The organism is Ligaoa zhengdingensis, assembly GCF_014384885.1.
Classification (GTDB): domain Bacteria; phylum Bacillota; class Clostridia; order Oscillospirales; family Ruminococcaceae; genus Ligaoa; species Ligaoa zhengdingensis.
In genome coordinates, this window is sequence record NZ_JACRST010000003.1 from 57672 (window position 1) to 113768 (window position 56097).

A 56097-nucleotide genomic window follows, 5' to 3' on the forward strand; every position below is an offset into this window, starting at 1 on the left:
TCGGTTCCTTGCCAAGATAAAAGATCAGCGTGAGTGCAACCGAGATGCCGATTAAAACCAGGAATGAATTGTTTAAAATCTTTTTGGCGTCCTCCAGGTTGCCTTCGCCCATCTTAATCGAGGCGCGGGGTGCACCGCCCATGCCGACCAATGAGGCAAACGCGGAGATAATCATGATGAGCGGAAAGGCGACCCCAAGCGCTGCGAGAGCCAGGGAGCCGTTTTCCGGCATCCGCCCTATGTACATGCGATCTACAATATTATAGAGGGCGTTGATCAGCTGCGCAGTGATCGCTGGAACCGCCAGCCGGAACAACAGCCGTCCGACCGGTTCTACCCCCAGTTTGTTTTGGCTTTCTTCCATAGTAAAATCCCCTTTTTCGGCTTGCCCGCTGCACCTTATCCAGCGCCAATCAAGCGATCTTTAGAACTTTACTATACTACCACATTGGACTGACAAATGCAACGGAGTCCCTTCGGGAAACGAAAAAGGAGGAGCATCGCTCCCCCTTTAGTTCCGATTTATAGATGCCATTGTGTGATGTTTCCGTAAAGATTTTGTTCCCCTTGAAATGTATTCTCCTTGAGGCTGGAGTGCCCCATCGTCTGTCTGTCGTCGAATACAGGGGTGGGCTGTACCTCGGGCTCATAGGCCACCAGCACCACACTTTTTCCGGTGTCGCGCTTGATTTGGCGTTGTAACCGGTCCAATTCTCCCACTACGCGGGGCGGCAGGTCGGCGATACGGAGATCGTTATCCATTGCAATCACCTCATAGATAGCCTATCTCGGTTTCGCACGTTTATGTGTCGATACTGCCGGTGTTTTTTTCCTGATGCGCGGACAAAACAGCCGCACCGCCCCGGAGGAGACGCGGCCTGTGGGTTTACTGATAAAGTACGCGAACAAGGTCGGGCAGATCAGTGTGCCCGTCGGAGGTGCTCAGGCGGATTTGATCCCCTTTTTCAATACCGAGGGAGAGAATGGGCAGCAGGTGGGTTCCCCGGCAGCTTTTGTGGCTGGAGAGCTTTTCGATAAAAACCTCTCCGCCAGATTCTTGAATGGCATAGTGCAGATCGCGGGCACGACTGTTGTAAATGTCGCAGGGAGCTTCCAAAACAATCGATTTTTGTTTCATATACATATCCTCCCTAGCGTCCCCCTGTGGGGCGGCAATTATGCCGGTGCGCGGGAGAAAACGGGGTGTTCAATCCTCCGCAGTGATAACGGAAACCGGGCAGCTATCCTGAGCGGTGACGACTCCCTCTTCGGCCTCCTCAGGGACAGGGTTTTGGTGCACGTCAGCGAGCCCATCGTCGGCCATGTGAAACACCTCGGGGCAGATTTCGACACACATTCCGCAGGCGATGCAGCCGTCGCGGTTAATTTTAGCAGTCATGACAACAACTCCTTTCCCACAAAGTATTGCCGGGGAAAAGGGCGGCCATTCCAAAAAATTTTAAAAAATGAACCAAAATCAAGGCAGGACAATTTGGTCGAGAATTCCAGTGAGCTTTGCGAGCGCCACGCCATAGTTGGTCATGGGAACTCCTTGCGCCTGCGCCTGCCGGATGCGCGATAGGACGTAACGGCGGTTGAACATGCAGCCGCCGCAGTGGATCACCAGGTCATAGGGGGTGAGGTCAACCGGGAAATCGACGCCAGCGCAGATGTCCACCCGCAGGGATTCGCCGAAGCGCTTGCGCAGCGCACGGGGGATCTTCACCCGGCCGATATCCTCTTGGAGAGGCGCGTGGGTGCAGGCTTCGGCGATCAACACGCGCGACTGCGCGGTGAGCTGGTCGATTGCGGCGGCGCCCTCCACGTAGGCGCGGATATCCCCTTTGTAGGCGGCGAACAATACCGAAAAGGAAGTGAGCGGCGTTTCGTCGGGTTTGACGCGATGAACCATCTCGAAGCATTGGGAATCGGTGATGATGAGAGCGGGAGGCGCTTTCAACGCACGCAGGGCAGGTTCCAACCGGTCTGCGGTCACGCTGACGACGGTACAGCGGCGGTCGAGCAGGTCGCGGATGGTCTGCACCTGCGGCAGGATCAGCCTGCCCTTGGGCGCCTGGATATCCTGCGGCATGACGAGCAGAACGATGTCTCCCTCGCGCACCAGACTCTGGGTGATGCTGGCTGCCTCGAAGCCCTCGGGCACGGCTCGGGCGATCGCTTCGCGCAGCGCGGGGATGCCCTCGCGCGTCTTGGCGCTCACAACGATGGGGGAGAGGGAGAACTCCTTCTGCACGGCCTCGCACAGTGCGATGACGTTTGGGATGCGATCCGCCTGGCTGATCACCCCGACAACCGGGACGTTTTGTTCCCGCAACTCCCGCAGCCACCCGGCCTCCTGAGAAAAATCTCCGTCCGGAGAAAACACCATCAGGGCGAGATCGGCCTTGCGCAGCGTCTCCTGGGTGCGCTGCACGCGCAGCGCGCCCAATTCTCCCTCGTCGTCGAATCCGGCGGTATCGATGAACATCACCGGCCCGATGGGATGCAGCTCCATCGCCTTGTAGACAGGGTCGGTGGTGGTGCCGGCGTAATCTGAGACCAGGGCGGTCTCCTGGCCGGTGAGGGCGTTGATCAGCGATGATTTGCCGCTGTTGCGCCGCCCATAGATGCCGATGTGCAGGCGGTTGGCGCTGGGGGTATTGGTGAGGCTCATCGAAACAGCTCCTTTTTTGGAATAACAGGGATATCGCAAAAATGGGGAATGTTTTTAGCAAACATTGCAGAAAGAGAAAGCGCCCAACCCCAAATTTCCGGCGGGCGCTGCCCGCTAGAAGCGAAAATCGCGCATCCCTTCCTCCATCTCGTGGATGTGACGGCGGGCGATCTCTTTGACCTTGGGGTTGGTGATCCGCTCCAGCTCGCGGTCGATCACGGCCAGCCCCTTGCGGCGGGTGTCCTCGCTGGCGTAGTCCTCGAGGTATTCCTTGAGGGTCATCAGCGCGTTGGGGTGGCAGCAGTTGACGATCTGTCCGCTCTTGCACAGGCTCATGAAGCGGTCGCCGGTGCGCCCTTCGCGGTAGCAGGCGGTGCAGAAGCTGGGGATGTAGCCGAGGGTCAACAGCCAGTTCACCACGTCGTCGAGGGTGCGGGTGTCGCTCACCTCGAACTGCGCGGAGTTTTCCTCCTCCGGCTCCGGTTCTACATAACCGCCCACGCTGGTGCGGCTGCCGCCGCTGATCTGTGACACGCCCAGGTGCAGCACCTTTTCACGGGTCTGCTGGGTTTCGCGGGTGGAAATGATGATGCCGGTGTAGGGCACTGCGATGCGCAGCACGGCGACGATCTTGGCGAAGATTTCATCCGAGATGCCGTTGTCAAACTCGTCGGGGTCGATGTCGTCGGCCGGGCGCACGCGGGGCACGCTGATGGTGTGGGGGCCTACGCCGTGAACCGCCTCCAGGTGTTCGGCGTGCATCAACAGGCCGACAAAGTCGTATTTATAGAGGTTCAGGCCGAACAGCACGCCGCAGCCCACATCGTCGATGCCGCCCTCCATCGCGCGGTCCATCGCCTCGGTGTGGTAGGCGTAGTTGTGCTTGGGCCCGGTGGGGTGCAGATATTCATAGGTGGGTTTGTGGTAGGTCTCCTGGAACAGGATGTAAGTACCGATGCCCGCCTCCTTGAGCTTGCGGTAGTTTTCCACCGTGGTGGCCGCGATATTGACGTTTACGCGGCGGATCGCGCCGTTTTTATGTTTGATCCCGTAGATGGTCTTGATGCTTTCCAGCACATATTCGATGGGGCAGCGCACCGGGTCCTCGCCGGTTTCCAGCGCCAGGCGCTTGTGACCCATGTCCTGTAGGGCAATGACCTCCTTGACGATCTCCTCCTGAGAGAGCTGCTTGCGGGCGATATGCTTGTTTTGCCCGTGATAAGGGCAATAACGGCATCCGTTGACGCAGTAGTTGGAGAGGTAGAGGGGGGCAAACATCACGATGCGGTTGCCGTAAAACTTCTGTTTGATCTCCTCCGCCAGGTGGTACATCCGTTCCACCAGGTCGGGTTCGTCGCACTCCAGCAGCACCGCCGCCTCGCGGTGAGAAAGGCCCTTGCAGTCCGCCGCGCGGTTCAGCAGCGTTTCCACCAATGCGCGGTCGTTTTTGTGCGCCTGCGCATAGGCGAGAGTATCCTGAATTTCTTCGTCGCTGATAAATTCGGTCGCCACCATCGATTTCTTGTCGTACAATTGAATCCATCCCTTTCTAAAATAGGCGTTTCGTCAAACCGGAATGCGCCCTAATTTTCTGATCTGCCGCTCCAGCTCCCGGCGCTGGGCCGCGATATCGGTCCGGTCGAGATGAGCGGGATAAATTTCATAATACTGTTTATACGGGTCTGGGGTCACCTTGCGCATCACCACATTGGCCCCGCAGGAAAAGACGTCGTTTTTTTCCGCGCCGTCGATCACCCCGAGCGAGGTGGTCGCGGGCAGGTTGGCCTTGGGCAACAAGATCCTGGCGAGCGCCACCGCCCGCTTGGTGAGCTCGGTGCTGCCCTGCGCGCAGCCGCGCAAAGGGGTGTCCGGGTGGGGGATGAACGGGCCGATCCCCACCATGTCGCATCCCAGCTCACGCAGCAACAGCAGATCCTGTGCGACGGTGTCGAGCGTCTGCCCGGGCAGACCGATCATAAAACCGCTGCCGGTTTCGTATCCCAGCCGTTTGATGCTGCGCAGACAGGCCACCCGATGCGCGAGGGTGCCGCAGGGGTGCAGCCGGTCGTAGAGCGCCGGGTCGGCCGTCTCGTGCTTGAGCAGATAGCGGTCCGCGCCGCACGCGCGCAGGTGGGCAAGCGCCGCGTCGTCGAGCTCGCCGCAGCTCACCGTCACCGCCATACCGGTGGTTTTGATCTCGCGGATCAGCTCGCCGAGCAGCTCAGGTGTGAAATAGGCGTCCTCGCCAGACTGCATAACGAGCGTCTGGTAGCCCGCTTGTGCAGCCTCGCGCGCGGTGTGGAGGATTTCCTCCGGGCGCATCCGGTAACGGTGGGCGCTGCGGTTGTCGCAGTTGAGCCCGCAGTAGCGGCAGCGACGCTTGCAGTAATTGGAAAATTCCAGAATGGCCCGAATCTGCACCTCATCTCCGACCGTCTCACGGCGGATGCGGTCAGCCTCAGCGTAGATGGGACCGAAATCGGGCAGAGCGAGGAGCCCAGCAAGCTCCTTGGCGGAATCAATTTTAACTGCCATGCGATCCCCCCGCCTTGGAATACATCGTCTTGGCCGCCACGCCGGGGAGCATCCCCAGCTTGCCGGACAGCGAACTGATCACGTCTGCCGGTGCGTCCACAATGATACTGATGATACTGATGCCGCGCTCCCGGTAGGGGACGCCCATGCGCCCCACGATATAATTGCTGAATTCATGCAGGAGGGCGTTGAGCCGCTCGGTGGAGGAGGGCTCCTCCACAATGATGCCGATCAAAGCGATTCTCGTCACCAAAATCGACCTTCCTTTCCGCAGTTCTAAACAAAAAAACGCCTCCGGGCAGGCATAGCTGCACAGAGGCGCTTGAAACAAACACCATAGCTGCCCCTTGCGCTAAAAACGCAACGGGAACACCTGATCTGCCGCCGCCTTTCCGCTTGGGACGAACCCTTGCCGGTCAGAACCGCTGAATTGTAAAATAATCCCTCACACTTGGACAAATCCTCGCGTTTGGAACTGAACCGACCGGACGACCGATCGGTATTTTCCTTATTATATCACGGCCTTTTCCGATGTGCAACCAAAAGTCGGAAAAAGCGGCGCGGATTTTCCGTTTTTTGTCGGGCGATCTTTGATTGACAAAATCATATGAAGATAGTAGATTGGAATGGCCCTGGGATGGAGACAGCCCAGATGGCCGAATTTTTATAGATTACTCCGCAATTTATAAAAATTTGCTTGACAAAAGAATAGATACAGAGTACTATTGTATCAAATTAATAATACAATAGTACAGGAGGCGAAGCGATGAATTGGGATTTGAAATCCGATCGCCCTATCTATGCACAGTTGATCGAGCAAATGGAGCTTCGCATCGTGGCAGGAATCTACCAGGCTGGGGAGCGCCTTCCGGCGGTGCGCGACATGGCGGCGCAGGCCGAGGTGAACCCGAACACCATGCAGAAAGCGCTGGCGGAGCTCGAGAGGCGGGGGCTGGTGTACACCCAGCGCACCAGCGGCAGATTTATTACGGAGGACAGAGAGATGATTCGGAAACTGCGGGATTTATTGGCTAAGACACAGGTGGAGGAGTTTCTGGAAAAGATGCGCAGCCTGGGTTTTAGCGGGCAGGAGATCCGGCAGATGATGGAACAAGTATTGGAGGGAACAGAGAAATGACGCCAATTTTGGAGTGCAGAGCGCTGGCCAAGGTTTACAGCGGCAGACGGGCCCTGGCCGGCATCAACCTCACCGTCAATCGCGGCCGGATTGTGGGGCTGCTCGGGCCGAACGGCAGCGGAAAAACCACGATGATCAAGCTGGCGAGCGGGCTGCTCACGCCCACCTCAGGTGAAATCCTGATCGACGGCAAGCGGCCCGGCGTGCAGACCAAGCGGCAGGTCAGCTATCTCCCCGAGCGCACCTATCTGGAAAATTGGATGACCGTGGATGAAATGCTGCATTTTTTCAGCGATTTTTATGACAACTTTAACCTGCCAAAGGCGGCGGAAATGCTCCAGAGGCTGGGGATTCAGCCAGGGGACCGGCTCAAGACGATGTCCAAGGGCACCAAGGAGAAGGTGCAGCTGATCCTGGTGATGAGCCGCGAGGCCGACCTGTACCTGCTGGACGAGCCGATTGGTGGCGTGGATCCCGCCGCGCGCGACTACATCCTGCACACGATTATCAGTAACTACAATGAAAATGCGACGGTGCTCATCTCGACCCACCTGATTTCGGATGTCGAGCCCGTGTTGGACGACGTTATTTTCATCAATCAGGGGTACATTGCGCTGACCGAGTCGGTGGATGACATCCGCGAACAACAGGGTAAGTCGGTGGATGCGCTGTTCAGGGAGGTATTTCGATGCTAGGAAAATTGATGAAATACGAATTTAAGGCGACTTCCCGCATTTTCCTGCCATTTTTCGGTGCCCTGCTGGTGATGTCGGGGATCACCCGGCTGTTCTGGAGCCTGTTCCAGACCGAGGAGTTGGATGAAATGATCACCCAACTGGTGATGATACCGAAAATATTGTCCGTCACCCTGTATATCATGGTGATTGTTGCGATCTTTGTCGTCACCTACATCGTCATGATCCAGCGGTTTTATAAAAATCTGCTGGGCGACCAGGGCTACCTGATGTTCACCCTGCCGGTGGAGCCCTGGATGAATATTGTGAATAAGCTGCTGGTGTCGCTGATCTGGATTCTGGCGAGCATGGTCGTGATGATGCTTTCCGGCCTGATTTTGGCGGTCGGCACCGAGCTTTGGAACGAGATGGTTGCGGAGTTCCCGCGAATTTTCCGCGAGATTGTAGATTTGTTCGAGCGGGAATTCCACATGAGCATCGTCTGGCTGGTGGTGGAATGGGTCGCCGCTGTGATCATCGGTATTATTCACGGCATCCTGCAAATCTATGCCGCAATCGCGATCGGCCATCTGTGCGGCCGCTACAAAATTCTCGCGTCAGTCGGCGCCTACCTTGGAATTTCCATCGTGGTACAGACGATCGGCGGAATCTTTTCCGTAGTTGTGATGATCCCGTTCATCAATGCTGCGAACAGTCCGCAGATGCTTTCGAGCTACTGGAACCTGAGTATGCTCTCAGGCATCGCCATTTCGCTGCTCACCGCAGCGGGCTGTTATATTGCAACCCACATCATCCTCACGCGCAAACTAAATTTAGAGTAAATCGGCATCCGCCGGTTCTCAATAAAAAAACAATAACCCTAAACGTCAAAATGCCTCTCACAGAACAAGAAACCGAAGCAACCATTCGGGTTTCCATCTGCCGGGAGGCATTCTGGCGTTTTTATTTTGTTACACCGCCGTTCGCTTAGGTCAGTGGCAGATTCAAAAGCGCAGCCGATTGCCGGCGCAGCCGTTCCACCATGTCCGGGCCGCTCCGACTGTCCACCAGGATAGCCACATAGCGCTCCTTGTGTTTGGAGGCGTTTGGGAACAACGATCCGTCTGGGACAGAGCGGTAGCGGAGCCCCTGCTGCGCGCAATACTCGCTGAGCAGCATCGGAAAGGCCTGACGCATCAGCACGCCGCCGCTGTTGATACGGCTGATAAACTGCCGGGGGTCCTCCACTGCATCCGGGAGCTGCAAGATCAAGCGGTGGCAGGCGTTTGGGGTTTCGTTGAAACCGGGGATCGGCTTGTAGCCAAGCGGCTGAAGGGCGCGCAAAATCACTTGAGCGCGTCCCATCCGTTTGGAATATCGGTCCTCATAGCTGTCCAGCAGCGTGAGGATCAGGAGCGCCTGAAGCTCAGAAATGGTACAATTCAGCCCGAACTGTTGGAAGAATGGAGTTTGGCTGGAACCATGCCGGATGAAATTAGCAGCAGCGACGGAAAGCTCAGCGTCGTTCGTGAGCAGCGCACCGCCTCCACCGGCGTTGATGATGCCGCCTTTACCGAAGGAGAGAACCACAGCGTCGGCACAAGAGGCCAGGTCGTGGTGAGATTTGACATAAGGCAGGTAGGCCTGGCGCGCATCGATGACGACGCGCAAGCCGCTGTGTTCTGCGCGCAGCGCGCGGAAAGCAGCCGGATCGCCGGGAAAGCCGAACCGCTGCATCATCAGGATGGCGCGTGTGCGCGGGGTGATCCATGGCGCGACAGCCTCCGCGCTGAGCACCAGGTCATCCCCCACATCACAAAATACAGGGGTAGCTCCGGCGGCTACGATCGCGTTGACCATGGCCGGATAGCCGTTGACCGGGCAGATCACCTCATCCTGCGGTTCTGTGATGTGCAGGACGCGGAGTGCAGCCAACAGCGCGGCGGTGCCAGAAGCAACTGGAAGGGCATGGGCTGTGTGGTACTGCTCCTGTAAAGTCCAGCTCAGTTGACAGATGGACATCGTTCGCGGCGTATCTTCCTCGCAGGCGCGGAAAATATCGGCGATTTCTTGCTTGACTTGGGGCGATAAGAGGTCATGAGGTTCCATTGGCATCGAAAGCATCTCCTCAGTGGTGGGATGAAATAGAGTTATGTCGATGAATGATTCTACGATGTCAAAATATGTCGGAAGTAAAATTTCAAAAAACGGCCCAGAGCCAATCTGTTTAGCCGGGCCGTTTTGAGCACAATGTGAGCTGTCCTTAAAATTCCTCCGTCAGTTCAAGCGCGCGGTCGGTGTTCAACCCCTTGCAGACCTCAACAAACTGTTCCAGAGTCAGGTTGTTGATCTGTTTGCCGGAGCGCACGCGCAGGGAAACGGTATTGTTCTTCATTTCTTCCTCGCCCACGATCAGGATATAGGGCAGAAATTCGTGCCGGAAATCCTTGATTTTGGTGCCCATCGGGATGTCGTCCAGCCGAATTTCGGTACGGATGCCATTGGCGCGCAGGGTATCCCGAATCTTCAGGGCATAATCGTTGTGGTTTTCGCGGATCGGTACGATGCCGACCTGCACGGGGGACAGCCAGAAGGGGAATACGCCCGAGAAATGCTCTGTGATTACGCCGATGAAGCGCTCGATAGAGCCGAATACCACGCGGTGGATCATCACCGGGCGGTGCTTTTTGCCATCCGGACCCACGTATTCGAGCTCGAAGCGCTCCGGAAGCTGTAAGTCGAGCTGGATGGTGCCGCACTGCCAGGTGCGGCCGAGGCAATCCGCAAGGTGGAAGTCCAGCTTGGGGCCGTAGAACGCGCCGTCGCCTTCGTTGACCTCATAGCTCTTGCCCATCTCGGTCACAGCATCTCTCAGCGTGTTGGTTGCGAACTCCCAATCCTTCTCGTCGCCCATGTGATCCTCGGGCATGGTGGAAAGTTCGATCTGATAGGAGAGGCCGAACGTAGAATAGACCTCGTCGAACAGGCGCACGACGTTTTTGATCTCGTCCTTCATCTGATCCCACGTCATAAAGATATGCGCATCATCCTGCGTGAAGCAGCGCACACGGAACAGGCCGTGCAGCGCGCCGGAGAGCTCGTGGCGATGCACGAGGCCGAGCTCGCCCACGCGCAGCGGCAGGTCGCGGTAGGAATGCATTTCCGTCTGATACACCAGGATGCCGCCCGGGCAGTTCATGGGCTTGATGGCAAAGTCGGTATCGTCGATGACGGTGGTGTACATATTATTTTTGTAGTGGCCCCAGTGGCCGGAACGCTCCCACAGGCTGCGGTTGAGCATCATGGGCGTGGAGATTTCCACATAGTCATAACGCGTATGAATCTCGCGCCAATAGTCGATGAGCGTGTTTTTTAGAACCATGCCTTTGGGGAGGAAGAAGGGAAAACCGGGTCCTTCCTCCATCAATGTGAACAGGTTGAGCTGGGGACCCAGCTTGCGGTGGTCGCGTTTTTTCGCCTCCTCCAGCATGGCGATATGCGCCTTCAGCTCGGCGTTGGTGGGGAAGGCATATACATAGATGCGCTGCAGCATGGGGCGGGAGGAATCCCCCTTCCAATAGGCGCCGGTGATCGAATGAATCTTGAAAGCCCAGGAGAGCAGCTCTTGAGCGTTGTTGATGTGAGGGCCTGCACAGAGGTCTTTAAAGTCCGAACCGGTCTCGTAGATCGAGATTACCGCGTCGTCGGGCAGCTCGGAGATCAGTTCCATCTTATAAGGCTGATCCGCAAACTGCTCCATCGCTTCCTCGCGGCTCACCTCGTGGCGCACAAAGGGCTCCTTGCGGCGCAGAACCTCCTTCATTTTCGCCTCAATCGGGGCGTAGTCCTCTGCGGTGAGGTTGGCCGGAAGCTCAAAGTCGTAGTAAAGGCCGTCGTCGATCGCCGGGCCGATGGCCAGCTTTGCGGTGGGATACAGCTCCATCACCGCCTTGGCCAGGATATGGGACATGGAATGCCGCCCCATTTGCAAAGCGTTGTGATCCATGGGATGTCCTCCTCTTCACGGTAGCTGCCGGAGTTGACTCAAAAAGGAAAACTGCCTGTCCCTTTTCAGTAGGGAACCTCCGCATTGCGAAAGACACCCTGCCGGGATTGACAGCCTAAAAGCCTTTTCAGAATGGCAACCAACCAGATAAATTGATATGGAAATATTATATCACCACAATTCAGGCACCGCAACACCCTATTTGAGAAATCCGCCGCCTCTTGCCAATTACAGCGGATTATGCGAGAATAGAACCCAAGCAAAGGGGGGAGTGAAGATGCGATGGAGAGCATTTGCGGCGCTTTGGCTCGCGGGGGTGCTGCTGTCCGGATGCGCCCTGCCGCCAAAGGAGCGAACCGGCCGGTCGGAAGCGGTCTATCAGATGGAACAGGAGTTGCCCCGAGAACAGCCGCACCCCGCTCCACCGGAGCCGGAGGGGGAACCGGACGAACCGTCCATGCCCCCGCCGACGGAAGAGGACTGGAACGAGCGGCTTTTGCAGGGGATTCTCGATCATGAGGCGTCCATCCCGCTGCCGCCGGTCGATCTGTCTGATCTCGACCTGGCACTGCAAAGGCTGCTCGACGTGCATCCCGAGATTTTCTGGGTATCCAACGGTACGGTGACCACCCGGAAACGCGCCGGTGTTTTGGTGGAGCAGACCTTCACGCCGGAGTACACCTACAGCAGGGAGGAGCGCGACAACTTGCAGGCGCTCATCGACCGATCGGCGGCTGCGTGTCTGGCGGGCGTCCCGTCGGATGCAAGCGACTATGAAAAGGTAAAGCATGTCTACGAGTACATCGTCACCAACACCGAATATCGCCTGGATGCGCGTGACGGCCAGACGATTTGCAGCGTTCTGGCATATGGGGAATCGGTCTGTAACGGATACGCTAAGGCGACCCAGTATTTGCTCGGCCTGCTGGACGTACCCTGTGAACTGGTCAGCGGCGTGGTAAAGGGGGGAGAGCCGCACGCCTGGAATCTGGTGTGGATCGATGGGGAGAGCTACTATGTCGATACCACTTGGGGGGACCCCGTGCCGGAACCAGGCCAGGAGCGCAGGCTGGAAATCTCTTACGATTACCTGGGACTTACCACCGAGGATCTTTTTCTCACCCACCAGCCGGATGATGGGGCGGCGCTGCCACTCTGTACGGCCACACGATGGAACTATTATGTCGCCGAGGGGCGGATGTTGGACGGCTATGACGATGAGCGCCTGGCTGTGCTCGCCCAGATAGACCTAGATGCCGGGGCGCAGGCGACCTCGGTGAGGTTTGCAGATCAGGAGAGCTTTGAGGACGCGCTTTGGATGCTGTTTGAACAACAGGAGATATTCACGATCCTGGATGAGGTTTTCGGCGAAGCGCAGGAGGCGTGTACAGTGACCTACACCCGAAATGAGGAGCTTCACACGTTGACAATCTACTGGGAAGATTGAAAGTAGTTGAAACAACTGCACATTTTTGAGTATTCATCATATAACAGAATAGACAAAAATAATAGGATATACACCGGGTTCTTTTGAGTTGACCCGGGCCCTTTTTGTTGACAAAAGGGGGATTGCGGCATTACAATATTGTTAGACAGAGCTAACAGAAATCTGGGAACAAGAGAGGGATTGGACGATGAGCAAAAAGCAACACAGCCTGCGCGATCTGCACCCCGGGCAGAGCGGCAGGATCATTGCCATCGAGGGGACGGGCGCACTCAAGCGCCGGCTGATCGATATGGGCCTGACGCCCGGTTGCGATGTATTTGTGCGCAAGGTGGCGCCGCTCGGCGATCCCATCGAGATCAACATCCGCGGGTATGAGCTGTCCCTGCGCAAGGACGACGCGGAAAAAATTCTGCTGGAAAACTGAACGCTACCGGGGCGCGGCAAGACATAAAACGCCGCGGCTAGGAATAAACTGAAGCGGAACGACTTCAAAAGAAAAAGAGGACGAGTTTGAGGATATGAGCTATACGATCGCATTGGCGGGTAATCCCAACTGTGGTAAGACCACGCTGTTTAACGAGCTCACCGGGTCTAACCAGTATGTCGGAAACTGGGCGGGCGTCACCGTGGAGAAAAAAGAGGGCAGGGCGGTTCACAACGGCGTGGAGCTGGCAGTGATGGACCTGCCGGGAATCTATTCTCTTTCCCCCTATACGATGGAGGAGGTCTGCGCGCGGGATTATATCATGAACGACGATCCGGATGTCATCATCGATATCATCGACGGCACCAACATCGAGCGCAACCTCTATCTCACCATTCAATTGATGGAACTGGGGCGGCCGATGGTGATTGCTGTCAATATGATGGATGATGTCGAACAAAAGGGGGAGCATATCGACTGCAAGCAGCTCGGCGAGCTGATGGGCGTCCCTGTGATCCCGATTGTCGCTCGCAAGGGCGAGGGCATGAAAGAACTGATGGACGAGGCGGTACGCATTGCGGCAGGCGGCGAGGTGCAGCATCACCGAATCAAATACGACTATCAAACCCAGAACGCGCTCAACGACATCCTGCTGATTCTTTCGGAAAACGAGGACACCTCCGACCACCACATCCAGTTCTACGCGAGCAAGCTGTTGGAGGCGGACGCTTCAATCGCCGATATGCTTAAGCTGACCAGCGACCAACGCCGCCGTATCGAGGATGTGATCGTGCGGTATGAGGCGACCTCGCGTTACGGCGACCGCGACACCATGCTGGCGGATGCACGCTACCGCTACATCACCGAACTGGTGGGCAAGACGGTGGTGAAAAACACCACCCCCGGCTTTATGACCCAGTCGGACAAGATAGACCGCATCGTCACCAACCGGGTGCTCGCGCTGCCCATCTTTTTGTTGGTGATGTTCCTGATGTTCTCAGTGGTGTTCGGCCCGGTGGGGGAGGGGCTCAAAGCCGCCGTGGAGTGGCTGATTAACGGCCAGATCGCGCCTGCGGTACGGCACCTATTGGTTGCGGCGGACGCGCCGTTCTGGACCCAGAGCCTCATTGTGGACGCGGTGATCGGCGGGGTCGGCGGTATCCTCACCTTTTTGCCGCAGATCATGCTGCTGTTCCTGTTCCTATCTATCCTGGAGGACAGCGGTTACATGGCGCGTGCGGCGTTCATTATGGATCGCCTGCTGCGCAAGCTGGGGCTCACCGGTAAGAGCTTCATCCCCATGCTGATGGGGTTCGGCTGCACCACCCCGGCGGTGATGGCGGCCCGCACGATGGAGAACGACAAGGACCGCAAGCTCACCATCATGCTCACGCCGTTCATGTCCTGCGGCGCACGCCTGCCGATCTATGCGCTGTTTGCGGGCATTTTCTTTGAGGAGCACCAGGGCCTGGTGGTCTTCTCCATGTACGTGCTGGGCATTGTGGTTGCGATCATTGTGGGGCTGATCCTCAAGCACACCCTTTTCCGCGGCGAGGCGGCGCCATTTGTGATGGAGCTGCCCACCTACCGTCTGCCCACCCTGAAAAGTACGATGCTGCATATGTGGGACAAGTGCAAGGGCTTTCTCATCAAAGCGGGTACCATCATCTTCTCGATGAGCATTTTGGTCTGGATCCTGCAAAACTTCAGCTTCTCGCTTCAGATGGTGGACGACAGTTCGGCCAGCATGTTTGGTCAGATCGGCGCTTTTATCGCCCCAATTTTTGTCCCGCTGGGCTTCGGCACCTGGCAGGCGTCGGTGTCGCTGCTTTCGGGCGTTGTAGCGAAAGAAGCGGTGGTCACCACCATGAGTGTGCTGTACGGGGCGGGCGGCGCCGCACTGCAAACCGCGCTCGCGGGTGCATTTACCCCGCTGTCGGCCTATTCGTTTATGGTGTTCAGTCTGCTGTATATGCCCTGTATCTCGGCGTTTGTCTCGATCCGCCGGGAGATGAATTCGCTCAAGTGGGCGCTCGCCACCGCAGCGATGGAGACGGGCGTCGCCTATGTTGTGGCGCTTTTGGTGTATCAGATCGGGAGCCTGTTTGTCTAAAATGTCCGGCATTATGCTATGGAGGACGATAAAAATGGGAAAATATATTGTGATCGGATTTTGTATCCTGTTGATTGCGCTGGCTCTGGTTCTGTTGGTGCACACCCTACGCAACATGGCTAAAGGGCGCTGCTGTGAGGGCTGCAAAGGTTGCTCGCAGCGGCAGAATTGTAGTTCAGCGAATGGCAGTGAAAGACACGATAATACAAAATAAAAACCGGGATAGATCGGATCGCCCTCCGCGAGCTTTCGCGGGGGGATTTTTGTTTGTACCACTGTTGCAATGCGCGCATGAGGCCTCTGGAACGCGTAAGGGTTGTGCGGGAAGGGGAGTTGTTCAATCTTGTGATCTCAGCGGCAATAATATTTTTTAATGGTTTATCAGATAATTTCACAATAATAAAATATTTTTCTTAAAGGATGGTATTAAAAGGCACGCAACTTTTGAAAAAGTAAATTGTTAAAAATAGATGCGATCCGTAATGCGGATTGTATCTACCTGTTCATCAGGAGAACTGCGGGCATCTTGTGTCGGCAATGATACTGTTTTTTATAGTAACCGCTAAATTTGTGGGATATCCGCAAAATTTACTTGCAATATAAAAAGAAAGTTTTATAATGGAGGTATCGATGATAAATAATTATTTATCAAGATGCCCCAATCAGCGGCCTTTATTTTTCGGTTTGCAGTATGTTGCCTCCTCCATTGTGAGGATGGACGACGTCCGCTGAGCGGCTGAGCCGGCGGAAGGCGGGAGGAAATTATGAATCAATATGTCAGCGCGTATCTCCCTTTGGTCGACTTTTTGGCCGATTGCCTGGGGGAGAACACCGAGGTCGTCCTACATGACCTGACCGACTGCCGCCAGCCGGTGGTGGCGATTCGCAACGGGCATATCAGCGGCCGAAGCGTCGGTTCGCCTATCACCGATCTGTCCTTGCGGGTTCTCAAGGCTGCATCGTTTGAACAGGTACCTTACCAGGTCAATTACCAGGGCGCGGCCCAAAACGGGCACCTGCTTAAATCTTCCGCCTACTTTATCAAGGACGACAGCGGCCGTTTTGTAGGGATGCTGTGTATCAATACCGATTATCACGATCTGGTCGCCTCGCGCGACCTGCTCAACCGGGTTATCGCTATGTGCAAGGTCCCCAGCGAGGGCGCAGCGGTGTCGGAGACGCCCAATCGGAATGTCCAGGAGCTGGTGATAAACCATATCCGGCGCGCCTGCCCGGAGATCGATTTGATAGCGGAGACTATGCAGCAAAAGGAGAAGATGGAGCTGGTCGAGCAGCTCAACGACATGGGCACCTTCCTGATCAAGGGGGCGATCGGCTATGTGGCGGAGGCGTTGCATGTATCGGTGCCGACCATCTACCGCTATCTGAATCTGGTCAAAAAAGAGAACCGTTAAAAGACGCCGCACATCCCTAACCGGATGCGCGGCGTTTTTTCAATTGACTTTTCTTCAGATTTCGCGTACCCTAAGCGATAGGAAAAAACGAAAGGGTGGGGTATGTGGACGAAAATTATAAAGAGCTGTTGGTGCAAGCGGGCAAACGAATGCTGCACAGCGGTTTAACCGTGGAGACCTGGGGCAACATCAGCCTGCGGGATCCGCGCAGCGGCAGGATCTATTTGACCCCCAGCGGTATGGATTACGACTGGTGCACACCGGAGGACATGGTCGTCTTTGATCTGGACGGCAACCTGCTGGAGGGGACGCGAAAGCCGACCTGCGAACGGGAGCTGCACCTGAGGATTTACCGCGAGCGGCCGGAGGTCAACGCGGTGCTGCACACCCACCCCATCGATTCGCTGGTGTTTGCCTGCCTGCGGGAGGATATCCCGCTGATCATCGACGAGGCGGCGCAGGCGCTGGGCGATGTGGTGCGCGTGGCGCAGTATGCGCTGCCCGGCACTACAGAGCTGGCGGAGAACTGCATGGCGGCGCTGGGCAGGCGGGCGAACGCCTGCTTGTTGCAGTCGCACGGGGCGGTCTGCGTCGGAGACAGCATCGATCGCGCCTTCCGGGTGGCGACGGTGCTGGAGATGACCGCAAAGGTTTACTATATGACGAGGACTATCGGTACGCCGGTGCCGATTGCCCCTGAGCACATCGAAATTATGAAGGGCTACGTGAATACCTACGGCCAGGGTCGATGATCCGTTTTACCGGCCATACAGCCGGGTGAGATGGAGAATCCGCTCGGAAAGCTCCCCGGTGAGCGCGTTTGGGGCGCAGCGCCAAACCCAGTTGCCGCCCAGTGTGGACGGAGTATTGATCCGCCCTTCGCGGCCGAGGTTCAGCCAGTCGGGCAGAGGGATGATCGCGGTATCGCACACGCTGGCGAGCGCGGCGCGGATCATCGCCTCGGTGAGATCGGAGCCGGGGGGCGCGTTTAGATAGTCGCGCGCCAAGGCGACATCGTCGGGTGGGGCGGACTCCTGCCAATCGCGGGTTGTGGTATTGTCGTGGGTGCCGGTGTAGACCACGCTGTTGCGGCCGTAGTGGTGGGGCAGATAGTCGCTCGCTTCGCGGCTGTCAAATGCAAATTGCAGCAGTTTCATGCCGGGATAACCGCTCGCCTGAAGGAGCTTGCGCACATCGTCGGTGAGATAGCCGAGGTCTTCGGCGATGATGCGCAGATCGGGCAGCGCCCTGCGGATAGCGTGGAGAAAGGGGATCCCCGGCCCTGTTTCCCAGCGGCCATTTTTGGCGGTATCCTCCCCTGCGGGGATCGAAAAATACCCGGCGAATCCGCGAAAGTGATCGATGCGCACCACGTCGTAGATGCCGCCCGCATGGCGCAGGCGGCGAATCCACCAGGCGAAATCTTCCTCCTTGTGCCGTTTCCAGTCGTAGAGTGGATTTCCCCACACCTGTCCGTCGGCCGAAAAGCCATCGGGCGGCACCCCGGCCACCCGCGAAAGGGTCCGGTCGGGGGTGGTCTGGAACAGCTCGCTCTGCGCCCACAGCTCGGAGGAGTCGGGCGACACATAGATGGGGATATCGCCCACGAGTTCGATTTCATTCTGGTTGGCGTAGCGCTTGAGTTGCCGGTATTGCCGGTCGAACAGAAATTGCACCGCCTTCCAGAAAAAAATTTCCTCCGCAAGCATCGAACGGGCGCGCTCCAGGGCGCTTTCCTGGCGCATCCGGTACGCTTCCGGCCAATCCTGCCAGGAGGCTTCCCCATGCGCGCGCTTGAGCGCCATAAACAGGGCATAATCCTCCAGCCAGAAACTGTTTCCGCCGCAGAACCGCTTGAAGTCGCTTGCAGCGGGATTCAGCCGGCCGGCGGCCTGCCGCAGAAGCGCAAAGCGGCGTTGGTAGAGCATTTGATAATCGATGCGACCGGGATCGCATTCGCAGTCCGCCGCCTCGATTTCCGCGCGGGTCAGCAGGCCGTCCTCTTCCAGCCGGTTGGGATCGATGAAATAAGGGTTGCCTGCGAACGCGCAAAACGATTGGTAAGGGCTGTCGCCGTAGCCGGTAGGACCGATGGGGAGCAGCTGCCAATAGTGCTGCCCGCTTTCACGCAGGAAGTCGACAAAGCGGTAGGCACCCCGCCCAAGCGTGCCGATGCCGTGAGGCGAGGGCAGGGAAAAGAGCGGCATGAGAATTCCACAGGTGCGCATAAGGTTACCTCCGACGACATTTTGATACCATCATTATGGGAAGGAATGCGCGGATTATCCGTTTGCGTGCGCAAATATCCGGCCGGTGTGCACCGAATTTCAGTCGCTTTTTCTTTGGCGGAACATCAGGGCCAGCGTGTTCACCATGGCCGCCACCAGGAAGATCACCCAGCCCGGATGCCACAGGTTTTTCCAGAAGCCCAACAGCAGGAAGATCACCAGCGCCGCGAGAAAGATCACCGTGGTGACCGGGTCTTCCTGCTTTTCTTTTGTCCCCTGTTTGCTGTCGTACCGCTCGGACTGCACGCCAAAATAGACGAAAAGGCCGGTGGCAACGATGATAGGCAGGAAAAAGAAGGTGAAGGATAGGGCTTGGCCAGCCGGTTCAAACAGCAAAAAGAGCAGGGGAGCCGCTATGTACAATGCGACGGCCACAGTGGAGGCCACCGCAAAATGTTTGCAAAATTGCTGATATTCCAAATCATTCTCAGCCTTTGTTGCATCCTCCTGCGAGATGCCGAGCTCCCGCCGCAGTTCATCGATGCTGCCGAATTCGGAGATCACCGTGCCGAACGCCTCATTTTTGTTTTTACCTTCGGACAGCAGGGTCTCGTATTTGTCCTGCATTGTCTCGATGATACCGAGCTTTGCCTCCACCACCTCGCGGCTTTTGGGCAGGCCTGCGAACATCGCCTCGACAAAATCGCGAATCTTATTGTCCATACCGTTGCTCCTCCTCATTTTCTAATTGTTCTGACTCCGTGGTAAAACGGCTGATCACCTGTTGGGTCTGCTGCCATTCGACACATTTCTCGCGGTAGTAAGCGGCGCCTTCCCGCGTGATCTTATAGTAGGTGCGCCGTTTGCCGAAGGTTTCATCTCCAAAATAGGAGGCGATGTAGCCCTTCTTTTCCATCCGAGTGAAAGCCGAATACAGGGTGGTTTCCTTGATGGTATAAAGTCCGCCGGAGCGCTCCTCGATCTCTTTGGAGATTTGATACCCGTAGGAATCGTGCTCCAGCAGCAGGTGCAGAATGATAGTGTCGTTGTAACCACGGATAACGTCGCTGCAGATCAAAACATCACCTCGCAAACTACTACGTCTGTCGTAGTATCCATATTATAGCATAATTACTACGACAGATAAAGTAGCTTGCGCTAATTTTTTTCTTTTTTGGCCAGGAGCTCCCGCACGCCCATATAGAGCAGCAGCAGCGCGAACAATTTGCTGAGCAGATTTTCGCTGATTATGCGGGTCAACCACAGTCCGCCCCACACACCGGCCAGACCGAACGGGATGCAGATAAAAGCGGATTTATAGTTGATGAGCTTGTTTTTGGCGTGGATGCAGACGGCAACCACGGCGATGGGCAGAAAAAAGATGAGATTGATCCCCTGTGCGGCGAGCTGGTTCATTCCGGCAAAAGCGGTCAGATACAGCAGCAGCACCGCGCCGCCCCCCACGCCCATGGACGCGGCAATGCCCGCGAGCAGGGAGGAAATAAAAATCCAGACGTAACTCATCGCAGCAGCAGGCGGATGGCGGAATAGAGGATGAACACCGCAAACACCTTCCGCAACCAAAAATCGGAGATTTTGCGCAGCAGCAGCGCACCGGCCACCGCGCCGATCACCCCGCCCGGCAGATAGGGTAGGGCGTCGGATAATGTCACATTGCCGCCTGTGACATATAGATATGAGCTCGCCAACGATAAAAACAGGGTGATCAAAATGGCGGTGGCGTGCGCGGTTTTGACATCGCCATCCAGCTTGCGCAGAAAACTGACCGCTACAATGCCGCCGCCTGCGCCGAACAGCCCGTTGAGCACGCCGATCGAGGCGCCGGCCAGTGCGTGCCAGCAGAACCCGGCTATGCCGGCCGGCTTTTTGTCCGAGTGTGAAGCCTGATTCAGAGCAACCACTTCCTTACGATAAAAAATCCCTATGGAACAGTGTTCCATAGGGAGAAGTGATTATTCCAACCTAGATTCCGCCAAAACATCCCGTACCAATTCGGCGGCGAGCAGATACCCCGCGACCGGCGGCACAAACGAAATGCTACCCGGACTGTGGCGGCCGTTTTCGCTGGAGGCCAGCACCTTGCGCGCCACCTCTGTGGAATAGACGACCTTTTGATGAAGGACGCCGCGCCGCTTCAGCTCCTTGCGCATCACGCGGGCCAATGGACATCCGCTGCCGGACGTTTCGGCGATGTCGCCCACCCGCAGCAGGGAAGGGTCGAGCCGGTTGCCGGTGCCCAGCGCCATCAGCAGGCGGACACCCCGCTCCTGGCAGGACACCGCCAGATGCAGCTTGGCGGTCACAGTATCGATCGCATCGACGACGCAATCGGGGGCAAAATCAAACACAGCGGCGCTGCTTTCCGGCAGATAAAAGCAGCTGAGCGCCGCGATCTCCGCCTCCGGATTGATATCGCGCAGGCGTTCCGCCGCTACATCCACTTTGTTCATTCCCACATGCCGGTGGGTATAAAAAATCTGGCGGTTCAGATTGGTGATGTCCACCGTATCATGATCCACCAGCAACAAATGGCCTACTCCCGCGCGGCAGAGCGCTTCAGCCGCAGCACAGCCGACGCCGCCCAATCCGATCACAGCGACACGCAGCGCCTGCATGCGCTCCATCGCTTCGTCGCCCAGAAGCAGGGCCGATCTCGTCAAAAATTCGGTCACAGTGTATTCCTCATATCGTTGGAGTTGTTTATAGAAGTAACCCGCCTTGCCGGTGGTATGGCTTATTAAACCCGTCCTAAGACAGGGTGGGTAAAACCTCCTCGCGGTTTCACGCTCCCTTCGTCCGCCAGAGCGGGAGGTCTGCAATCTGCCGCGAGATCCGGAATCCCTTTTCGTAAGTGTTGGATTTATAGACGCCATACCTGTCGCACAAGGCAGGAAACAAGCGGATTGATCTTCCGTTTGCAAAAATTAGTCTTCCTCGGTAAAGTCGTAATAATCCTTGAGATGATCCATGAAGATAGCGGAAACTTTGTCAAATTCATCCTCATCTTCAATCGCGATCAAAAATTCCTCTTCGCCCTCCGCCTGGATTTTCAGCACGATCAGCTCGCCGTCGTCCTCCTCCAGCGCGGCCTCGTCTTCCACCGGAACCACAGCGATGTAACGGTGATCGTCGTCCTCTTCATAGGTATCGAGCACTTCAAATTCATGATCGACGCCGTCCTCATCCTGTAAAGTCAGGATATCCGGACCATACTCCATTTCTTCATCAAAACTCATGGTGAACCTCCCTAACAGCTGCGCCAGCGGCACAGATAATCAACCGAAAAGCGATGCACACAGCGGAACGCGGTTCGCTTCCTGATTACTTTCTTATTATAATACAATTTGAGGGTAAGTCAATAACAAAGCGATTTTAATATTAGATTCACAAATTATTTAATTAACATACAATAAAACTATTGACAATAAACAATCTGTGTGCTATAGTAAAGACAAGAACAGAGCAAGTAATAAAATAAACAACTTGCAATGAAAGGTGGCGATTCCCATGTACACGGAAACCGAACCGGTTCAGTTTGTAGGTTGCGTGCTCCAGGCGGAATACGCAACCGTTCTCGAAGACTAACCGCACCATAAGAGGAAGAGATGTCGTTTTGGCTGGTTTGTCAAAACGGATACTTTGAACGGATGGCAGTAAGCCAAAATCTGGTTAGCAGTTTAGTGGACGAGAGATACAACTGAATACACATTTATCCGGGTGCCAGAGAGCATCTGTGGTAACATGTCGACAAAATGAATGTAAAGGTTGAGTCCCATGAACCATTAAAGGCGTAATTCACCAAAGAAATATGAAGGGTGAGTCCAATGAAATAAGCACTTTTGAGAGAGAGCTTAGTGGGCAACAAACACGAATTGGTTTGTCAGTCATAATACTGCAAAGATTATCTTTTGTAAGTTGTGCGACGCAAATTTGTTCGAATCATGTGGAAGATAGGAGATTTAACCTGTAAAAAATTTATATAAATAGTACGTGGTACGTATTCATTTATACAAAATATTCAGGGCCCGCAGCAACAGTCGTTGCTGCGGGCTTTTTGTGTCCGCTCGGAAAAAGTTCTTGCCACATCTATAGGAATCAGATATAATAAGCTACGGAGTGTTGGCGGGAAGCTGCACTGCAAAAGAAAATATTGGCCGTTTTCCACGGGGTGGAGCGGCCTTATGAGGTGATTTGGTGAATAAATTTTTGAAGTGTGCCAGCATGCTCTTAGCGCTTGCAATGATCTTTACCGCGGCGGGCTGCAAAAGCCAGGATTCCGTAGATTCGGAGGATGAGATCATCAAGACTCCTGAGCAGCAGATCGAGGAGAATAAGAACATCACCGACGATCAGGTCAATCTGGTTCAGTTTGAGGAAGTTCCTGACGGCGCGCAGGTCGCCAGAATTGAAACCAGCATGGGCGAGATCGTCGCGGTGCTCTATCCGGAAGAAGCTCCCAAAGCGGTGGAAAATTTTGTGGCGCTCGCCAAGTCTGGGTATTACACCGGCCTGTCTGTTCATCGCGTCATCAGCAACTACCTGATTCAATCGGGCGACCCCACTGGCACTGGCACCGGCGGTGAAAGCAGCTTTAAAGATGAAAGCGGCAATCCCGTTGGATTTGAAGGGGAGTATTCGCTGAATATGTGGAACTTCAAGGGCGCTTTGGGTATGGTGCCCAATGCGGATGGCTTGAATGGTAGCCAGTTCTATATGATTGTCAACAGCGCGCTGGAACAGGAGACGCTCGATAAGATGGAGGAGGCCAATTTTCCGCAGAAGGTCATCGACAAGTACAAAGAGGTTGGCGGCGCGCCATGGATGGACGGTAAATACACCGTGTTTGCCCAGGTGGTGGAAGGGCTGGAAATCCTCGATGAAATTGCTGCGGTCGCGGTAGATGAGAATAAGGTCCCGGAGGAGGATGTCATCATCACGCAGATCACAATCGACACCTACTAATTGTTACAATCAAAAATCCCCGGCTGCGATCAGATTCGCAAGCCGGGGATTTTTTCAGGATTTTTTGATTCCGTCTTTGAGGGCGCGTTCCAGCCAGACGCTGGCGAGATCCATCGCATCATAGAGGCTGGACTTTTCACTCTTTTTGATGATGCGATCGCGCGCACGCAGATCCAGATCGGTGGACAGGAGCTGGATGGTCACCTTTTGCGCGACGTCAAGGCCGATGGTCTCATCCTTTTGGCTCTCCTGAATCTGCATCATAATCACGTATTTATCCTTCATGCTGCCGTAATAGATAGTATTTTTGCAACGAACAAGAGGCTTTCCCTTATAGGTTAAAAACTGCTCTTCTTTTTTCGCTTCACTCATCACAATCATCCTCCTGTTTATATCAAATCTCATCGAAAACCGGTTGATCCACCAGATTTGGTGTGACAATGTTATATTATACCATAATTATGGGCTGTTGTAAACGCGGGCAGTCAAAACCACAAAAGTTTGACCATGCCGGTTAATCTTCGCGGAACAGATCCTCAAGCATCTTCTGCGGATAGTTCAGAAACTGGCGCGTCAGCAGGTAGTGGGAGGTCTCCCCGTAAGGGGTGAGGCGGATGCCGACTTCGTCCAATTGGTAGATTTCCGCGCCCGGATAGGCCATGAGAATGGGGGAGTGGGTGGCGATCAGAAACTGCGAATCCCGTTCGACCAGGTCCCGCATCCGGATCAGCATGGCGAATAGGCTGGAGGGGGAAAGCGCCGCCTCCGGTTCGTCCAGCAGGTAGAGCCCCTGTCCGCCAAAGCGATGAAGCATCAGCGCAAGAAAGCTCTCGCCGTGCGATTGGCAGTGCAAAGACCGGCCGCCGTAGCTTTTCAGCAGCGGGACCGGCGTGATTTTATCAAGGCGGTCCACCTCGGTGGCGACGTTGTAGAAGCTCTCTGCGCGCAGAAAAAAACCATCCTTTGGCCGCTTCACCCCCTTGGAGACGATGAGTGCGCGGTGAAGCAGGGAATGGGTATCGCTGGTGGAAAAGGAAAAGTTGCGGGTGCCCCCTTCGGGATTAAACCCGCAGGCGACCGCGACCGCCTCCAGCAGAGTGGATTTTCCCGTCCCGTTTTCTCCCACCAGAAAGGTCACCGGCTGGCGCAGCTCCAGTCGTCCCAGATGCTTGACGGCGGGCAGCGAAAAGACATAGCTCTGCGCCAGTTCGGCGTCTACTGGTTGGCGCAGCTCTATGCGGGTGAGATACAGACCGCTGAACAATGCCGCCACCTCCGTTGCTGCAACACAAAAACGCCCTCTCCGTCGGGGATTCAGCGGCAAAGGCAATCGCCGCTGAAATTCCCCGCGCAGGGAGGGCGCTGGATCAACCTTAATCGTTCAGATACGCTTTGACAAGCGCCTGCAACAGTTCATCCCGGTCGATACGCCGGATCAAACTGCGCGCATTGTTGTGCGTTGTAATATAGGTGGGGTCCTCCGACAGGATATAGCCCACAATTTGGTTGATGGGGTTGTAGCCCTTCTCGCGCAAAGCATCGTATACAGTGGTTAAGGTCTGTTTCATCTGCTTTTCTTTGTCCTCATGAATCGAAAAGGAAATTGTGGGCTCATGCATGATACAAACCTCCTATATAAACGGCTTTGTTTATAGAATACACGAAAAGAGTAAAATTATCAAGCGAAAAAGGACGATCTTTACAGATTTTTCAAATCATATCGCACATTTTGTGATGAAACGATCAGGAACGCAGCTCCGCGCCGAGTTCGGCCAGCGCTTTGAGCACCTTCTTCATGATATTGCCGGTCTCCTCGTCGGTGAGCGTTTTGTCGGCTGAACGCAGCGAGAGGTTGTATGCCACGCTCTTTTTCCCCTCCGGCACCTGTGCGCCGCGGTAAACGTCGAACAGCTCCACCTTGTCCAGGTGCTTACCAGCAGCTTTTTGGATCGCCTTGCGCAGGCTCAGCACCGGCAGGTCTTCGTCGCACAACACCGCGATATCGCGCGTGGTGGCCGGGAACTTGGGCAGAGGGTGGTACTCCTTGTCGGCCGCGCGGTTTTCATACAGCAGCGTTTCGTCCAGCTCCGCCACATACACGCGCGCGTCGATATCGTAGTTCTCCAACACGGCGGGATGGATTTCCCCGAGGATGCCGAGCGGCTTGTCGCCGAGCATCAGCTTGGCGCAGCGACCGGGATGGAAGGTGGGATTTTCCTTTTCCGGGATCACATCGCAGTCATAGCCGCCCAAGACCTCGAGCAGTTCCTCCACGATGCCCTTGAGCGCGTAATAATCCGCTCCATCCCCGTACATGCCCACCAGAATCTTCTGGTTTTCCTCCGGCAGCTTGTCAGGCTCGGTGGGGACATATTCGGTCGCGATTTCAAACAGCGAAGCGGAGAGGTTGCGGTTGTTGTAGTTGCGCGCCAAAACCTCCAGCATCGACGGGATGGCGGTGGTGCGCATGACGCTGGTGTCTTCACCCAGGGGGTTGCTGATGACGATCGACTTGCGGTAGCTGCTGTCGGCGGGCAGGTTGATCTTATCATAGTATTTGGGGCTGATGAAGGAATAGGTCATGATCTCGGTGCTGCCGAGCGCCAGCAGGGTGGAACCGATTTTTTTCTCGAACTTTTGCAGGCCGGTCAGCTGTGCCTGTGCGCTGCCGCGGATCGCAGTGGAGGGAATCTTGTTGTATCCGTAGAAGCGGGCGATTTCCTCGGCGATATCCGCCTTGTGCTGGAGATCAGCGCGGAAGGAGGGGACCGTCACCACGTCGTTTTCATCCACAGTGCATTCCAGCCGCTCCAGGATGCGGATCATCTCCTCGCGTGGCACCTCGATGCCCAGGAAGCGGTTGATCCAGTCGTGCTCCAGCGGGATACGGGTGGGGGTCCTATCGGAGTTGTCGATGTCGATGATGCCGCCCATCACCTCGCCTGCACCGAGCAGCTCCACCAGCTCGCAGGCGCGCAGTACGGCGGGGATACAGGTCTGCGGATCGAGCCCCTTTTCAAAGCGTCCAGACGCCTCGGTGCGCATTCCCAGCTTTTTGGCGGTGACGCGCACCGAAGGGCCATTGAAGCAGGCGCTTTCAAATACGATGGTGTTGGTGTCGTCCATGATGCCGGAAAATTCGCCGCCCATGACGCCCGCCACAGCGGTTGGCGCCTTTTCGTCCGCGATCACAAGCATATCCGGGGTGAGGGCGCGCTCCACTCCGTCGAGGGTGACGATTTTTTCGCCCGCTTCGGCGCACCGCACGATGATCTTTCCGCCCTGCATCAGCTTGTAATCGAAGGCGTGCATCGGCTGGCCGTATTCGAGCATCACATAGTTGGTGATATCGACGATGTTGTTGATGGGGCGCACGCCGCAGGCGCGCAGGCGCTCGCGCATCCACAGAGGAGACGGGGCGACTTTGATGTTTTTGACCGCCTTAGCCACATAGCGCGGGCAGAGCGCAGGGCTTTTCACTTCAACCGACAACAGGTCGTGGATGTCATCGCTCTCATGTTTCACCTCGGGCTGAGGCAGATTGAGCGGCTTATCGAAGGTCACGGCCGCCTCGCGCGCCAATCCGGTGATCGACAGGCAGTCCGGGCGGTTGGAGGTGATTTCAAACTCCACGCAGGTGTCGTTCAGTCCGATGGCCGACTGGATGTCGAGGCCGATTTCAATTTTAGCGCCCTCCTCCTGCTGCAGAATGAAGATGCCGTCCTCGATCGCGTAGGGGAAGTCGTGAGCGGTGAGCCCCAGCTCACCCAGTGAGCAGAGCATTCCCTCGCTGACCACGCCGCGCAGCTTGCCCTTTTTGATGGTCTTGCCGCCGGGCAGTTTCGCGCCGTCCAGGCAAACGGGTACATAGTCGCCCGCATTCACGTTGGTCGCGCCAGTGACGATCTGAACCGGCGACTCGCCGCCGACCTCCACCTGGCAGACCACCAGCTTGTCGGCGTCGGGGTGCTTCTCGACCGAGAGCACCTTGCCCACGACCACCTTTTCAATCTCGGAACCCTCGGTTTCGTACCCTTCAACCTTGGAGCCGGACATGGTCATCGCCTCGGAGAAGGCGCGAGGCGCGAGCGTATCATCTAATTTTACATAATCGGAAAGCCATTTCATCGATAAATTCATGGTCGGTATCCCCCTTAAAACTGATTCAGGAAGCGCAGATCGTTCTCATAGAAGAGGCGCAGGTCGTCGATGTTGAAGCGGCGCATGACGATGCGCTCCAGGCCCATGCCGAACGCAAAGCCGCTGTATTCCTCCGGGTCGATGCCGCAGATCGACAGCACCTTGGGGTGCACCATGCCGCACCCGAGAATCTCAATCCAGCCCTCGCCCTTGCACAGGCGGCAGCCCTCGCCGTGGCAGGAGAAGCACTGCACGTCAAGCTCCGCGGAGGGCTCGGTGAAGGGGAAGTGATGCGGGCGGAACCGCACGACCGAATCCTCGCCGTACAGCTTTTTTACAAAAATTTCGAGGGTGCCTTTGAGGTCGGCCATGGTCACGCCCTTGTCCACCACCAGGCCCTCGATCTGGTGGAACAGGGGGGAATGGGTGGCGTCCACCGCGTCGCTGCGGTAGACGCGGCCGGGCGCGATGACGCGGATGGGCGGCTTCTGTTGCTCCATCGTGCGGATCTGCACCGGCGAAGTCTGGGTGCGCAGCAGAATGTTGTCGGTGATATAGAAGGTGTCCTGCGTGTCGCGCGCCGGGTGATCCTTGGGGATATTGAGCGCCTCGAAGTTGTAGTAGTCGTATTCCACCTCAGGGCCCTGGGCGATGTCGAAGCCCATGCCCATAAAGATGTCCTTGATTTCGTCGAGCACCAGGTTCAAAGGATGTTGCTTGCCGATGGGGCGCTTGACGCCCGGCATGGTCACGTCGATGGTCTCGGCCTTCAGACGCGCGGCGGTGCCAGCAGCCTTGAGTTCGGCGGTGCGGGACTCAATGTGCTGCTCGATTGACGCGCGCACCTCGTTGGCGAGCTGGCCGATCACCGGGCGCTCGTCGGCGGTGAGTTTGCCCATCTGCTTGAGGATGGCGGTGAGCTCGCCCTTTTTGCCCAGGAATTTGACGCGGATCTCGTCCAGCGCCTTGACGCTATCCGCCGCGTGCAGCGCTTCCAGCGCGCCTTTTTGGATCTGTTCCAATGCGGTTTTCATAATTTGACCTCCAATTTACAGCGTCAGCCCATTCGGACAGAACGCCGCGTGTTTGTATCAAGAATTCGCCCCTGCGAATGGAAAACAAAGGTTAACCGGCCACGGACAATAAAAAAGCTTTCGCCCCCAAAACAGGGACGAAAGCTATGACTTCCGCGGTACCACCCGTATTTTTGCGGCCAAAGGCGCGCAAACACTTTGTACTGCCGTTAACGAGGCAAACCGTCGCCGCCTATTTCCCTCAGGGTTCAGCGGCGCCGTTCGCGGGCGAACTTCGGTGTTTGGGCCTTTGGGACGCTCGCAGCCGGTGGCGTTCCCTCTCTGGAAAAGTCGGTCAAACCCTACTCTCCCGGTCATCACGTTGTGACATAATTTTTAGATTCTTATTGCACTATAGCACAGATAAAAAAGAAATGCAAGCCCGATCGTTACAGGGTTTCAGGCTCCCCGTAGATCTCCCCGAAGGTTTCCACGGTGACCCGCTTCATGCGCTGGTCGTCATACGGCTTGTCGCTGCGGTCGCGGGGGGAGGATACGATCCGGTCGGCTTCGTCCATACCTTCGGTCACCTTACCAAACGCGGCGTATTGGCCATCCAGGAAGGGGGCGTCGTCCACCATGACGAAGAACTGGGAGCCTGCGCTGTTGGGATTCTGGGCGCGCGCCATCGAGAGCACGCCGCGGGTATGGCCCAGGTCGTTGCGGAACCCGTTGCCGCTGAATTCGCCGCGAATGGAATAGCCCGGGCCGCCGATACCGATCCCTTGGGGGTCGCCGCCCTGGATCATAAAGCCGGGGATAACGCGGTGGAAGATAATGCCGTCATAAAAACCCTTCTGCACAAGCGATACAAAGTTGCGCACAGTGTTGGGGGCGATTTCGGGATAAAGCTCAGCCTTGATGATGCCGCCGCCCTCCATTTCAATGGTGACAATCGGATGTTTCATCGGAATATTCCTCATTTCTGTTTAAAATCCGCCGGCTGGGCGGTAAGGGTAAACACAATTATTATAACACATTCGCAGAGGAAATTACAGCCAGAACTTTTTTGTTTTTGCCCTTTTCATTTTTTGTGAAGATTGATATAATAAATAATTGTATTGGATCATTGTAGTCGAATTGCGGCAGAATAACAGCAAGTTAGGGGAAAAACAGAGGATGCGAAAAAAATGGATTTCAACATTGCTCGCCGCCGTTATGACGGCCTGCGCAGTCACAACAACCGCTTTTGCAAAAGAGTCCACTGTGCCGCCCAGCGTTATCTCCGAGGCCTACGTGGTGATGGACGCCGAAACCGGGCAGGTGCTGATTGAAAAAAATATGAATCGGCGGGAGTATCCCGCCAGCATCACCAAAATTTTGACCGTGGCCCTCGCGCTGGAAAATTCGGACTTGGACGACCGCGTCACCGTGAGCCAGGATGCGGTTTATGCGATCGAGCCCAACAGCTCGCACATCGCGCTCCAGCCCGACGAAGTGGTGCGGATGCGCGACCTGTTGTATGCGACCATGCTGCCTTCGGCCAATGATGCGGCCAATGTGGCGGCGGAATATGTGGGCGGTTCCATGGAAAAGTTCGCGGAGATGATGAACAAAAAGGCGGCGGAGCTGGGCTGCGGGAATACCCATTTCGTCAATGCCAACGGTCTGCCGGACGACGACCATTATACCACCGCCTACGACATGGCGCTGATCACCAAATATGCGATCGGCGTCACAGGTTTTTTGGATATCTTCGGCTATCAGGATGTTTATCAAATCTCGCCGACCAACAAGCAGGAACAGGCTCGCCGGTTCGGCACCGAGCACATGATGCTGGTCGAATCGAAATACTATTACGAAGGCACACTCGGCGGAAAGCTGGGCTGGACAGAGGAGGCAAAGCACACCATCGTCACCCTCGCCCGCCGCAACGATATGACGCTCATCTGCGTGGCAATGAAGTCGCCGCAGCGCTACGACAAGTTCAACGACAGCATCGCGCTGTTCGATTACTGTTTCGACAACTTCGAGCCGGTCGCCATACCAGGCGACCAGCTCAAAACATTCAGCGTGTCGCACTACCGTTCAGGCGGTTCAGCTGAAAACGTTTCGATTTCGGGCGAGGAAAGCTACCGCTTCCTGGTGCACAAAAGTGTGGGCAAGGATGCGGTCGAGATCAGCTACAACGTGCCGGAATACTATTCGGATGAAAATATCGACCCATCGGTATCCTTTTCCGTGGATAGCGGCAGCATGTATGGCGAGATCGGGAGTTTTCCGATGGCATTTCAGACGGTAGCGATCGAGGAACTGCCTGCCGAGCAGAATCAGGAGGATGTTCCGAAGGAGACGTTCGCGGATCAATTCCTCGGCGTGATGAAGATCGTCGGATATGGCGCGCTGGGATTGCTCGGACTGATTTTGTTGGCGTTCCTGGTGATGCTGGTCATCCGCTTTTGCAATAAGTACCGCCGGTGGCACCGGCGGAGGGCGCGCAACCGGCGGATTGCACAGCTTGACGACCCGGATTTGATCGTCCGCCGACCGCAGCGCAGGGGCAGCGCGCCGCCTCCAGGAAGGCGCAGATAATTAAAGAGAAGAGGCAGGGGGTCTCGGCCTCCTGCCTCTTTATGTGTTCAGATCAGATCGCACAGCGCCAAGTAAGCGCCGCCCAAAAAAGCATCGGGCAGAACGGAGAATGCGCCGAGCTGCTTTTCCAGGTCCCCATCCTCTGTGCGAAGCATCTCGCGCACCAGCAGAGCGGCAAATTTGGTGCGCACCTGCCGGTTGAGCAATGTCGCCGTTTCGCGCAGCGAATCCAACAGGCGGCGTTTGCTGCCCACATTGGCGTTCCCCAGTAAGCCCTCGGGTAGTTTTACCGCATCCACCGCAGCTTTCAGGCGTTTGAGCCAAACTTGTTCGGAATAGATCGGCTCGGGAGACAGCTCAAAGGTTTCGCCCGCCGTCTCTGCGCAGATGAGGGCTAAGCCGGGTACACTGGGTCCGGACATGCCCCGATCCTCCAGAAACTTGACAATTCGCCCCCGGAAGGCATGTTCCCATCCGGTGGCATGTTCCTCCGGCGGAAGCAGCATCCTGGCCAGCGCCGTCTGGGAAAACAGCTCCGTCAAGCGCGCGGTGAATCCGGGGAGATAGGTGAATGCACCGCCCTCGTAGGCTCCGTAGGCCTTGAGGGTATCGAGGTAACCCAAACGGATATTGCGCCGGATGACCGTGTGATCGAACACCAGTGTCGGCCCCAGGTCGCGCTGGCTGCGGAGATATTTCACCTCGCGCGCGAGCTTGAGCTCCTCGCGCCGCACCACGCCGAACGCCTCCAGATCGACGGCAATCACGCTGGTAGCGCCGCGTTCCAGCGCCATCTTCACCGGCATATTGTCGTGGTAGCAGCCGTCGATGTAGCGCACGCCGTCGATCACATAGGGCTTAAACGCTGGATAGATCGACGCGCTCGCCAGAATATAGTCGATCATCTTTCCCTGTGGGATGTCGCTGCAGAACAGCTCGCGCGGCTGGCGCGAATCCATCTCCATCGTCACCACACCGTACTCAATGGAGGAGGAACGGATTTTTTGTTCGTCGAAATAGGCCGAGAGGGTTTGCCGCAGGGGATGGGTGTCGGTGCCGCCGCTTTTGACAAAGTTGCGGAAAAAGGTTTTGTACGCCTGGGCTACCTTTTGCTTGAGGGAGAGCTGTTCGTCCATCTCTACCTCGAACACATGGCTGGTTTCAATTTTATTCCACAGCTCCACAGCGGTGTCGTAGTCCCCTTGGGCGATCAGTGCGCCGTTGATCGCGCCGATCGAGGTGCCGGTCACAATATCGATATCGATGTCCATTTCGCGCAGCGCCTGCCACACCCCCAGCTCATAGCTGCCGCGCGAACCGCCACCCGCCAGAACCAGTGCCGTCTTTTCCATATTGAGCCTCCCTTCGGTTGGCTCCATCTTATCACACGCGGTAGTATTATACAATATAAAAATCGGAAAAAAGTGAGCAGGAAAGTGCCAAAGAATCGACGAATATAACCAGAGATTCCCTTGACACGATATGGCGATTCCAGTACAATTTGAGATGATAAAATACAAAATTGCAACTGTGAGTGATCCGCTCTTTGGCGGATTGAAATGGGAAGCCGGGTGAAAATCCCGCGCAGGGCCGCTGCTGTAAATGCGGAGTGCCGCTCCAAAACCACTGGGGAGATCCTGGGAAGGGGAGCGCGCATGAGGATGCATGAGCCAGAAGACCAGCTCACAGCCGATTGTGCGTGCAGTTCTGCGGATTCCGGTGTGCGTAATAGAGTAAGGTCATTTCCTTATCTGAGCCGTCGCGGCGTCCACAGGGATGCTGCGGCGCTGTTTTTTATCGAAACAGGCGAAAGCCAAAAAGAAAAGGAGAATGACCTATGAACAACTGGCAAAAAAGGTCCATGAAAGCATCTGTCATCGTGTCCATGCTGATGCTGACCGCAGTTCCTGTCTATGCGATGCACATCGCGGAGGGCATGTTGCCCATCCAATGGTGCCTCATCTGGGGCGCCCTATTTCTTCCGTTTTTTGTATGGGGCTTTTGGTCCATCAAAAAACAGTGTGCGGGTAGCGGCCGTGTTAAAATGCTGCTTGCTATGTCCGGCGCCTATTGCTTTGTACTTTCCGCGCTCAAAATGCCGTCGCTGGTGACTGCGAGCTCTTCGCACCCCACCGGAACGGGCTTGGGCACGATCTTGTTTGGCCCCGCCTCCATGGCGGTGCTCGGATTTATCGTTTTGCTGTTTCAAGCGCTGTTGCTGGCGCACGGCGGCCTCACCACGCTCGGAGCGAACGCCTTTTCAATGGCGGTGGCCGGCCCGTTTGTCGGTTATGGCGTCTATCTGCTGGCCAAAAAGTGTAAGGCTCCGCGCGTGGTATCGGTCTTTTTGTGCGCGTTTGTGGCCGATCTGTTCACTTACGCTGTGACCGCCACCGAGCTGGCACTCGCTTTCAACAACGCAGAGGTATCTTTCATGCAGGCCTGGGGCAAGTTTATGGGAATCTTCGCCATGACCCAGATTCCGCTCGCGATTGTGGAAGGAATTTTGACGGCGTTGGTGTTTGAGGCCATTGCTTCGCTCTGTAAGGATGAAATGCCCGCCCTGTGCGCGGTGACAAAGTGAGGAGGGGAACGATATGACGACAAAAAATAAACGAATCCTTGGAATTGTAATCGCATTGCTTGTGTGCGTGGGGCTGTGTGTCTACCCGCTGATGGCCCACCCCGATTCGGAATTTGGCGGCGCGGACGGCGCTGCGGATGAGATCATCACCTCGATCGAAACCGATTACGAGCCTTGGGCGGAGCCGATGTGGGCGCCTCCGGGCGGCGAAACCGAAAGCCTGCTGTTCTGTTTGCAGGCGGCGCTCGGCTCCGGGGTATTCTGCTTCGGCATCGGTTATCTGGCGGCTTCCAGAAAGTATCAGAAGAAGGAACAGCAGATCGATGACAACCGTTGACAGAATCGCATATACCTCCAAGCTAAAAGATATGAGCCCTGCCATCAAGGCGGGGCTCGCCGTATCTACCCTGTTGGGGGTGCTGGTCGCCAGCCAAAATGTCTTTTCAGTTGCGGTGTTCGCGCTGATGACGGCGCTCTGCACCGCCGGTTCCGGATTGCCGCTGAGGCAATACCGGAAGATGTGCGCCATCCCATTTTGGTTCTTGCTGGCGGGTGCGGCGGTGGTCGCGGTGGGCTTTTCCGAGGCTCCGGCGGGCCTGTGGCACGTGCGGATATTCGGGGTCTACCTCGTCGTCACACTGGACAGCCTTCGCCGGGCGTTGGAGTTGTTCCTGCGGTCGATGGCGGGGGTATCCTGCCTGTATTTCCTGTGTGTGACCACACCGGTCAACGATCTGCTCGGATTGCTCAACCGGATGCACGCCCCAAAGCTGCTCACCGAACTGATGATGATGATCTATCGCTTTATCTTTTTACTGGCGGGGCTCGCCGGGCAGATGGCCGTGGCGCAGAAGGCGCGCCTGGGCAACGCGGGATATCGGGCGTCGCTGCGCTCGGTCTCGATGCTGGCTTCCTCCGTGTTCGTCTGCGCCTTTCAGAAGTCGGCCGCGATTTACGACGCGATGGAGTCCCGCGGGTACGACGGAAATTTTGACTTTACCGGCGAATTGAGCCGGTCAACGGGGCGGCAGCGGCTGATTTTCGCAGCTTATGAAGTGCTGCTGATCGGAGCGGTTGTCGCTGTGAAATGGATTGCGGGGTAACGATGGAGACAATGATAACAATAGAAAAGCTGCGCTACACCTATCCCGACGGGACTGAGGTGCTGCGCGGCGTCGATCTCAAAATCGGCCGTGGGGAACGGGTGGCGGTGCTCGGGCCGAATGGATCGGGGAAGAGCACCCTGTTCCTCTGCCTCAACGGGGTACATAGAGCGACCGAGGGTCGCATCCTGCTGGAAGGCAGGCCGATGGCCTACGACAAAAAGGGGATGCTCGACGTGCGCCGGAAGGTCGGCGTGGTATTTCAGGACCCGGAAACCCAACTGTTCTGTGTGGACGTCTATCAGGAGGTGGCGTTCGGGCCGCACAACCTGGGTTATGGGAAACAGCAGGTTCACGACAGTGTGATGAAGAGCCTGGATGCGATGGATGTGACCGAGCTGAAGGACAGGCCGCCGCACTTTCTCAGCGGCGGGCAGAAAAAGCGGGTCACAGTGGCGTCGGTGCTGTCGATGAGCCCCCAGGTGTTGCTGTTCGACGAGCCGACCGCTGCGCTCGATCCGATCCATGCGCGCCAACTGATGGAGGAGATCGACCGCCTGAACGCCGAGGGGATCACCATCCTGATGGCTACCCACGATGTCGATCAGGCCTACGCGTGGGCCGACCGGGCGGTAGTGCTCGACAGCGGTGTGGTGCGGGCCTCGGGCACGCCCGATGAAGTGTTCTGCGACGTGAAGTTGCTCGAACAGACCGGCCTGCAAACGCCGTTTGTGCTGCGGACCTACCGCGCCCTGCTCCGGAGCGGCCGGATCAGGGGGGCGGATTCTCCGCCCCACACTGCGGAGGAGCTGGAAGCGCTGATCGAGGAAGTATAACAGGGGGGACTGGATTGGAACAATACACCTATGTGGACCAAAAGCGGCTGCGGATGGGATATACCACCGGTTCCTGCGCGGCGGCGGCGGCCAAGGCCGCCGCACTGACGCTGCTCTCCGGGTGCGAGGTCCCCACGGTCAATCTGATGACCCCCAAGGGTTATTCCCTCTCATTGGAGGTGCGCTGTCTTGAGCGCAGCGGGGATTGCGTCCGGTGCGCCATTCAAAAGGACAGCGGCGACGATCCGGATATCACCGACGGAATTTTGGTCTTCGCGGCTGTCCGGCGTGCCGGGGCGGGAATCGCCATCGAAGGCGGCGAGGGGGTGGGGCGGGTGACCCGCCCGGGCCTGGAGTGCCCGGTGGGGGCGCCCGCGATCAATTCCACCCCGCGCCGTATGATCGAGCAGGCGGTGCGCGAGGTCTGCGAGGAGTGCGGCTATCCGGGCGGGCTGTCGGTTACAATCTCCATCCCCGGCGGGGAAGCGCTCGCGGCCAAGACCTACAACCCCCGGCTGGGCATTGTGGGCGGGCTGTCGATCCTGGGGACCAGCGGCATCGTCGAGCCGATGAGCGAGCGGGGCCTGGTGGACTCCATCAAGGTGGAGATGAACGTCCTGCAGGCCGCGGGCGTGGCCAACCTGGTGGTGACGCCCGGCAACTACGGGGAGGTCTATGCCAGGACGCAGCTGGGGCTCACGCTGACAGAGGCGGTCAAGTGCAGCAATTTTATCGGCGATGTGCTTGACTATGCGGTACAGGGGAGATTTAAAAGCCTGTTGCTGATCGGGCACCTCGGCAAGCTGGTCAAGCTCGCAGGCGGAGTGTTCAACACCCATTCGCGCTACGCCGATTGCCGGATGGAGATTTTGGCGGCACACAGCGCGCTCGCGGGCGCCGATGGGGCGGAGATCAAAAGAATGATGGACTGCATCACCACAGACGAAGCGTGGGGGATTGTGGAATCTTCCGGACTGCGGGAACCGGTGATACAAAGCCTTCTAAAAAAGATCGACTTTCATCTCAGAGCGCGCACCCACAATGAGCTTGAGGTCGGCGCGGTGGTGTTTTCCAATCGATGGGGCACGCTGGGGATGACACCCGGCGCACAAAAATTGATTCACAAATTCAAACAAGCGGAGGAACAGGGATGAGTGGAACATTGTATGGCGTCGGGGTGGGGCCCGGCGACCCGGAGCTGATGACGATGCAGGCGGCGCGCATCATCCGGAAATGCGCCGTGGTGGCGGTCCCCAAAACCGGCGACGGCGACGGGGCGGCCCTGCGCATCGCCAAGGGCGCGGTACCCGAGCTCGAACGGAAGGAGCTGTTGCAGCTTTACATCCCGATGACGCGCGACCGCGTGGCGCTGGCCGGCTATTACGATCGGGCGGCCGAACAGATCGCGGAACGTCTGCGCCGCGGCGAGGATGTGGCATTTTTGACGCTGGGCGACTCCACCATTTATTCCACCTACGCCTACCTGCACCGCCGCATCGAACGTATGGGGCTGCCTGCCCAGTATGTGGCGGGCGTCCCCTCCTTTTGCGCGGCGGCGGCCCGGCTCAATCAATCCCTCGTTGAGGGGGCGCAGCCGCTGCACATCCTGCCCGCCTCCTACCGGGGTGCGGATGAAGGGCTCGATCTTGCGGGCACCAAGGTTCTGATGAAAGCGGGAAAATCCTTTGAGAGGGTCAAACACCTCCTAGGCAGCAGGGCGATGCTCGGGCGCGCCCGCATGGTACAGAAGTGCGGAATGGACGGGGAGCGCGTCTATCACAACCTGGAGGACGCGGAAGACGGATCGAGTTACTTTTCGATCATCGTCGTACAGGATGAGGAGGAAGCGGAATGATTCATTTTGTCGGTGCGGGCAGCGGGGCGCCCGATCTGATTACAGTGCGCGGGCAGCGCCTGCTGCGCGAGGCGGATGTGGTGATCTATGCGGGCTCGCTGGTGAACCCCGAGCTGCTGCGGGAGGCCAAACCCAGCTGCACCATCTACGACAGCGCCCGCATGACCCTGGAGCAGGTGATTGCTGCGATGCAGGAGGCGGAAGCGTGCGGCAAGACCACAGTGCGGCTGCATACCGGCGATCCCTCGATCTACGGCGCGATCCGCGAGCAGATGGACGAGCTGGAACGGTTGGGTGTCGATTTCGACGTGACGCCGGGGGTTAGCTCGTTCTGCGGCGCGGCGGCTTCCCTCAAGGCGGAATATACCCTGCCAGATGTCACACAGACGGTAATTATCACCCGTATGGCGGGCCGCACGCCGGTGCCGGAGCGCGAGGAGCTCTCCCGTTTGGCGGCACACGGCGCCACGATGGCTCTTTTTCTCTCGGCCGGGATGCTGCCACAGCTGCGGGAGCGCCTGCTGGCGGGCGGGGCTTACACCGAGAGCACCCCTGCGGCGATCGTCTATAAGGCCACATGGCCGGAGGAGCGGCAGGTCGTCGGCACGGTGGGGGAGCTGCCTGAGATGGCCCGGAGGAATGGAATCGATAAGACCGCACTGATTTTGGTGGGGGATTTTTTGGGCAACAGCTACGAACGCAGCAAATTATACGATCCGGCGTTTACCACAGGATATCGCAGGGCGGAACAACAACCGACCCCACAAGGAGGAACCGACCATGTTTGATCAGATTCGAGAACAGGCCGCGGCGGCAGTGCGGGAGCTGTTCGAGGCCGCCAAGCTCGAGGAACGCGAAGTTTTGGTGGTGGGTTGTTCCTCCAGCGAGGTCGGCGGCCACAAGATCGGTACCGATTCCAGCCCCGATGTTGCGGCTGCGATCCTCTCCGGAATTTACCCGGTCTGCCGGGAGCGGGGCGTCTTTCTGGCAGCACAGTGCTGCGAGCACCTCAACCGCGCGATTATTTTGGAGCGCGAGGCTGCACAGCTTTATGGGTGGGAGCCGGTGAACGTGGTGCCCCAGCCCAAGGCGGGCGGTTCATTTGCCACCGCAGTTTATGCCGCATTGGAGCATCCGGTCGCGGTGGAGGAGATACGCGCCCATGCCGGACTGGATATCGGCGGCACCTTGATCGGGATGCATCTGAGGCGGGTGGCGGTGCCGGTGCGGCTGTCCACCGCAAAGATTGGCGAGGCGAACCTTCTGGCGGCGCGCACGCGGCCAAAATTCATCGGCGGCATCCGCGCGCATTATGACGAGTCGCTGCTCTAAGATTACGAAGTGGAAAGGGGTGCACGGCGATGCGCCTGTGGTTGATTTCTTTTACTCAAAACGGCGCGGCGCTGTGCGCGCACCTGCAAAACGGGCTTACAGCCCTCGGCCATCGGTGTGCTGGATATGCTGTCGCCCGCCATGCATCTGCCGCCGGGCTGCTCCCGTTAGAGACCAGCGCGCAGGAGTGGGCAGGGAGGGTGTTCTCCCAGGCGGACGCGCTGATCTTTGTCGGCGCGGCGGGCATTGCGGTGCGCTCCATCGCGCCGTGGCTGCGCGATAAGTTTACCGATCCGGCGGTGGTGGTGGTTGACGACCAGGGCTATTTTTCCATTTCTCTGCTCTCCGGACATGTCGGGGGCGCCAACGCCCTCGCAGTGGAGGTCGCCGGCCTCATCGGGGCCCAGCCTGTCATCTCGACGGCAACCGATGGCGCCGGGCTGTTTGCGGTGGACCGTTGGGCGGCTCGGAATGGGCTGTATCTCTCCGACCGCGTTGCGGCCAAACGGGTGTCCGCAGCGCTGTTGGATGATGAGCCAGTCGGATTTGTATCCGATTTTCCAATTCAAGGGGAGCTGCCATACGGGTTTTGTGCGGATACCGCTGTGCGGGTCGGCGTCTGCGTCTCTCTCGATGAAACCCGTCGGCCGTTCGATTGCACCTTGTCGATCGTTCCACGCGTCCTCGCGCTGGGGGTCGGTTGCCGGAGGGGTATCGCGCCAGAAACTCTGGAGGAGCGTCTGCAAGCGGCATTGGAAAGCTACAGCATCTCCTTCCGTGGGATCGCCGAGGTGTGTACCATCGATCTCAAGCGGGAGGAGCACGGGCTGCTGGAATTTTGCCGGCGGCATCGGCTGCCGCTGCGCGTCTTTTCGGCGCGCGAGCTGGCACAGGCGGAAGGAAGGTTCACTCCTTCCGCGTTTGTCAGCTCGATCACCGGGGTGGACAATGTCTGCGAGCGTGCGGCCGTGTTGGGGTCGGGCGGAAAATTGGTGGTAACAAAACAGAGCGGAGATGGCGTCACTTTGGCGCTGGCCGTTCGGGATTGGAGCGTCACATTTTGATGAATTTTTGTATGGCCGGCATCGATCACAGCCGGGCCACAGTGGAATATCGGGAACTGTTTTCCTTCACCAAAACGGCTGCGGCGGAAGCGATGCGGCGGGTCAGGGCGGAATTCGGCGCGGAGGGCTGCGCGATTATCGCAACCTGCAACCGCACCGAGCTGTGGATCGATTGGGGGGAGAAGCCCGCCCGCGATCCCTATGAAATTTTATGTGCGCTCAAGGGGGTCATCCCCGAAGATTACCGGGAGCTCTGTATTCAGCGGAATGGGGAGCAGGCGCTGGATCACCTTTTGGAGCTCGCCTGCGGCATGAAAAGCCGCGTATTCGGCGAGGACCAGATCATCACCCAAGTGGGCGCTGCGCTGGATGAGGCGCGCGCCTGCGGGTGTGCCGACGCGGTGCTGGAGCGTCTGTTCCGCACGGCGGTTACAGCGGCGAAACGTGTGAAGACCACCGTTCGTCTCGCTCCGGTCGGCAGTTCGGTGGCGCTCCGCGTGGTCGAGTTGCTGCGCGAACTGCGGGCTGGACTGGCTGGGTTGCGGTGCCTAGTGATCGGCAACGGTGAGATGGGGCGGCTGACCGCCGGCGTATTGGTTGAGCAGGGGTGCGATGTCAAGATGACCTTGCGCCGGTACAAGACCGGCGAGGTTGTGATTCCGCCGGGCTGCCGCGCGATCCCCTACGAGGAGCGGCTGGATGAGATTGCCCGCGCGGATGTGGTGGTCAGCGCCACTGCAAGCCCGCACCATACCTTGCGCTATGAGGAGATTTTCCCTCGCTTGGATGGCTCCCCCAAGCTGTTTTTTGACCTTGCGGTGCCGCGCGACATCTCTTCGCGCCTGAGCGGTGCGCCGGGGGTCTCGCTCTATGACATCGACAGTCTGGGTGCGGGATGTGCGGACGAGGCACAGGATGCAGCCATGGCGGCGGCTCGCGGGATTTTGGGGGAATACCGGCGAGAATTTGAGGATTGGTACTATTTTCGCAGCCTGGTGCCGCTTGTCAACGAGATCAGCACGTTGGCGGCGATTGAAATCACCGGCCGTATTCACAAAACCATCGAACGGCTAGATGTCGACAACCGCGAGCAGGAGCAGCTGCGCGAAGCGGTGGAGCACGCGTCCGTCCGGGTGGTGGGGAAACTCCTGTACGGGCTGCGCGACAACCTCGAGCGCGACCGGTGGGAGGAATGCGTCAAAAGTATGGAAAAGGCGGTAAAACCATGAAATGTTATGTTGTGGGGCTGGGACCGGGGGCGTTCAGTCAGATGACCCCCCGCGCGATGCAGGCGATTGAAGAGAGCGATGTACTGGCGGGTTATACCGTCTATGTGGATTTGATTAAGGATCATTTCCCGGGAAAAGAAGTCCTATCCACGCCGATGAAGCGGGAAGTGGAGCGCTGCAAGCTCGCTGTGGAGCGGGCGGCGGCGGGCAGCACCGTCGCCATGGTGTGCAGCGGGGATGCGGGCGTATACGGCATGGCCGGCCTGATCTACGAGGTCGCGCAGGATTATCCTCCCATCGAGATTGAGGTGATTCCCGGCATCACGGCCGCATCTGCGGGCGCTGCGGTGCTGGGCGCACCGCTCATCCACGACTTCGCGGTGATCTCCCTGTCCGATCTGCTCACCCCCTGGCAGCGCATCGAACAGAGGCTCGCTCTGGCGGCGGAGGGAGATTTTGTGATCTGCCTCTACAACCCCGCCAGCAAGAAGCGCAGCGATTACCTGCAAAAGGCGTGCGATATCGTGCTGCGCCACCGCAGCGCGGAGACCGTTTGCGGTCTGGTGCGCAACATCGGCCGCGCAGGTGAGGAGAGTAGCGTGCTCTCTTTGGCGGATCTGCGGGAGACACAGGTGGATATGTTCACCACCGTGTACATCGGGAATTCACAGACATGTAACCTGCGGGGCAAGATGGTCACCCCGCGCGGCTATCGAATTGATTGAATGAAGAGATAATTCCCTTTACAACGACGGGGTGAGGAGGATAGTGATGCCGCGATTTTTGGTATTTGCTGGGACAACTGAGGGCCGCGAGACTCTCGAGCTGCTGTCGCGCTGTGGCTGTGAGACCGTCGCCTGCGTGGCGACCGAATATGGCGGCGAGGTGTTGCCCGAGCTGCCGGGCCTTGCGGTGCACACCGGGAGGATGGGCCGCGGGGAGATGGAGAAGATGATGGCATGCGGCCGCTTCGACGGCGTGCTCGACGCGACCCATCCCTATGCGGTGGAAGCGACAGAGAACATCCGCGCCGCCTGCGATGGTGCGGCGGTGCCCTATCTGCGAATTTTGCGAACCGACGCCGGTCTGCCGCGCTGTGTCCAGGTGACAAATACCGCAGAAGCGGCGCGCTATCTTGCAAGTACAGTGGGAAAAGTGTTGCTTACCACAGGGTGTAAAGATTTAAACCTTTACACATCGATTCCGGACTATCGGGAGCGGCTTTGCCCGCGGGTGCTGCCTGCAGCGGAATCGCTGGAGCGCTGCCTTCAGCTGGGATACCGGCCGCAAAATATCGTTTGTATGCAGGGCCCGTTCAGCGAGGAGATGAATCTTGCAATCCTGCGGTCGCTGGGCGCCACCTGCCTTGTCACCAAAAATTCCGGTGAGGCGGGAGGCTTTTGGGAAAAATGCGAGGCTGCACGCAAGGCCGGAGCGGAATTGGTGGTGATCGGGCGGCCGAGCGAAAGCGGCGGCGTGACGATGGATGAACTGCCCCGTCTGTTGCGGGAGCGCTGGGACCTCGAAGTTCCTGCAAAGAAAAAAGAATCCCCTTCGGAGGCATATTTCCCGATGTTTGTGCGGCTTGCGGGAAGGGATGTCGCAGTGGTGGGGGCGGGAGAGATCGCTGCCCGCCGCATCAACACCCTGTTGGAATTCGGCTGTCGCATCCATGTGATCGCACCGGAGGCATCTTTGTCTGTACAAAACCTGTCGGAAAGTGGTAAAATAGACTTAACTGTTCGGGAATATCACGCGGGCGATTGTGCAGGCTGCGCATTGGCGGTGGCTGCAACCGACTGCCGCGAGGTCAACCACCGGGTTTATGAGGAGTGCACAGCGGCCGGGATTCCGGTGAGCGTGGCGGATTGCCGCGCGGAATGCAGCTTCTATTTCCCGGGGGTGGTGCGTTCAGGCCCGGCGGTCATCGGCGTGACCGCGAGCGGAACCGACCATCACCTGGCAAGCGCCATCACCCGCAAAATCAAAGCGTTCCTGAGCAGCATCGTTGAAAAATAGAAAGAGGAAAAATAACCGAGGAAAGAAGGGGAAAATCACAGATGTACAAACAAAAAATTCGGGTGGGCAGCCGCGAAAGCAAGCTGGCCGTCGTCCAGACAAAGCTGGTGATGGATCAGATTGCGGCGGCGCACCCCGAGCTGGACCTGGAGCTGGTTACAATGAAAACCACCGGCGACATCATCCTCGACCGCAGCCTAGATCAGGTGGGCGGCAAGGGGCTGTTTGTCAAGGAGCTGGATCGTGCGCTGCGCGACCGGCGGGTAGACATCACAGTACATAGCCTCAAGGACATGCCGATGGAGACCCCAGAGGACCTGCCGCTGGTGGCGTTTTCCAAGCGGGCCAATCCGTTGGACGCATTGATCCTGCCGGAGGGGGCAAAGGCGCTCGATCTGGCCAAACCTTTGGGGTGCAGCAGTGCCCGGCGCGTCTTGCAGCTCCGGAAGCTCCATCCCGAACTGGAAACCAAGCTGGTACGCGGCAACGTCATTACCCGGCTGCACAAGCTGGATACGGGTGAATACGGCGCGCTGCTGCTCGCCTGCGCAGGGCTTGAACGGCTGGGGCTTTCTCACCGCATCAGCCGGGTTTTTACCGATGAAGAGATGATCCCGGCGGCGGGGCAGGGTATTCTGGCCATCCAGGGCCGCGCGGGGGAGGACTATGGCTTTTTATCCTGTGTGGATGACCTGGAAGCCCGCTGCTGCGCTCTGGCGGAGCGCGCTTTTGTCCGCACGCTGGACGGCGGCTGCACCTCCCCGATCGCCGCACATGCCAAGCGGCTTGAGGATGGACAGCTCAAGCTGACCGGCCTCTATGTCGACGAGACCTCGGGGCGGCACACGGTCGGTTCGATCAGCGGTGCGCCCGAAGACGCCGAATTGTTGGGCAGGGAACTGGCAAATAAGCTGAAAGGGGAGGTCGCCGATGAACGGTAAGGTGATTCTGGTGGGCGCGGGCCCGGGGGATTCCGGCCTGCTCACCCTGCGCGGCAGAGCGGCCCTGGAGGCAGCGGATGTCGTGGTGTACGACGCACTGGTCGGCCAGGGGGTGTTGGCGATGATCCCGCCGAACGCCAGGCGCATCAATGTGGGCAAGCGGTCGAGCAACCACCTGGTGCCCCAGCACGAGATCAATCAAATCCTATTACATGAAGCGCAAGAGGGCAACAACGTGGTGCGCCTCAAGGGCGGAGATCCGTTTTTATTCGGCCGCGGCGGGGAGGAGCTGGAGCTGCTCGCCGAGCATGGGGTCGATTTCGAGGTGGTGCCGGGCATCACCTCCGCAATTGCGGTGCCGGCCTACGCGGGCATCCCCGTCACTCACCGCGACTTTACCTCGTCGCTGCACATCATCACCGGCCATACCAAGGCCAAGGCGGAGGCGCAGATCGATTACCCTTCGCTGGTCAAATTGAACGGAACGCTGGTGTTTTTGATGGGCATCTCCGCCATGCCCACGATCATGGAGGGGCTGCTCGCGGGCGGCATCGATCCGGACATGCCCGCCGCCGTGTTGGAGCGCGGTACCACAGCGCATCAGCGCCGGGTGGTATCCACCGTGAAGAACCTGGTGGAGGACGCGTGCGCCGCCGGGATAAAGACCCCCGCCATCATTGTGGTGGGGCGCGTTTGCGCGCTGGCCGGCCAGTTCCACTGGGCTGAGGACCGGCCCCTGGGCGGGTTGCGCATCCTGATCACCCGCCCGCGCGAGCTGATGTCCGCCTTTGCAGGCCGCCTGCGCGCGTTGGGCGCTGAGGTGGTGGAGCTTCCTTCCATCGCCACGCAGGCAATCCCTGATAACACAGCGCTGACCGGTGCGTTCAGCTGCCTCGACCGCTACCAGTGGCTGACGTTCACCAGCCCCAGCGGCGTTCGCATCTTCTTTGAGGAGCTGCGGCGGATGCGCCGCGATGTGCGCTGCCTTGCGGGCCTCAAGCTGGCTGCGATCGGCCCCTCCACCGCACGGGCGTTGGAGGAGCACGGCCTGCAGATCGACCTGATGCCCGAGCGCTACGACGCGGCCCACCTGGGCGGGGCGCTCGGCGTGGCGGCAAACGGCGCAAGGGTGTTGATTCTGCGCGCGAAGATCGGTTCCCCCGAGCTCACCCGGGCCCTGGAGCGCGCTGGCGTGGGATACGACGACGTGCCGCTCTATGAGACGGTCTACGCCTGTGCGAACGCCGAGTTGGTCAAGGATCAACTTGAGCAGGGCGAGGTGGACTATGTCGCCTTCACCAGCGCTTCCACGGTGAAAGGCTTTGTGGGCGCGATGGGGGACTTGGATTACAGCAAACTAAACGCCGTCTGCATCGGGGAACAGACCGCTGCGGAGGCGCAGCAATATGGAATGAAGATTGTGACGGCGCAGTCCGCGACCATCGACAGTATGATCGATTGCCTGACCGGTCTGAGCCGCCTAAAAGAAGGGGGAGTTTAATCGATGGAGCTTTTGAATCGGCCGAGGAGGCTGCGCGCCAATCCGGTGATCCGGAGCTTGGTGCGCGAGACGCGCGTCTCCAAGGACGCGCTCGTCTACCCGCTGTTTGTGCGGGAGGGCACTGATATTGTGGAGGAAATTCCCTCGATGGATGGACAGTACCGCTACAGCCCCGACCGGCTGGACGGCATCCTGACCCAGCTCATCGGGGCAGGGGTGCACAGTGTGCTGCTGTTCGGCATCCCCGAGCATAAGGATGAAATCGGCAGCGGAGCATGGGACCCGCAGGGTGCGGTCCAACAGGCCATCCGGTATATCAAAAAGAAATATCCCGGCATCTATGTCATCACCGACGTCTGCATGTGTGAATACACCAGCCACGGCCATTGTGGCGCGTTGCACGGCCAGGTGGTGGACAACGACGAGACGCTGGAGCTGCTGTGCAAAACGGCGCTGTCCCACGCGCAGGCGGGCGCGGATATGGTCGCTCCGTCGGATATGATGGACGGCCGTATCTTAGCGATGCGCAACACCCTGGACGAAAACGGCTTCAGCGAGGCGCCGATCATGTCCTATGCGGTGAAATACGCCTCGGCGTTTTACGGGCCGTTTCGCGACGCGGCGGGCTCCGCACCGTCGTTTGGCGACCGCAAGGGCTATCAGATGGATTACCACAACCGCCGCGAGGGGATCAGGGAGGCCGCGCTGGATGTGGAGCAGGGCGCGGATATCATCATGGTAAAGCCGGCTCTCAGCTACCTCGATGTGGTTCACGAGGTGTCCGGGACCTTCGACCTGCCGCTCGCCTGCTATAGCGTCAGCGGCGAATATTCCATGATTAAGGCGGCTGCCAAGGCTGGGCTGGTGGACGAGGCTTCGATCGTCTGTGAAACTGCGGTCAGCATGTTCCGCGCGGGCGCGGATATCCTCATCACCTATTTCGCCATGGACTTGGCGCGCTACATCGACGAGGGGAGGATCGGATGATGATGACGCCCAAGACGAGACACGAGCGCTCGCGCGAGCTGTTTGCGCAGGCCAAGCTGATGATCCCGGGCGGGGTCAACAGCCCGGTGCGCGCCTTTCAGTCGGTGGGAGGCACACCGCGCTTCATGCAGAAGGCGAACGGCGCGCATATTACCGACGTGGACGGCCGCACTTATTTGGATTATGTCTGTTCCTGGGGCCCGATGATTCTGGGACACAACCATCCGGCGGTCAAGGCCGCGGTGCTCCAGGCGGTGGAAAACGGCCTCAGCTTCGGCGCAGCTACCGAGGCCGAGGTGACGATGGCGCGCCTTGTCTGCGACCTGGTGCCGTCCATCGACATGGTGCGGATGGTCAACTCCGGAACTGAGGCGGTGATGAGCGCGATCCGCGCGGCGCGGGGTTATACCGGCCGCTCCAAAATCATCAAGTTTGAGGGCTGTTACCACGGCCACTTTGACGCGCTGCTGGTCAAGGCGGGCAGCGGCGTGATGACGGCGGGCGTACCCGACAGCGCCGGTGTGCCAAAGGGCACGGCGGAGGACACCCTCACCGCGGTTTACAACGATATCGACAGCGTGGAAAAGCTGTTTGACGAGAACCCCAAAGAGGTCGCAGCGATCATCATCGAACCGCTTGCGGCCAATATGGGCGTGGTGCTCCCGCAGGAGGGCTTTTTGAAGAAGCTGCGCGCGCTGTGCAGCGCCAACGGCGCGCTGCTCATCTTCGACGAGGTGATCACCGGCTTCCGGCTCTCGCTGACCGGCGCGCAGGGGTATTACGGGGTGAAACCCGACCTCACCACCTTTGGTAAGATCATCGGCGGCGGTATGCCGGTGGGCGCTTACGGCGGACGGCGCGACGTGATGAGCACGATTGCGCCGGTCGGCGGAGTGTACCAGGCGGGTACCCTGTCCGGCAATCCGGTGGCGATGGCTGCGGGCATCACCCAGCTCAAGATTTTGAGGGATAATCCCGAAATCTATGAGCGGGTCAACCGCCTGGGCGAGCGGCTGTATACCGGGCTCGCCGGTATCGCGGAGAAACACGGATGTACCGTCAATCACACCGGATCGCTCGGCTGCCTGTTTTTCACTAACCGGCCGGTGACCGACTACGCGACGGCCAAGGCAAGCGACACCGTGCGTTTCTCCCATTATTTTAAAAAGATGCTGGGGGACGGCGTATACCTCGCGCCCTCCCAATTTGAAGCGATGTTCCTTTCCGCCGCGCACACCGAGGCGGATGTGGACTTCACCCTCAACTGTGCGGAGGATTATTTCCGGCGCGAAGATGACTTTGTACGATAAAAATGTGGAGAGCAGCCATTTTTTCGCGCATCTGGCCGTTCCGCGGGCTGAGCGCCGTGATCCCCTTGTCCGCGGCGGACGGAGCCGCCATAGGGGCGTTACTTGATAGATTCTCAGGGCGAAACCAGAAATAAAACACAGTGCGACAGGAGGCGAGCGAATGAAGCTACAGATTGTGGGCGTGGGGATGGGCAACCCGGATACCCTCACGCGGCAGGCCGAGCGGGCGATTGCGCAGAGCGACTGCCTCATCGGCGCGCAGAGAATGCTGGAGGCATTTAAAGATTTTGCGGCGGCGCGCTTCGCCTCCTGTTCGCCCACAGAGATTTTAGAGCATTTGCGCCGGCACCCGGAGTATCGGACGGCGACGGTTTTGATGAGCGGCGACGTTGGATTTTACAGCGGTGCGAAGGGCTTATGCAGCCTGATTGAGCGGGAGGCGTCTGGAGAATTTGAGGTTGTGCGCATCCCGGGCGTTTCCAGTGTGCAGTATTTCTGCGCCCTGCTGCAAACCTCGTGGGACGATGCGAAGCTGCTCAGTCTCCACGGACGGAAGCAGGATCTGCTGGGCGCGGTGATGACTTACCCAAAGGTGTTTTTGCTCACGGGCGGGGAGAACACACCGCGTGCTGTGTGCGGGCGCTTGACCGAATGGGGCTTGGGAGATGTGCGCATTTGGGTGGGGGAATGGCTTTCCTATCCGGACGAGGCGGTCATCCAAGGCAGCGCACGGGAGCTCGCGGAGCGCGATTTTGCGCCGCTTTCGGTGATGCTTATGTGCAATCCCTTGGCGCAGACCCCGCCGCCCACCCACGGCCTGCCGGATGGGACGTTCCTGCGCGGAGGCGCGCCCATGACCAAATCGGAGGTGCGCGCGGTTTCCATCGCACAGCTCCGCCTCCACCGCGGCGACGTGGTGTGGGACGTGGGCGCGGGGACCGGGTCGGTCTGTTGTGAGATCGCCCGCGTCCTGCCCGATGGTGCGGTCTACGCGGTGGAGCGGGATGCAGAAGCGCTGGAGCTGCTGCGGCAAAACCGGCAGCGGATGAGCCTGTACAACCTGCACATCGCTGCGGGCGAGGCCCCCGGCGCGCTCGAAACTCTGCCAACGCCCGACGCGGTGTTTATCGGCGGCTCGGGCGGCGGCATGGCAGAAATCATCGCTTGTATTTTAAAAAAGAACTCCGCCGCTCGCATCGTCGCCAACGCAATCACTCTGGAGACGGTGGCTGAGGTGCTCGATTCATTCAGACGCTTCGCGCTGCCTCATCAAGAGGTATTGCAGCTGACATCGGCGCGGGCGCACACAGCGGGCAACAAACACATGATGATGGGGCAAAACCCAATCTGGATTCTCAGCGGGGGAGGGCGGCCGGATGATGCAGGGTAACCCTCCCCGTCTCCTGCTGGCTGCGGCCAACAGCGGCGCGGGAAAAACCACCGCGACCTGCGCGCTCTTGCAGGCGTTTGCAGACCGCGGCGAGCGGTTGGCGTCCTTTAAGTGCGGGCCGGATTACATCGATCCCATGTTTCACAGCGAGGTGATCGGGGCAAAGAGCCGCAACCTCGACCTGTTTTTCTATGGGGAGGATACCGCCCGCTTTCTTTTGTGCAAAAATTCGGCCGACTGCACCCTTTCCATCCTCGAAGGCGTGATGGGATTTTACGACGGGGTGGGCGGCACCTCCACCCGGGCGAGCAGCTATGACCTGGCGCGCGTCACCCGAACCCCGGTGGTGCTGGTGGTGAACGCGCGCGGCTTGTCGCTGTCTGCGGCGGCTCTGGTCAAAGGCTTGGCGGAGTTTCGGCCGGACAGCAACGTATGCGCGGTGCTGCTCAACCGCTGCTCCCCCATGACCTACCCGATGCTCAAGCAGGCGATCGAGTACGAGACGGGTATTCCGGTAGCGGGATATCTGCCGGAGATGGCGGATTGCTCGCTGGAAAGCAGGCATCTGGGGCTGATTACCGCGGCCGAGGTACAAAACCTGCGTGAAAAGCTGCAAACGCTCGCACGGCAAGCGGAGCGGAGCGTCGATCTCGGCCTTCTGCTGCGTCTCGCCCACAGCGCCCCGGAGCTGGAGTTTTCTCCGCCGCCTTTGCCGGCAGGGTTGCCTGGTAAGGGGGTGCGAATCGCGGTGGCTCAGGATCGGGCGTTCTGCTTTTATTACGAGGATTCCCTCGACCTGCTGCGCGAGCTCGGGGCGGAGCTTATCCCGTTCAGCCCTTTGGCGGATGCTGCTATCCCCGCTGAAACCGATGGTCTGCTGCTCGGCGGCGGGTACCCGGAGATCTATGCAAAGACCCTCTCCCAAAACTGCGGGATGCTGCAAAGCGTCCGTGAGGCGGTGGCTGGCGGGCTGCCCACTATCGCCGAGTGCGGAGGATTTCTGTATCTGCACCGTGAGATGGAGGGCGAAGACGGCGTCGACTACCCTATGGTTGGGGTGATCGACGCCCGATGCTGGAACGCGCGCAAGCTCTGTAGGTTCGGCTACGCCGAATTGACAGCGCAAAGCGACGGCCTGCTCTGCCGCAGAGGGGAGCGATTCCATGCTCATGAATTCCACTATTGGGACAGCGAACAAAACGGCGATTGTTTCGAAGCCGTGAAGGTATCCGGTCGCCGGTGGCGCTGCGTGCACAGCGCACCGGCTCTCTACGCGGGTTTCCCTCATCTGCACTTTTATTCCAACCCTGGAATGGCTGTCCGGTATCTGGAGCAATGCCAACTTTATCGAAAAGGATATGACCGACCATGAACTTGCAGGATAAAATCGCGCAGATCGAACCCATCGACCAGTCGGCTGTAGAGCGGTCCTGGCGGCGTTGGGACAGTATCGCCAAGCCGCTGCGCAGCCTGGGGCTGCTGGAACAGGCCGTAACCCGGATCGCGGGGATGAGACGGGAACCGGAAGTGACCATCGAAAAGCCCTGTGTGGTGGCGATGTGTGCGGACAACGGCGTGGTGGACGAGGGGGTAACCCAGACCTCGCGGGATGTCACCGCTGTGGTCACTAAAAATTTCACTACCGGCGCGACCAGCGTGTGCAGCATGGCGCGCGTGGCCGGCATTCCGGTGGTTCCGGTGGATATCGGCGTGGCCTGCGACATAGAGGCAGATGGGTTGATCCGGAAAAAGATCGCCTATGGAACCCAAAACATGGCGCAGGGACCGGCGATGACCCGCGACCAGGCGGTCGCCGCCATCGAGGTGGGGATCGATATCACACTCGATCTCGCCCGACAGGGGTACGACCTGTTCGCCACCGGCGAAATGGGTATCGGTAACACCACCACCAGCAGCGCGATGGCGGCGGTACTGCTCCATCGGAGCGTCAGCGAGGTCACTGGGCGCGGCGCGGGCCTTACCTCCGAGGGGGTGAGGCACAAGATCGCCGTGATCCGCCGCGCTATCGCCGTCAACCAGCCCGATCCGGATGACCCGCTCGATGTGCTCGCCAAGGTGGGGGGATTCGATATCGCAGGCCTCGTCGGGGTATACTTGGGCGGGGCGCTCGCCCACCGGCCGGTGTTGATCGATGGGTTTATCTCTTCAGTCGCCGCCCTGTGTGCGGTGCGTCTGTGTCCGGCTGCGGCGGGTTATCTGCTGCCGTCGCATGTCTCCGATGAGCCGGCGGGAGCGCTGGTGTTGGAAGAGTTGGGCCTCAAACCGTTTTTGACCTGCGGCATGTGCCTCGGCGAAGGCACCGGCGCGGTAGCGGCTATCCCAATTTTGCGGATGGCGTGCGCGGTTTACAACGACATGAGCACCTTTGCTGAGGTGGAAATTGAAGAATATAAACATCTGAAGTGAGGCGATGGCGATATGCTCACGTTGGTGACTGGGGGAGCAGCGAGCGGAAAAAGTGAATATGCCGAGGGCTTAACGCTCCTGTCTCCCGGCCGTCGCTATTATCTCGCCACCATGCGCCCCTGCGGCCCCGCCGATCCGGAATTTGCCGCAAGGGTGGCCCGGCACCGCGCCCTGCGTGCAGGCAAGGGATTTCAAACAATCGAATGCCCGACTGAGCTTCGCAATGTGGCCTTGCCGGGAGGTTCCGCCGTGCTGCTGGAATGCCTCTCCAACCTTGCGGCCAACGAGCTGTTCGGCGGGGCGGGAGAAGACGCCGAGCGGGAAATCCTCGCAGGTATCGATGCGCTTTGCCACCGGGCGCGCGATGTGATCGTCGTGTCCAACGAGATTTTTTCCGACGGCGTCGCCTACGATTCCGGCACCGAGCGGTATCTCGACCTACTCGGCCGCCTCAACCGGGAGATTGCGCGGCGGGCTAGACGGGTGGTCGAAGTGGTCTGCGGCATTCCGATCTATCACAAGGGAGGCCCCCACGAATGAAGCTTTGGCAATCCTGTGTCATCTCTTTTTCGATGTATTCCAAGATTCCCATGCCTCGCGTCGATTGGACGCCGGAGGGCATGAAGTATGCGATCTGCTTTTTTCCATTGGTGGGCGCGGCTTGCGGCGGTGCGCTGTGGATGTGGAGTCTGCTGAGCGGCTGGCTGGGCGTCGCGCCTTCCGGCATCCTGTGGGCGGCGGTGTGCGCCCTGCTGCCGCTACTGGTCACCGGTGGCATCCATCTCGACGGATTCTGCGATACGGTGGACGCGCTCTCCTCCCACCGGGAAACGGCACGGCGGCTGGAAATTCTCAAGGACCCCCACATCGGCGCGTTCGGCGTGATGGGCTGTGTCGCCTATCTGTTGCTGTCGTTTGCGCTGTGGACCCAGCCTGCGGTGTCGGAGCACCTTTTAACGGTTGGGATCGGATATCTACTGTCGCGCAGTTTCAGCGGCCTTTCGGTCGTGAGCTTCCGCGGCGCCAAAAAGGAGGGTACCTTGGCGGCGTTTTCGAGCGGCGCGCAGAAAAACGTGGCGCGCGGCGTGTTGGGTGCGTCCGCGGTATTCTGCGCTGCGGCGATGGTGTGGAGCTCACCGGTTGCGGGAACAGCCTCAGTGGCGGCGGCCCTGTTGGCCTTCGCGGTTTACCGTGTGGTTTCTTACAAACAATTTGGCGGCATCACGGGCGACCTGGCGGGGTGGTTCCTGTGCCTCTGTGAGCTCGCCATACTGGCCGCTGTGGTGCTGGCCAGTCCCTTGTACCACTAATTTGCTGGAATCGGAGGATAAAAAATGCGGTTGATCGTCGGCGGCGCCCATCAGGGCAAGCTCGCCTATGCGCTGGAACAGACCGGGCTGAGCGCAGCCCAGGTGGTGGATGGAGCGGAGTGCGACCTCTCCGATGTCGGGCGGATCGCGCTGTTCACCCATTTTCATCTCGCTGTGCGCAGGTTGTTGCAGGCAGGCGAAAATCCGATGCAGTTTGTAGAACGGCTGCTTGCGTGCAACCCTGATATCGTCATCCTTGCCGACGAGGTCGGCTGCGGGGTGGTGCCCCTCTCCCGCGAGGAGCGTGACTGGCGGGAAGCGGCGGGGCGCGCCTGCTGCGAATTGGCGCGCCGCGCCAGCCGCGTCGACCGCGTGTTTTGCGGCATCGCTGTCACGATCAAGGGGGCGACAAAATGAACATCGCTTTCCTTCGCCACGGCAAAACCCAAGGCAACCTGGAGCACCGCTATGTGGGCTCCACCGATTATCCCCTCTGCGGGGAGGGCGTCGAGGAGCTGCGCGCCCTGCTCGGAAAGGGGATCTATCCGGATGCGGAGCATCTGTATGTCAGCCCGCTGCTGCGTTGCCGCGAGACCGGCAGCCTGCTCTATCCGGGCGTGCCGTCCACCCTGTTGGACAGGCTACGCGAGCAGCACTACGGGGAGTTTGAAAACAAAAGCTATTCTGAGTTGAAACATGACCCGGCCTTTCGTGCGTGGATCGACGCGGAAGGCGGACAGCCACCCCCCGGCGGAGAGAGCCCCGAGGCATTCGCGGAGCGCACGGGCGCGGCGCTGGACTGGCTGCTGCGCGACGCCCGGGAAAAGGGATACGGCAGCATCGCGGTTGTCACCCACGGCGGGGTGATGATGTCGCTGTTCAGCCGGTATGCGCGCCCCGTCCGGGATTTTTACGGTTGGCAGGCGGGTAACGGGCGGGGATTCTTGTTCAAACCCACAGCGGCGGACCGGACGCTCACGCTGCTTAAGACGATCGATTGTGAGGAAGTTGTGCTATGACGCTTTCGCTATTGGCGCTGTGCCTCGGCTGTGCGCTGGATTTGCTGCTGGGGGATCCGCACTGGATGCCCCATCCGGTGCGGCTGATCGGCGGCCTGATTGAAAAAACCGAACGGCTGGTGCGGTCACATTGTAGCGAAGAACCCGCATCCCTCCGCCGGGGCGGGGCAGTCACGGCTTTGGTTGTTCTGGTGCTCTCTACCTTAACGCCTCTGCTGCTGCTTCTGGCGGCACAGCGGATCAGCCCCTGGCTGCGCTTCGCGCTGGAAACGCTGATGTGTTATCAGATTTTGGCGGCAAGGTCGCTATATGATGAGAGCATGAAGGTCTGCCGCGCCCTCCGGGATGGCGACCTCGTGGAAGCACGTCGGGCGGTTTCCATGATTGTGGGGCGCGACACCGATGCGCTCACCGCAGAGGGAGTGGCCAAAGCGGCCGTGGAAACAGTGGCGGAGAACACCTCAGATGGGGTGGTGGCCCCGCTCCTGTTTTTGGCGCTGGGGGGGCCTGTGCTGGGTTTCTGCTATAAGGCGGTCAACACGATGGATTCGATGCTCGGTTACAAAAACGACCGGTATCTCCACTTCGGCAGATTTGCGGCCAAGCTGGACGACGCTGTCAATTTTGTCCCTGCGCGCCTGGCCGCTTGGGCGATGATCGCCAGCGCCTATCTGCTCGGATTTGACGGGAAAAATGCGCGAAAAATCTACCGGCGCGACCGCCGCAACCACGCGAGCCCCAACAGCGCGCAGACCGAGAGCGTCTGTGCTGGGGCCCTGCGGGTACAGTTGGCGGGCGACGCCTATTACTTCGGCAAGCTCTGTAAAAAGCCCACGATCGGCGACAGCTTGAGCGCGGTTTCCTGCGAGATGATCCCCGCGGCAAACCGCCTGATGTTTGGCTCTGCGCTGTTTACCCTCGCGGGCGGCGTGTTGTTCCGTTTGGCGGCGATGGCAATTGTGGTATTGTTTTAGAAAGGAGGGATTGCGATGATCGAGCTGATCCACGGCGGGGATATTTACTCCGCCCATGAGAGAGGGCTGGAGGCGGTTCTCGATTTTTCCGCCAACATCAACCCTCTGGGGATGCCGGATGGGGTCAGAGAGGCGCTTGCCTCCGGCCTCGGTTCCTGCGAGGCCTATCCCGATCCCCTCTGCCGCGCGCTTACCGCGGCGTTGTCGCAGAGCCTTTCGCAGCCTGCGGAACGAATACTCTGCGGCAATGGCGCGTCCGACTTGATCTACCGCCTAGTGCAAGCGCTGTGTCCCAAGACGGCGCTGGTGCTCGCCCCTTGTTTTGAGGAATACGAGCAGGCGCTTTCCTCTGTGGGCTGCACAGTGCGCCGCCACCTTTTGCGCGAGGAGGAGGACTTCCGCCTCACCGAACGCATATTGGGCGATCTGACGGAGGAGATCGATCTGTTCTTTCTCTGCAATCCGAACAATCCCACCGGCCAGACGGTCGATCAAGGTCTGCTGCGCCGGATTTTGCAACACTGCCGTGAGCGGGGGATCGTCCTCGCATTGGACGAATGCTTCAACGACTTTTTAGACAATCCCGAGGCTCACACCATGCGGGATTCCCTTGCGCAAAACGACAACTTGATCCTTTTTTATGCCTTCACCAAGATGTACGCCATCCCGGGGCTGCGGTTGGGCTACTGCCTGTGCGCCGACCGCGGCCTGTTGGAACGGATGTACCACTGCGCCTCCCCCTGGAACGTATCCGCACCGGCCCAATTGGCGGGCATCCAGGCGCTGCGCGAGGAGGATTACCGCCGTCGTACCGCGGCGCTCATCCGTTCTGAA

58 protein-coding genes, 1 other RNA gene, 1 pseudogene, 1 riboswitch and 1 other annotated feature (2 of these 62 running past the window's edge) are annotated in these 56097 nt (G+C 58.5%); of the genes and pseudogenes, 35 read left to right on the forward strand and 25 right to left on the reverse strand.

Annotation, left to right across the window (positions count from 1 at the left end; translation table 11 throughout):
* From H8711_RS03505 to H8711_RS03540, 8 genes are all read right to left on the reverse strand, one after another.
* Nucleotides 1-364 carry the 5' end (the start) of an MATE family efflux transporter gene (locus H8711_RS03505; protein WP_249282152.1) on the reverse strand. The gene continues 1028 nt to the left of window position 1, outside the view, so only the first 364 of its 1392 coding nucleotides appear in the window; the start codon lies at nt 362-364; the stop codon falls past the left edge of the window.
* A gap of 158 nt (nt 365-522) precedes the next feature.
* Nucleotides 523-762 (reverse strand): hypothetical protein, encoded by a 240-nt coding sequence (locus H8711_RS03510; protein WP_249282153.1) that lies wholly within the window; start codon nt 760-762, stop codon nt 523-525.
* 124 nt (nt 763-886) lie between these two features.
* A complete protein-coding gene (locus H8711_RS03515; protein ID WP_249282154.1) occupies nt 887-1138 on the reverse strand; it encodes an HPr family phosphocarrier protein in 252 nt (83 codons plus the stop codon).
* 69 nt (nt 1139-1207) lie between these two features.
* Nucleotides 1208-1399, reverse strand: coding sequence for a ferredoxin (locus H8711_RS03520; RefSeq protein WP_249282155.1), 192 nt, complete (start codon nt 1397-1399; stop codon nt 1208-1210).
* 78 nt (nt 1400-1477) lie between these two features.
* Nucleotides 1478-2674, reverse strand: coding sequence for a [FeFe] hydrogenase H-cluster maturation GTPase HydF (gene hydF / locus H8711_RS03525; RefSeq protein ID WP_249282156.1), 1197 nt, complete (start codon nt 2672-2674; stop codon nt 1478-1480).
* A 114-nt stretch (nt 2675-2788) separates the two neighbouring features.
* Nucleotides 2789-4207, reverse strand: a complete 1419-nt coding sequence (hydG, locus tag H8711_RS03530; RefSeq protein WP_249282157.1) for a [FeFe] hydrogenase H-cluster radical SAM maturase HydG — start codon at nt 4205-4207, stop codon at nt 2789-2791.
* Nucleotides 4208-4240: 33 nt separating this feature from the next.
* Nucleotides 4241-5209 carry a [FeFe] hydrogenase H-cluster radical SAM maturase HydE gene (gene hydE, locus H8711_RS03535; protein ID WP_249282158.1) on the reverse strand — a complete coding sequence of 323 codons (969 nt, stop codon included), beginning with the start codon at nt 5207-5209 and terminating at the stop codon, nt 4241-4243.
* Nucleotides 5199-5462, reverse strand: coding sequence for a TM1266 family iron-only hydrogenase system putative regulator (locus tag H8711_RS03540; RefSeq protein ID WP_249282159.1), 264 nt, complete (start codon nt 5460-5462; stop codon nt 5199-5201). The genes hydE and H8711_RS03540 overlap by 11 nt, the downstream gene beginning before the upstream one ends.
* A 513-nt stretch (nt 5463-5975) precedes the next feature.
* On the opposite strand from H8711_RS03540, the gene H8711_RS03545 reads away from it, so the two are divergent.
* The 3 genes from H8711_RS03545 to H8711_RS03555 are packed head-to-tail and all read left to right on the forward strand — an operon-like array spanning nt 5976 to nt 7863.
* Nucleotides 5976-6347 carry a GntR family transcriptional regulator gene (locus H8711_RS03545; protein WP_249282160.1) on the forward strand — a complete coding sequence of 124 codons (372 nt, stop codon included), beginning with the start codon at nt 5976-5978 and terminating at the stop codon, nt 6345-6347.
* Nucleotides 6344-7042, forward strand: coding sequence for an ABC transporter ATP-binding protein (locus H8711_RS03550; RefSeq protein ID WP_249282161.1), 699 nt, complete (start codon nt 6344-6346; stop codon nt 7040-7042). Before H8711_RS03545 ends, H8711_RS03550 begins: the two co-directional genes overlap by 4 nt.
* Entirely contained in the window at nt 7036-7863 is an 828-nt protein-coding gene (locus H8711_RS03555; RefSeq protein WP_249282162.1) for a hypothetical protein, read from the forward strand. The genes H8711_RS03550 and H8711_RS03555 overlap by 7 nt, the downstream gene beginning before the upstream one ends.
* A 145-nt stretch (nt 7864-8008) precedes the next feature.
* Here the strand turns inward: H8711_RS03555 and H8711_RS03560 are convergent, their stop codons facing one another.
* Complete coding sequence (locus H8711_RS03560; RefSeq protein ID WP_249282163.1) at nt 8009-9136, reverse strand: DegT/DnrJ/EryC1/StrS family aminotransferase; 1128 nt, start codon at nt 9134-9136, stop codon at nt 8009-8011.
* 148 nt (nt 9137-9284) lie between these two features.
* A complete protein-coding gene (gene thrS / locus H8711_RS03565) occupies nt 9285-11027 on the reverse strand; it encodes a threonine--tRNA ligase (RefSeq protein WP_249282164.1) in 1743 nt (580 codons plus the stop codon).
* Nucleotides 11028-11304: 277 nt separating this feature from the next.
* Here thrS and H8711_RS03570 point away from each other — a divergent pair, with 277 nt between their 5' ends.
* The 5 genes from H8711_RS03570 to H8711_RS03590 all read left to right on the forward strand — a co-directional run bounded on the left by H8711_RS03570 (nt 11305) and on the right by H8711_RS03590 (nt 17178).
* Entirely contained in the window at nt 11305-12474 is a 1170-nt protein-coding gene (locus tag H8711_RS03570) for a transglutaminase domain-containing protein (protein ID WP_249282165.1), read from the forward strand.
* Nucleotides 12475-12661: 187 nt separating this feature from the next.
* Entirely contained in the window at nt 12662-12898 is a 237-nt protein-coding gene (locus H8711_RS03575; RefSeq protein WP_249282166.1) for a FeoA family protein, read from the forward strand.
* Nucleotides 12899-12992: 94 nt separating this feature from the next.
* Nucleotides 12993-15011 (forward strand): ferrous iron transport protein B, encoded by a 2019-nt coding sequence (gene feoB / locus H8711_RS03580; protein ID WP_249282167.1) that lies wholly within the window; start codon nt 12993-12995, stop codon nt 15009-15011.
* 764 nt (nt 15012-15775) lie between these two features.
* The gene (locus H8711_RS03585; protein ID WP_249282168.1) at nt 15776-16426 is read left to right on the forward strand and encodes a helix-turn-helix transcriptional regulator; all 651 of its coding nucleotides are present in this window, start codon (nt 15776-15778) and stop codon (nt 16424-16426) included.
* 104 nt (nt 16427-16530) lie between these two features.
* The gene (locus tag H8711_RS03590) at nt 16531-17178 is read left to right on the forward strand and encodes a class II aldolase/adducin family protein (RefSeq protein WP_249282169.1); all 648 of its coding nucleotides are present in this window, start codon (nt 16531-16533) and stop codon (nt 17176-17178) included.
* 6 nt (nt 17179-17184) lie between these two features.
* Here H8711_RS03590 and malQ read toward each other — a convergent pair.
* From malQ to H8711_RS03630, 8 genes and pseudogenes are all read right to left on the reverse strand, one after another.
* Nucleotides 17185-18666 (reverse strand): annotated as a pseudogene (malQ, locus tag H8711_RS03595) (4-alpha-glucanotransferase); the annotation flags it as partial.
* Nucleotides 18667-18753: 87 nt separating this feature from the next.
* Nucleotides 18754-19377, reverse strand: coding sequence for a permease prefix domain 1-containing protein (locus H8711_RS03600; protein ID WP_249282171.1), 624 nt, complete (start codon nt 19375-19377; stop codon nt 18754-18756).
* Nucleotides 19367-19732 (reverse strand): PadR family transcriptional regulator, encoded by a 366-nt coding sequence (locus H8711_RS03605; protein WP_249282172.1) that lies wholly within the window; start codon nt 19730-19732, stop codon nt 19367-19369. The genes H8711_RS03600 and H8711_RS03605 overlap by 11 nt, the downstream gene beginning before the upstream one ends.
* A gap of 80 nt (nt 19733-19812) precedes the next feature.
* Entirely contained in the window at nt 19813-20178 is a 366-nt protein-coding gene (locus tag H8711_RS03610; RefSeq protein WP_249282173.1) for a sulfite exporter TauE/SafE family protein, read from the reverse strand.
* Nucleotides 20175-20615: a sulfite exporter TauE/SafE family protein gene (locus H8711_RS03615; RefSeq protein ID WP_249282174.1), complete on the reverse strand. Its 441-nt coding sequence runs from the start codon at nt 20613-20615 to the stop codon at nt 20175-20177. Before H8711_RS03615 ends, H8711_RS03610 begins: the two co-directional genes overlap by 4 nt.
* Before the next feature lie 12 nt (nt 20616-20627).
* The gene (locus H8711_RS03620; RefSeq protein ID WP_249282175.1) at nt 20628-21347 is read right to left on the reverse strand and encodes a ThiF family adenylyltransferase; all 720 of its coding nucleotides are present in this window, start codon (nt 21345-21347) and stop codon (nt 20628-20630) included.
* 34 nt (nt 21348-21381) lie between these two features.
* Nucleotides 21382-21572: non-coding RNA, 6S RNA (ssrS, locus tag H8711_RS03625), on the reverse strand.
* 27 nt (nt 21573-21599) lie between these two features.
* Nucleotides 21600-21911, reverse strand: a complete 312-nt coding sequence (locus tag H8711_RS03630) for a DUF1292 domain-containing protein (protein WP_249282176.1) — start codon at nt 21909-21911, stop codon at nt 21600-21602.
* Between the two features lie 958 nt (nt 21912-22869).
* Between H8711_RS03630 and H8711_RS03635 the strand changes: the two genes are divergently transcribed.
* Nucleotides 22870-23637 (forward strand): peptidylprolyl isomerase, encoded by a 768-nt coding sequence (locus tag H8711_RS03635; protein WP_249282177.1) that lies wholly within the window; start codon nt 22870-22872, stop codon nt 23635-23637.
* 54 nt (nt 23638-23691) lie between these two features.
* Here the strand turns inward: H8711_RS03635 and H8711_RS03640 are convergent, their stop codons facing one another.
* From H8711_RS03640 to H8711_RS03665, 6 genes are all read right to left on the reverse strand, one after another.
* A complete protein-coding gene (locus H8711_RS03640) occupies nt 23692-24009 on the reverse strand; it encodes a hypothetical protein (RefSeq protein ID WP_249282178.1) in 318 nt (105 codons plus the stop codon).
* 142 nt (nt 24010-24151) lie between these two features.
* A complete protein-coding gene (locus H8711_RS03645) occupies nt 24152-24910 on the reverse strand; it encodes an AAA family ATPase (RefSeq protein WP_249282179.1) in 759 nt (252 codons plus the stop codon).
* A 100-nt stretch (nt 24911-25010) separates the two neighbouring features.
* Nucleotides 25011-25256 carry an IreB family regulatory phosphoprotein gene (locus H8711_RS03650; protein WP_249282180.1) on the reverse strand — a complete coding sequence of 82 codons (246 nt, stop codon included), beginning with the start codon at nt 25254-25256 and terminating at the stop codon, nt 25011-25013.
* A gap of 124 nt (nt 25257-25380) precedes the next feature.
* Nucleotides 25381-27777 (reverse strand): phenylalanine--tRNA ligase subunit beta, encoded by a 2397-nt coding sequence (pheT, locus tag H8711_RS03655; RefSeq protein ID WP_249282181.1) that lies wholly within the window; start codon nt 27775-27777, stop codon nt 25381-25383.
* A 14-nt stretch (nt 27778-27791) separates the two neighbouring features.
* Entirely contained in the window at nt 27792-28811 is a 1020-nt protein-coding gene (gene pheS / locus H8711_RS03660; RefSeq protein WP_249282182.1) for a phenylalanine--tRNA ligase subunit alpha, read from the reverse strand.
* A gap of 130 nt (nt 28812-28941) precedes the next feature.
* Nucleotides 28942-29177 (reverse strand) — a binding site (T-box leader).
* Nucleotides 29178-29239: 62 nt separating this feature from the next.
* Nucleotides 29240-29758 (reverse strand): peptidylprolyl isomerase, encoded by a 519-nt coding sequence (locus H8711_RS03665; protein WP_249282183.1) that lies wholly within the window; start codon nt 29756-29758, stop codon nt 29240-29242.
* A gap of 211 nt (nt 29759-29969) precedes the next feature.
* Here H8711_RS03665 and H8711_RS03670 point away from each other — a divergent pair, with 211 nt between their 5' ends.
* Complete coding sequence (locus H8711_RS03670) at nt 29970-31382, forward strand: D-alanyl-D-alanine carboxypeptidase family protein (RefSeq protein WP_249282184.1); 1413 nt, start codon at nt 29970-29972, stop codon at nt 31380-31382.
* A 47-nt stretch (nt 31383-31429) separates the two neighbouring features.
* On the opposite strand, the gene H8711_RS03675 is transcribed toward H8711_RS03670, so the two are convergent.
* On the reverse strand, nt 31430-32734 hold the full coding sequence (locus tag H8711_RS03675; protein WP_249282185.1) for a patatin-like phospholipase family protein: 1305 nt from the start codon (nt 32732-32734) through the stop codon (nt 31430-31432).
* Between the two features lie 163 nt (nt 32735-32897).
* Nucleotides 32898-33083: riboswitch (cobalamin riboswitch) on the forward strand.
* Between the two features lie 136 nt (nt 33084-33219).
* Between H8711_RS03675 and H8711_RS03680 the strand changes: the two genes are divergently transcribed.
* The 25 genes from H8711_RS03680 to H8711_RS03800 form a co-directional block, all read left to right on the forward strand.
* A complete protein-coding gene (locus H8711_RS03680) occupies nt 33220-33966 on the forward strand; it encodes an energy-coupling factor ABC transporter permease (protein WP_249282186.1) in 747 nt (248 codons plus the stop codon).
* A gap of 13 nt (nt 33967-33979) precedes the next feature.
* Nucleotides 33980-34303 (forward strand): energy-coupling factor ABC transporter substrate-binding protein, encoded by a 324-nt coding sequence (locus H8711_RS03685; RefSeq protein ID WP_249282187.1) that lies wholly within the window; start codon nt 33980-33982, stop codon nt 34301-34303.
* Nucleotides 34290-35069 (forward strand): cobalt ECF transporter T component CbiQ, encoded by a 780-nt coding sequence (cbiQ, locus tag H8711_RS03690; RefSeq protein ID WP_249282188.1) that lies wholly within the window; start codon nt 34290-34292, stop codon nt 35067-35069. Before H8711_RS03685 ends, cbiQ begins: the two co-directional genes overlap by 14 nt.
* Nucleotides 35070-35080: 11 nt before the next feature.
* The gene (locus H8711_RS03695) at nt 35081-35905 is read left to right on the forward strand and encodes an energy-coupling factor ABC transporter ATP-binding protein (RefSeq protein WP_249282189.1); all 825 of its coding nucleotides are present in this window, start codon (nt 35081-35083) and stop codon (nt 35903-35905) included.
* A 14-nt stretch (nt 35906-35919) separates the two neighbouring features.
* Complete coding sequence (cbiD, locus tag H8711_RS03700) at nt 35920-37059, forward strand: cobalt-precorrin-5B (C(1))-methyltransferase CbiD (RefSeq protein ID WP_249282190.1); 1140 nt, start codon at nt 35920-35922, stop codon at nt 37057-37059.
* A complete protein-coding gene (gene cobI / locus H8711_RS03705; protein WP_249282191.1) occupies nt 37056-37760 on the forward strand; it encodes a precorrin-2 C(20)-methyltransferase in 705 nt (234 codons plus the stop codon). The genes cbiD and cobI overlap by 4 nt, the downstream gene beginning before the upstream one ends.
* The gene (gene cobM / locus H8711_RS03710) at nt 37757-38548 is read left to right on the forward strand and encodes a precorrin-4 C(11)-methyltransferase (RefSeq protein ID WP_249282192.1); all 792 of its coding nucleotides are present in this window, start codon (nt 37757-37759) and stop codon (nt 38546-38548) included. The genes cobI and cobM overlap by 4 nt, the downstream gene beginning before the upstream one ends.
* Complete coding sequence (locus H8711_RS03715; protein WP_249282193.1) at nt 38541-39092, forward strand: TIGR01440 family protein; 552 nt, start codon at nt 38541-38543, stop codon at nt 39090-39092. Before cobM ends, H8711_RS03715 begins: the two co-directional genes overlap by 8 nt.
* A 29-nt stretch (nt 39093-39121) precedes the next feature.
* Nucleotides 39122-40156 carry a cobalt-precorrin 5A hydrolase gene (locus H8711_RS03720; RefSeq protein ID WP_249282194.1) on the forward strand — a complete coding sequence of 345 codons (1035 nt, stop codon included), beginning with the start codon at nt 39122-39124 and terminating at the stop codon, nt 40154-40156.
* Entirely contained in the window at nt 40156-41385 is a 1230-nt protein-coding gene (locus H8711_RS03725) for a glutamyl-tRNA reductase (protein WP_249282274.1), read from the forward strand. The genes H8711_RS03720 and H8711_RS03725 overlap by 1 nt, the downstream gene beginning before the upstream one ends.
* Nucleotides 41382-42110: a precorrin-3B C(17)-methyltransferase gene (gene cobJ, locus H8711_RS03730; RefSeq protein WP_249282195.1), complete on the forward strand. Its 729-nt coding sequence runs from the start codon at nt 41382-41384 to the stop codon at nt 42108-42110. The genes H8711_RS03725 and cobJ overlap by 4 nt, the downstream gene beginning before the upstream one ends.
* A gap of 46 nt (nt 42111-42156) precedes the next feature.
* The gene (gene cobK / locus H8711_RS03735) at nt 42157-43404 is read left to right on the forward strand and encodes a precorrin-6A reductase (RefSeq protein WP_249282196.1); all 1248 of its coding nucleotides are present in this window, start codon (nt 42157-42159) and stop codon (nt 43402-43404) included.
* Between the two features lie 41 nt (nt 43405-43445).
* The gene (gene hemC / locus H8711_RS03740) at nt 43446-44345 is read left to right on the forward strand and encodes a hydroxymethylbilane synthase (RefSeq protein ID WP_249282197.1); all 900 of its coding nucleotides are present in this window, start codon (nt 43446-43448) and stop codon (nt 44343-44345) included.
* Complete coding sequence (gene cobA / locus H8711_RS03745) at nt 44335-45846, forward strand: uroporphyrinogen-III C-methyltransferase (protein ID WP_249282198.1); 1512 nt, start codon at nt 44335-44337, stop codon at nt 45844-45846. The genes hemC and cobA overlap by 11 nt, the downstream gene beginning before the upstream one ends.
* A 3-nt stretch (nt 45847-45849) precedes the next feature.
* Nucleotides 45850-46833: a porphobilinogen synthase gene (gene hemB / locus H8711_RS03750; protein WP_249282199.1), complete on the forward strand. Its 984-nt coding sequence runs from the start codon at nt 45850-45852 to the stop codon at nt 46831-46833.
* Nucleotides 46834-46835: 2 nt separating this feature from the next.
* Nucleotides 46836-48143 carry a glutamate-1-semialdehyde 2,1-aminomutase gene (gene hemL / locus H8711_RS03755; RefSeq protein ID WP_343274215.1) on the forward strand — a complete coding sequence of 436 codons (1308 nt, stop codon included), beginning with the start codon at nt 46836-46838 and terminating at the stop codon, nt 48141-48143.
* Between the two features lie 160 nt (nt 48144-48303).
* Nucleotides 48304-49533 carry a precorrin-6y C5,15-methyltransferase (decarboxylating) subunit CbiE gene (gene cbiE, locus H8711_RS03760; RefSeq protein ID WP_249282201.1) on the forward strand — a complete coding sequence of 410 codons (1230 nt, stop codon included), beginning with the start codon at nt 48304-48306 and terminating at the stop codon, nt 49531-49533.
* Nucleotides 49520-50905, forward strand: a complete 1386-nt coding sequence (locus H8711_RS03765) for a cobyrinic acid a,c-diamide synthase CobB (RefSeq protein WP_343274212.1) — start codon at nt 49520-49522, stop codon at nt 50903-50905. Before cbiE ends, H8711_RS03765 begins: the two co-directional genes overlap by 14 nt.
* On the forward strand, nt 50902-51960 hold the full coding sequence (gene cobT, locus H8711_RS03770) for a nicotinate-nucleotide--dimethylbenzimidazole phosphoribosyltransferase (RefSeq protein ID WP_249282202.1): 1059 nt from the start codon (nt 50902-50904) through the stop codon (nt 51958-51960). Before H8711_RS03765 ends, cobT begins: the two co-directional genes overlap by 4 nt.
* Nucleotides 51961-51972: 12 nt before the next feature.
* Nucleotides 51973-52500 carry a bifunctional adenosylcobinamide kinase/adenosylcobinamide-phosphate guanylyltransferase gene (locus tag H8711_RS03775; RefSeq protein WP_249282203.1) on the forward strand — a complete coding sequence of 176 codons (528 nt, stop codon included), beginning with the start codon at nt 51973-51975 and terminating at the stop codon, nt 52498-52500.
* A complete protein-coding gene (locus tag H8711_RS03780) occupies nt 52497-53270 on the forward strand; it encodes an adenosylcobinamide-GDP ribazoletransferase (protein ID WP_249282204.1) in 774 nt (257 codons plus the stop codon). Before H8711_RS03775 ends, H8711_RS03780 begins: the two co-directional genes overlap by 4 nt.
* Nucleotides 53271-53294: 24 nt before the next feature.
* On the forward strand, nt 53295-53687 hold the full coding sequence (locus tag H8711_RS03785) for a bifunctional adenosylcobinamide kinase/adenosylcobinamide-phosphate guanylyltransferase (RefSeq protein ID WP_249282205.1): 393 nt from the start codon (nt 53295-53297) through the stop codon (nt 53685-53687).
* The gene (locus H8711_RS03790) at nt 53684-54289 is read left to right on the forward strand and encodes a histidine phosphatase family protein (RefSeq protein ID WP_249282206.1); all 606 of its coding nucleotides are present in this window, start codon (nt 53684-53686) and stop codon (nt 54287-54289) included. The genes H8711_RS03785 and H8711_RS03790 overlap by 4 nt, the downstream gene beginning before the upstream one ends.
* Entirely contained in the window at nt 54286-55263 is a 978-nt protein-coding gene (gene cbiB / locus H8711_RS03795; RefSeq protein ID WP_249282207.1) for an adenosylcobinamide-phosphate synthase CbiB, read from the forward strand. The genes H8711_RS03790 and cbiB overlap by 4 nt, the downstream gene beginning before the upstream one ends.
* Nucleotides 55264-55278: 15 nt before the next feature.
* A protein-coding gene (locus H8711_RS03800; protein WP_249282208.1) for a pyridoxal phosphate-dependent aminotransferase crosses the window boundary here: on the forward strand, nt 55279-56097 show its 5' portion. Its footprint extends 237 nt past the window's final position; only the first 819 of its 1056 coding nucleotides appear in the window; the start codon lies at nt 55279-55281; the stop codon falls past the right edge of the window.

Excerpts from the sequence above, each read along its gene's own strand:
- hydE (WP_249282158.1), bottom strand. The coding sequence starts at position 5,209 with ATGGCAGTTAAAATTGATTCCGCCAAGGAGCTTGCTGGGCTCCTCGCT.
- cobI (WP_249282191.1), top strand. The coding sequence starts at position 37,056 with ATGAGTGGAACATTGTATGGCGTCGGGGTGGGGCCCGGCGACCCGGAG.
- hydF (WP_249282156.1), bottom strand. The coding sequence starts at position 2,674 with ATGAGCCTCACCAATACCCCCAGCGCCAACCGCCTGCACATCGGCATC.
- H8711_RS03650 (WP_249282180.1), bottom strand. The coding sequence starts at position 25,256 with ATGCATGAGCCCACAATTTCCTTTTCGATTCATGAGGACAAAGAAAAG.
- cbiQ (WP_249282188.1), top strand. The coding sequence starts at position 34,290 with ATGACAACCGTTGACAGAATCGCATATACCTCCAAGCTAAAAGATATG.
- H8711_RS03575 (WP_249282166.1), top strand. The coding sequence starts at position 12,662 with ATGAGCAAAAAGCAACACAGCCTGCGCGATCTGCACCCCGGGCAGAGC.
- cobK (WP_249282196.1), top strand. The coding sequence starts at position 42,157 with ATGCCGCGATTTTTGGTATTTGCTGGGACAACTGAGGGCCGCGAGACT.
- H8711_RS03780 (WP_249282204.1), top strand. The coding sequence starts at position 52,497 with ATGAAGCTTTGGCAATCCTGTGTCATCTCTTTTTCGATGTATTCCAAG.
- cbiB (WP_249282207.1), top strand. The coding sequence starts at position 54,286 with ATGACGCTTTCGCTATTGGCGCTGTGCCTCGGCTGTGCGCTGGATTTG.
- H8711_RS03680 (WP_249282186.1), top strand. The coding sequence starts at position 33,220 with ATGAACAACTGGCAAAAAAGGTCCATGAAAGCATCTGTCATCGTGTCC.
- H8711_RS03630 (WP_249282176.1), bottom strand. The coding sequence starts at position 21,911 with ATGAGTTTTGATGAAGAAATGGAGTATGGTCCGGATATCCTGACTTTA.
- cobA (WP_249282198.1), top strand. The coding sequence starts at position 44,335 with ATGAACGGTAAGGTGATTCTGGTGGGCGCGGGCCCGGGGGATTCCGGC.
- H8711_RS03560 (WP_249282163.1), bottom strand. The coding sequence starts at position 9,136 with ATGCCAATGGAACCTCATGACCTCTTATCGCCCCAAGTCAAGCAAGAA.
- cobT (WP_249282202.1), top strand. The coding sequence starts at position 50,902 with ATGAACTTGCAGGATAAAATCGCGCAGATCGAACCCATCGACCAGTCG.
- pheT (WP_249282181.1), bottom strand. The coding sequence starts at position 27,777 with ATGAATTTATCGATGAAATGGCTTTCCGATTATGTAAAATTAGATGAT.
- H8711_RS03665 (WP_249282183.1), bottom strand. The coding sequence starts at position 29,758 with ATGAAACATCCGATTGTCACCATTGAAATGGAGGGCGGCGGCATCATC.
- H8711_RS03725 (WP_249282274.1), top strand. The coding sequence starts at position 40,156 with ATGAATTTTTGTATGGCCGGCATCGATCACAGCCGGGCCACAGTGGAA.
- H8711_RS03685 (WP_249282187.1), top strand. The coding sequence starts at position 33,980 with ATGACGACAAAAAATAAACGAATCCTTGGAATTGTAATCGCATTGCTT.
- pheS (WP_249282182.1), bottom strand. The coding sequence starts at position 28,811 with ATGAAAACCGCATTGGAACAGATCCAAAAAGGCGCGCTGGAAGCGCTG.
- hemC (WP_249282197.1), top strand. The coding sequence starts at position 43,446 with ATGTACAAACAAAAAATTCGGGTGGGCAGCCGCGAAAGCAAGCTGGCC.
- H8711_RS03785 (WP_249282205.1), top strand. The coding sequence starts at position 53,295 with ATGCGGTTGATCGTCGGCGGCGCCCATCAGGGCAAGCTCGCCTATGCG.
- H8711_RS03695 (WP_249282189.1), top strand. The coding sequence starts at position 35,081 with ATGATAACAATAGAAAAGCTGCGCTACACCTATCCCGACGGGACTGAG.
- H8711_RS03790 (WP_249282206.1), top strand. The coding sequence starts at position 53,684 with ATGAACATCGCTTTCCTTCGCCACGGCAAAACCCAAGGCAACCTGGAG.
- H8711_RS03545 (WP_249282160.1), top strand. The coding sequence starts at position 5,976 with ATGAATTGGGATTTGAAATCCGATCGCCCTATCTATGCACAGTTGATC.
- cobM (WP_249282192.1), top strand. The coding sequence starts at position 37,757 with ATGATTCATTTTGTCGGTGCGGGCAGCGGGGCGCCCGATCTGATTACA.
- cbiE (WP_249282201.1), top strand. The coding sequence starts at position 48,304 with ATGAAGCTACAGATTGTGGGCGTGGGGATGGGCAACCCGGATACCCTC.
- hemL (WP_343274215.1), top strand. The coding sequence starts at position 46,836 with ATGACGCCCAAGACGAGACACGAGCGCTCGCGCGAGCTGTTTGCGCAG.
- H8711_RS03720 (WP_249282194.1), top strand. The coding sequence starts at position 39,122 with ATGCGCCTGTGGTTGATTTCTTTTACTCAAAACGGCGCGGCGCTGTGC.
- H8711_RS03515 (WP_249282154.1), bottom strand. The coding sequence starts at position 1,138 with ATGAAACAAAAATCGATTGTTTTGGAAGCTCCCTGCGACATTTACAAC.
- feoB (WP_249282167.1), top strand. The coding sequence starts at position 12,993 with ATGAGCTATACGATCGCATTGGCGGGTAATCCCAACTGTGGTAAGACC.
- thrS (WP_249282164.1), bottom strand. The coding sequence starts at position 11,027 with ATGGATCACAACGCTTTGCAAATGGGGCGGCATTCCATGTCCCATATC.
- H8711_RS03600 (WP_249282171.1), bottom strand. The coding sequence starts at position 19,377 with ATGGACAATAAGATTCGCGATTTTGTCGAGGCGATGTTCGCAGGCCTG.
- H8711_RS03520 (WP_249282155.1), bottom strand. The coding sequence starts at position 1,399 with ATGACTGCTAAAATTAACCGCGACGGCTGCATCGCCTGCGGAATGTGT.
- H8711_RS03615 (WP_249282174.1), bottom strand. The coding sequence starts at position 20,615 with ATGGAACACTGTTCCATAGGGATTTTTTATCGTAAGGAAGTGGTTGCT.
- cobJ (WP_249282195.1), top strand. The coding sequence starts at position 41,382 with ATGAAATGTTATGTTGTGGGGCTGGGACCGGGGGCGTTCAGTCAGATG.
- H8711_RS03550 (WP_249282161.1), top strand. The coding sequence starts at position 6,344 with ATGACGCCAATTTTGGAGTGCAGAGCGCTGGCCAAGGTTTACAGCGGC.
- H8711_RS03610 (WP_249282173.1), bottom strand. The coding sequence starts at position 20,178 with ATGAGTTACGTCTGGATTTTTATTTCCTCCCTGCTCGCGGGCATTGCC.
- H8711_RS03775 (WP_249282203.1), top strand. The coding sequence starts at position 51,973 with ATGCTCACGTTGGTGACTGGGGGAGCAGCGAGCGGAAAAAGTGAATAT.
- hemB (WP_249282199.1), top strand. The coding sequence starts at position 45,850 with ATGGAGCTTTTGAATCGGCCGAGGAGGCTGCGCGCCAATCCGGTGATC.
- H8711_RS03585 (WP_249282168.1), top strand. The coding sequence starts at position 15,776 with ATGAATCAATATGTCAGCGCGTATCTCCCTTTGGTCGACTTTTTGGCC.
- H8711_RS03555 (WP_249282162.1), top strand. The coding sequence starts at position 7,036 with ATGCTAGGAAAATTGATGAAATACGAATTTAAGGCGACTTCCCGCATT.
- H8711_RS03570 (WP_249282165.1), top strand. The coding sequence starts at position 11,305 with ATGCGATGGAGAGCATTTGCGGCGCTTTGGCTCGCGGGGGTGCTGCTG.
- H8711_RS03640 (WP_249282178.1), bottom strand. The coding sequence starts at position 24,009 with ATGAGTGAAGCGAAAAAAGAAGAGCAGTTTTTAACCTATAAGGGAAAG.
- H8711_RS03670 (WP_249282184.1), top strand. The coding sequence starts at position 29,970 with ATGCGAAAAAAATGGATTTCAACATTGCTCGCCGCCGTTATGACGGCC.
- H8711_RS03675 (WP_249282185.1), bottom strand. The coding sequence starts at position 32,734 with ATGGAAAAGACGGCACTGGTTCTGGCGGGTGGCGGTTCGCGCGGCAGC.
- H8711_RS03715 (WP_249282193.1), top strand. The coding sequence starts at position 38,541 with ATGTTTGATCAGATTCGAGAACAGGCCGCGGCGGCAGTGCGGGAGCTG.
- H8711_RS03510 (WP_249282153.1), bottom strand. The coding sequence starts at position 762 with ATGGATAACGATCTCCGTATCGCCGACCTGCCGCCCCGCGTAGTGGGA.
- H8711_RS03765 (WP_343274212.1), top strand. The coding sequence starts at position 49,520 with ATGATGCAGGGTAACCCTCCCCGTCTCCTGCTGGCTGCGGCCAACAGC.